This is a genomic window from Spirosoma spitsbergense DSM 19989 (assembly GCF_000374085.1).
In the GTDB taxonomy this organism is placed as follows: domain Bacteria; phylum Bacteroidota; class Bacteroidia; order Cytophagales; family Spirosomataceae; genus Spirosoma; species Spirosoma spitsbergense.
In genome coordinates this window covers 1-57,671 of record NZ_KB893553.1, presented here as the reverse complement: position 1 = coordinate 57,671, position 57,671 = coordinate 1, and the positions used below count along the sequence as shown (strand labels likewise).

Genomic DNA, 57,671 nt, shown 5'->3' with positions numbered 1-57,671 from the left:
TGGTGGAACCTGCTGCCCAATGGTCGCCAGGCCTTGTTCTATGACGTCATGGCGGGTCGGGGTAGTCAGGCTTACCAAGCCCGCTCACAGGACGATTTTGCCCAAATTATGAGTCTGCTGGCCAGTGGTGTGCTTACCCCCCGAATTGCCGCCCGTTTTCCCCTTGACCACATTCAGCAGGCCATGGAACTGGCCGAATCCCGAACGGCATACGGCAAGGTAATCCTCATTCCCAACCATTCCCCAAACGCCTGAACGGCCGTCTGCTATGAAAAACAACCACCCACAAACCCACCACGTTCTGCTTACCGGCGGCAATGGCTTGGTTGGCAAGTCGTTAACGCAGGCCTTGCTCCGGGAAGGTCACCGGGTTAGCCACCTGAGCCGTACCCCATCCATCATTCCTGAGGTGACGACCTACGGCTGGAACGTCGTGGATCAACAGATTGATGCGCGTTGCCTGGACGGGGTCGATACGATCATCCATCTGGCCGGTGCGGACATCGCCGAGCAGACCTGGACGCCCGCCCGCAAGCTGGAAATCAGCCGCAGTCGTACCGAATCGATCCGGCTCCTCTACCGATTAATGGGCCAGCGGCCCCATGCCGTCAAATCGGTCATCTCGGCCTCGGGCATCGCGTTCTATGGCGACCGAGCCGATGAAATCATGACGGAACAAAGCCCGCCATCCCCCGATTTTTTGGGCACGATCTGTCAGGAATGGGAGGCTGCCGTTGGTGAAGGCAAAGCCCTGGGCCTGCGCGTGGTTATCTTTCGCACGGGGGTCGTCCTCACTAAAGAGGGTGGGGCGTTGGCTTCGTTAGTGCCGATGATCCAGTCGGGTTTTGGGGCATCTATCGGCAGCGGTCGCCAGTGGGTTCCCTGGATACACCTGCAGGACGTGGTGGGACTGTATGTCCTGGCGGTTCGGGACCCTTCATTGGCGGGTGTGGTCAACCAAACCGCGCCCGGTCTGCTAACTAATCGGCAATTTATGGAAGCCCTGGCCCGGCACTTTAACAAACCGCTCTGGATGCCTTCCATTCCCGCTTTCATGCTTAAGCTGATGATGGGAGAGCGCAGTGCTTTTGTGCTCAATAGTACCAGAGCCGTACCGCAAGAGAGGCTTCTGCAAGCCTACAGCTACCAATTTCCCACCTTGGATAAAGCACTAAGCGCCATTTATGCCTCACCGGTAGACGGCTCAGCTACATTTGCACCCTTCTTACCCCGTATGTGACTCGATTCATGCTCATTCGTAGGCTGCTGTTCGTTGACCTAGCTCAACAAGCTACGGGGCAGTATTTGCCAGCCGACCGCCATACGGAGAAGGCAATGGCTAAAGGCACCAGAAGCATCCAGGGCGTTCCGGAAAAAAACCATTGGCGAAACAAAGTCGACTAGGCTATTGATGTCTCTTTTGACCCGGTTTGCTGTCGGCTTTCCGGCACGGTAACGATTGACTACGTCAACAATAGCCCCGATACTTTGAAAACGATCGTAGTCAAGCGCTATCCTAACCTGTATAAGGGCAGCACGCTGCGGAATACCCAGTCGCCAAGGCCGACTTGATCAGCGGTGTATAAATCAGGGCCTTTCACCTGGATGGCCGGACCATCGACAGCACAAAGTGAGGGATCAAGGGTACCAATTGCGTCAAGAAATGGGCGCTTAAAGAGACGGTAGATTTGCAGTTGAGAGGAGTCTTTTTGTCAAATGGCAAATACTAATCATTACCTACGTTCTAATTTGCCTTAATGAAAGAACTAACAGACTATATCCTGCAATTTGGTCATTTAAACCAGCAGCAGATCGACCTGATTGTGAAAAAAGCAGCCGTGCTACCCCTTCAGGAAGGTGACTATTTTTCAGAAGCCGGGAAAATCGCCCGGCAAGTCGGGTTCATCGTAGAGGGTGTGATCCGTGTTTGCTATTATACTAACAAAGGGGATGACGTAACGCGCTATTTTATCGATGAAAATAATTTTGTCGTAGACTTGAATAGTTATGACAATAGTATTCCTTCATCGGAATATATCCAGGCTGTCACTAACTGCCGGTTGATTGTTTTTTCTCACGCAAATTGGCATGAGCTTTCCGGCACAATTATAGGCTGGATGCTATCGTAGCCAAGATTACATCCAAAGCCCTTCTACAAAAGGTCCAGCGGATTAGTCCACTCATCGCGGAGGATGCCACTACCCGGTATCTGGCATTTTTAGAAAAATATCCCCAAGTTGCCAATCGTATTCCGCTTTCCCATTTGGCTTCCTATCTGGGTATCACGCAATCGTCATTGAGCCGAATCAGGAAAAACATACGCTAAAATCGCTTTTTGCCATTTGGCAAATCAGCAGGAAAAACAAAGCGGGACGTTTGAGCGATCAACTAAGCTAGGTCTACGAATGAAAACAATAGTCATTACCGGAGGTAATTCGGGTTTGGGATTGGAAACGGCCAGGATCATTGCGCAGGACAAAAATAACCAACTTATTCTTGCCTGCCGAGACCAGAAAAAAGCGCAAACCGCGGTAACCGAGCTTCGCCGGGAAAGTGGAAACCTACACATTCAAAGCCTCGAGTTGGATTTAGCCTCCTTTAATTCGATTCGCAATTTTACCGTCAAGCTAGTAGAGATTACGCAGGGTATAGATGTACTGGCCTGCAATGCAGGTATACAAATAGCGAAAGGAAACCAAACCACTGCTGACGGCTTCGAGAAGACGTTTGGGGTAAACCATCTGGGCCATTTTCTGCTAACAAATCTGCTGATGCCTTACATCAATCAAAAGTCAGGAAGGATTGTGTTGGTCAGCAGTGGAACGCACTTTAACCCGGCAATTTGGCAAGGCAAAATTTTTGGCATTCCTGCTGGGGATTACTTAGGATGGGAGGAACTTTCCAAGCCGAATAGTATGCAAAACTATTCAGAGAGAAGCCGGGGCTACGCCCGTTATTCCACCTCAAAGCTTTGTGTCCTTTTCTTTGGCTACGAGCTGAACCGTCTGTTACGTGAAAAGCAACGAGGGATCACGGTTAATCTATACGACCCTGGCCTGATGCCCGGTACAGGCCTGGCCAGGGAGGGCAATGCGATGGAACAATGGGCCTGGAGAAACATTATGCCCATGCTCCGAATTTTTGATGGGGTCTTTCCAGTAAAAACGTCAGCGGGCAATTTTGTAAAACTACTGACTGATCCTTCTTTCAACGATATGACGGGTCAATATTACGAAGGGCCGGCGCATAAAAACTCGTCTGAAGATAGTTATGATCAATTAAAATGGAACGATCTGTGGAAGGGCAGTGAGCAGCTTACCCAAGAAAAATTTATCGTTTGATAAAAGGCATATGCTACCAATTGGAATTGACGATTGGTAGAAATAATTGCCCTGGTAAACGCTCCTGCGTAAGACGAAAGGACCGTCGTTTGTCTAAATCTCGAATGGGTGTTTTATTGAACTACCTCTTTCAATACCTATCACTACTATCCATAGCATACGCACCTGAGTGAGGCACTCAGACTAAGCCAAAGGCTGACGCAGCTGTAGCCTGATAGACGATGAACCAGCACCGACTGCTATTGATTTTAGACCAATTCACTACTGCGAATGACTATCGACGCTACCATTTCTTCCGCTTCTGTGAAAGGGCTGCTTCACGCCGTCACGCAGTGCGGGGCCGACGCCAAGACGTTGTGCCAGGCAGTGGCATTGGACAGTACCCAGTTGGAAGACCCCGACGGCCGGGTGCCCATGGCGACCATGCAGCGCCTGTGGGTGCTGGCTATTCAGGCCTCCGGTGACCCGCACCTCGACCTGCATATGGCCGAGCACGTCCATTACAGCAGCTACGGTGTGCTGGCTCACTTATTGATGCATTGCCCTACATTGGGCGTGGCCATCCAAACCTTGTGCCGCTATCAGGACATCGTTTGCAACGGCACACGCATCAGTCTGCGCCACCTGGGCGACAGCGTGGAGCTGGTCATAGACATAACCAGTCCCGCTATCGTGTACCCACACGTTGTGCTCAACTCCGAGCTATCCATCTACCTGCACATGCTGCGGCTGCTCAGTGGTCAGTCGATCGCCATTGAAGCGGTTCACCTAGCCTACCCCGCTCCGGCCGATACCCGCGAGCACGTCCGTGTCTTCGCGCCTGCCTCGGTGCAGTTTGGCACCCCCTATTCGGCCCTGCGTCTGCCAGCCACTGTGTTGGCCCTACCCATCTCCACCGCCGACCCGCAACTACTGGTACTGCTCGAACCGCACGCTGCCGCCCTGCTGGCTCGCCTATACGAGCTACCCGCCCTTCCCGACCGCGTACGTCACGAGTTGTTGCGCCTGTTGGTGCAATCCGAACCCACCCTGGTAGCCGTGGCTGATACCCTGGGCCTCAGCCCCCGCATTCTCCAGCGGCAACTGCGTCAGGACGGTCACAGCTACCAGCAACTGCTCGACGAGGTACGCCGTGAGCTAGCCGAGCGCCACCTGCGCGACCCCATCCTCAGCATCAAAGACATCACGTTACTGCTGGGTTTCTCCGAGCCGAGTGTGTTTGTGCGGGCGTTTCGTCGCTGGACTGGCCAGACACCCGGTATGTTCCGCCGGACGGCGCAATAGCAGTATTAAGCACCTGGGCAGCCATCGGACCGCCTGGGTAGCCTACCCCGATGCGGAGCGGGCTACCCTTTCCCGCAGCATTACATGGTATGCGATAACCGTTGCGCAGGAGTCTGATCGCTGAGCACAACTGGGCAATCAACTACCGAACGAGGTTCGTTTCCGGGCCTTTTTAACGCTTTGCGCGAAAAGTCAATCTAATTTTCGGAATCGGTCAACAATCCCGCCATTGGCACGTAATAGCTTTGAGGTGTACTAACCGCCCGCTGGGTAACCACTATGTTTTTAGGCCACTTCGGGCTTGGTCTGGCGACCAAGCCTCTACAACCGCGCGTGTCACTGGGCACCTTTTTTCTGGCTACACAGCTGGCAGATTTACTTTGGCCCACCCTGTTGCTGCTGGGCGTCGAGCGCGTTCAAATCCGTCCCGGTCTGATGGCTGCCTCACCCCTTGACTTCGAGTATTATCCCTTCTCGCACAGCCTGCTGGCGGAAGTAGTATTAGGCGTAGTGCTGGGCCTCGCCTACGGCCTGATTCGGCGTAACTGGCGCGAAGCCCTGCTGGTGGGCCTGCTGGTGCCCAGTCACTGGCTGCTCGACCTGATCATGCACCGGCCTGATCTGCCGCTGTACGTTGGCCAGTCCCCTAAAGCAGGACTGGGTTTGTGGGGGAATCTGCCCGCTACGCTGGTACTCGAACTGGGTTCGCTGTCGGCCGGTCTATGGGTGTATCTGCGCCACACCCGGGCGCGCAACCGCACGGGTCGATTCGCACTATGGGGTATGATCGCTCTTTTAGTGCTCGTATATCTGGGCGGTGCCCTCGGTCCGGCCCCGGCCAGTGTAGCGGCTCTAGCCTGGAGCGCTCAGGTGTTATGGCTGATCGTGGCCCTTGGCTACTGGATAGATGCGAATCGGGAACCAGTGTAGGGGAATACCGGCTAAACTTATTCGATAACTTCAGTGAGGGGAGCGGTAGCCAGGTGGTCCCGTAGGTAACGGATTAGGCTTGACACGTAGTAACGTTAAGAGTTGGATACTTCGATCGATACATTAACCGTCTGCGCAAGAGCCGTGTCCAGCATCTGCTGGCGCGGCTTTTGCGCAGACGGATTCTTTAAGTAGAGTTGGTTGGAATCGGAGTGGTATCGCACCGGTGGTGGTGCGGCATTCCGACCAGCCACTGCGGGCCGGAACCAAGGAGAGAATCTGCTTCATTCCCCTTTCACATCATGGCCAGCTCCAGTCGCAATTGGAGGCTTTACTGAACGATTTTAACGATAGTCGTTAGTAACACAACCCATTCATTGATAGCAAAATAACGAGTTCATAAAATAACATCAGCTACCCTTTTATTGACCGAAATGGCCGGTGACTCGTCCTGAAATCCCCCGATTGTGCAAGCACCATTGAATACCCATGAAAACTTGAAACGGGCAGCTTGTGGCGTCTATTTGCCTATCTTGTAACAGCTTCAGCCTTAAGCTCATCAATATTACTGGTACTCATGAGTCCTGCCTGGAATCTGGGCTGGAATGTAGATAGCCTCACTGAGGCAATTGTTGAATTCACTGGTGATCTCCCACGAGAATCCCGTATAGAAAAATCTTTAGACTCCTCTGCATTCCCTGAAGTCTTTGTATACCTATACTCAGTCATCAAAATGGAAAAGCAAACCCCAACCCTGCCCGTTGTCAATCCACATGCCGCTGGCATTGATATCGGCTCCCGCGAGCATTGGGTAGCCGTCGACCAGAATAAGGAAAACGTACGCTCCTTTGGCGTGTATACTCAAGACCATCAACAGCTCATCGATCATCTGCGACAGCATGGCATTACATCGGTTGCCATGGAAAGTACGGGCACCTACTGGCAAACCCTGTTCAACGCCTTGCAGCAAGTCGGCTTTGAGGTGCTGTTAGTCGGCGGTAGCCAGACTAAGAATGTCCAGGCGGGGCGGCCCGTGCCGACGCAAAACAGACGTTATTGACTGTTTGTGGATTCAAAAGCTTCACTCCTTGGGCTTGCTATCGGGCAGTTTCCTGTTGAGCGATACCCTACAAGAGTTACGCACCTATTACTATCATCGTCAGCATCTGATTGAACAGTTAGCGACCTACACCCACAAAATGCAGAAAGCGCTCCGGCTGATGAACCTTCGGTTAGACGTTGCTATTCGCGACATCACCAGTAAGTCAGGCCTGGCAATTGTTGATGCCATTTTATAGGGTCAGCGCGACCCCTATGAGTTGGCCTCCTTAGTAGACATCCGAGTGAAACGATCTAAAGAGGAGATTGCTCAATCGCTCCATGGGAATTGGCGGCAAGAATACCTCTTCGAGCTAAAAGCGAACCTGAACTTTTACCGCCACTATCAACAGGCTCTGCTTGACTGCGATCAAGTGATTGAACAGGCGCTGCGACGGAGTATTCCGGCCGATTTGATACTCCAATCTCCCCCAAAAACTCCCGAAACAGTGAAGAAGAAAAGCAGCAAGAATGCGCCATCCTTTGCCATCTCAGGACTGGCCTATCACTATTTTAAAACGGACCTGTTTGCCATCTCGGGTGTGAGTCACAGTACGGTGCTTTGCCTGTTGACGACCTTAGGTAAGGATATTCATAAGTTTGGCTCGGCTAAAAGCTTTGCCAGTTGGCTGCGGTTAGTGCCCAACAATAAAATCAGTGGTGGGCGCATCATCAGTCATCGTACGCCCACGGGCAAATCCTCCATCGCGATCGCTTTACGACAGGCGGCCAACTCAATTGGCAATCAAGTCAATCATGAGTTGAGTCCTTTTTTCAAACGTATTGCCTACAAGAAAGGGCGGGTGGCAGCTATAACGGCCACGGCTCGCAAGCTGGCGATGATTATCTGGCACATGCTGACTAAAGAAGAACCGTATAAGAAGGCACAAGTTAAAGCCACCGTTCAAAAGACAAGGGAAGCGGGCTTACGCCAGGTGCAACGGCGTTTGGTAGCCCTCGATTTAAGCCAGGACGAGTTAATGAGGTTGTTTGCAAAAACCTCTTTGTCAGTGGGATAGCCACTAGTTGTATAGAAATGTATTGACCGTTGTATGATCCGGAAAATAAGTTGTAAGTTTTGGGGTGAGAATTTATCGGTCAATCTTAATCCTTGTATAGCGTTGTCAAAGTAGATAAATCAGATGGGTTTTGCCAAATTGGCCTTGGTCCCTAACAGTCTTTGACCGTTTGTAAACTTTAGGCTTCCAATGCTTTTTAAGCGGTTGTTCGCTCTGATGAGCAACCACTGGAGTCAGGTATCCACAGCTCATATGGGGACGTAAGTGGTTGTAATTATAAATACTTTTTTCAACCGCTTTTTCGGCCTCATCAAAAGTAATAAACACTCGATTCAGGCGGAAATCCGTCTTTAAGATTCCATTCACGCGTTCGGCGATGTCGTTTTCAAAAGGGTCACCATGCTGGGTCATACTAATCAAAATATTAGCCCCTTTCAGTTTGCGAACATAGTCAAAACTACAGTATTGGCTGCCTCGATCGGAATGATGAATTAATTCCTGTTCCCTTTCCAAATGAGTGGCTAAGGCCATATCTAGAGCTTTTAGACTGCCTTCGGCCGTCAGGAATGGATGGAGACAGTAGCCAACAATCAGTGCCTGAGCAACTTGGAGTACACTACGCCCATTGGCGATCATACGTAGGGCTTCAGTCTTGAAGTCCTGGTCATACTTCCGACGAGAAGCCGGTTTGTTGTTTTTTTGCTCTTTCACGACTCCGCGAAGTTAAGCACTTGCAGTGTCCCGATTTATAGGACCATCTCATGAATTATTTGCATGCTAATTCACGGATCATTAATGGATATCCATATTTACCAAACGGTAGATATCAATGTGATTGCTCCCAATCGGCACTAAATCAGCCTATTCAAGTAATATACTTGGTTGCTGTGTCTTAAAAATTTGTAGATTCATGCAGTAGTTTGTGTCGAAAAATTCTCTTATTTTGCCTAATAACTCTCATCCTGTAGCCTCCACGCCTAATCATTATACTATGTTGCCTAAAGTTGAATATTATCCGGTAAATTGGGTTGATGGGATGCGCATTGCCCGCAAACATTTTACCGATTTTGAGCACTTCGTCAGCGACCACATGCGTGATGGCACAGCCTCCCGGCTGATGACTTACAATTACGGTTTACTCCCCTCCGATCAGCCTGATTTCAAGCTACACGTCAACATCGACCAAAGCCAGAATGTACGATTGCACCTGACCAACTGTCGGGCTGTGACCGGTGCCGGATGCCGTATCGAGTTGATCAATACCGAGCTTGACTTAGTTACCAACCTGAATGAAATTCTGACAAAGAATAACATACCAATGGCCGATGAACTTAATTTCCTCGTCGTACTATCGGTCGATCTTTTCGCCCGAAAAGCGTTCGGTATGCCAGCGGCCAATGAACCAATGCCCCGCCCCCCTTTTACAACACCAACCTATCAGTTTAGTATTGTACCCCGGTATCAATACAATGCGCATTTGAGTGCTAAATCAGCCTATAAATCGGACCAGTTCGAATCGTTTCATTTGGTTGTCGGTCAGTTAGCCTGTAAGTATGGCCAACTAATGGAGGATACCCAGTACATTCCGGCGTGCGCAGCCATAACCAGCCATCCGGATTTAAGAAACTGGGCCGACATAACTAACAAAATACTGACCGACGTACAGCGGGATGCGTTTTTGGTTGTCGACAAAGTATGTGAGAAACGCGGAACCGAGCAGGCCCGTAAAGCAGGAGCACTGGCCGAGATGATCTGCGACCTGGCTGAACAACTGGCAACCAGTTTAGACGACCCCCTGAATCAGTATCAGTTTATGGGAACGGAACAGCCCCCAATTTACTGGCTACAAACGATAACCCTTGCCACCCGACGGTTAAAGACCACCATTAATTGCCTGAATGATCCCGCTTTGAGTGGTAGTGTACGGGGAAAGGGACGGGATATAACGTTGAAATATTTTCAGGACTGGACCGGTATCACTGCTGATCAATTGATGGCTACTGACATCGAGAAATTAATTAACTTTTCGTACGACCATACCAATATCCGCCCCCATCTGGACAAGATTACGCAATGCTGGGAAGATGTGTATAAAATTTTCAGACAACTGGCCCAGTTGGAATATATTGGTCAACAACCGCAGGACAAACACATCCGCTACGACTCAGTGGTAACCGATAAAAAAGATATACCGACCAATCCCCTGGATGTACCTATTGCCGGTGGGTACCGTCCGCGCATGACGGGCCGATAAACGTCAATCATTCACCAACTTAATTCGTTTACTAACCATACCATGGATCCCTTAAACAAAATCGAACGCAACACCTCATTAGTCAATTTCACGGCTGTTTACATCATCATTATTGCCTTACCCCTGTTTCTGGCTTTCTGGATGGGCACCAAAAAATCATCGAAGGGAGGCAATCAGAAGGCCATCAGCGAACAGGAAGCATTGGTCAAAGACATGGATGTTCTCCAGCAATATGTGGTGGAGATAAACAAGCAGAATGATGCCATTCCTAAAGATGCCGATACGGACGAAGTCTGGAATAGCTGGCTTAGCAATGCGGAACAAGTCAACAGTAATTTTGCCAAAAAAGCCAACGACTTTCTGACAAAACAAGGCTACACGGGCGCCCGGGACCGTATCCGTAAGAATGCCTGCAATTATTTAATCCAACTCACGAAAGAGCGTAGCAACTACCTGCAAAAACGAAAGAAACTAGTCGGTGTTCAGAACGAAAGTGCTGCTGTGAAGCAGCTTCAGGGAGAAAATGGCCAACTGAAAATGCAGGCTCAGGGTTTGCAGAATAGTCTGGATGCAATGAAGTTGATGGCCGCAGCCCAGGCCAAACAGGCCGGTGGTGGAGGGGGTGCCCAGCAGTCTACTACTGAGATTGAAAACCTCAAATGGCAGTTGCGCTTCAGCGACGCGAATTGCAAAAAAAGCCAGGCCGATATTCTGGAATCGTATAACGATAACCTTAAGCGGAAGCAGTTGTATGTCATAGCCCGGCAGAATTTCCAGCTCATCTCGCAGAATGCCCGCAGCAGCTATACGATTCAGCAATTAGCGATTGATAAAATGCAGGAAATTGACCGGCAAATGAGCCACTTGTAGTATGGCGGCATCTGGTCAACACTGCCTTTAAGTACCTAGATATAAGAGGCCCAGCCCAGTACACTCGTTGGCTGGTCGTCAGACAGAATCAGAAACTGGTCATCTTCGGTTGTAAGCAGGTACTCGATCACATCGGACTCGGTGGGCAGAAAATAACCAATCAGTAAATCCAGTATTTTCCGACTGCGTCCCCCCGCCAGAAAGTCGATAAGCTGGCTGGAATTCAAGGGGCCGATTCGTAACTCGATAGCAGGCATCGTGTCCTGATAGATACCCCCCAATGAGAAATTCCCCAACTCCGTCCGGCACAGTTCATTGGGAGCCGGGGAGTCACCCGCTGCCAGGGTAATCTCAAACGTCAAAGGCGAGATGGTCCGCATCACTATGGGCACATCCAGTATCAATTCCAGACTACTGATAATTAGCTGGTCGTCATTACTGATTCGGTGGGCGATGGGTAGCATATGAAGCAGATTGACCAGTTGCCGGGTATTGAGCAGATCGGCCGGAATGCCCCAGAACTCACGCAAGCTCTCCCCTCCACCATAGGTACGCAGATTCTCTTCGGTCAGCTGATATTTGCGGGCCTCTAGTTCCATGAACAGACGCTGGAAATAAAATTCCTGCTCGAATGGCTGAAAAAACCGTCGGGCCGCACGCACGCGACGAGCCTGTTCATCAAAGTCGGCAAAGACCTCCTGCTGATCCCGACCCGGTGTGGTTGGCTGATGAAATAACCCTTCCGGCAGGTAGTCATATAACCCATCGCGGTGTACTTCAATATTCAGAAAATCCCGCTGGTCTTCGGGGGGGAGCGAAATATTCTGCGGCTCAGTAATTTCATCATCCGATTTCTCCAGACTGTCCGATGGGCCAACGTTTACACGACCTACATCGCGCCGGTAGGAGCGGGAAAATAGACCAGCTGGATGAATCAACACATCTTCCCTGGGGTCAAGTCCTCTGCCATATAGTTCGGCCAGAATGATTTCCAGACGAATATCTACCGCTTTGGTAAGCCCGTCTATTTCGCGGCTGTATTCATCGAGGGTCATACAAATTGCGTAGTTAAGCGAACCCTGTACGGTAAATTCATGGCGGATCGGGTAGCCAGATGCTGACGGCATCGTTCACATTCCGCATCCCATTCGGCTTCGCTCAGGCTGGTACGGGCCAGTGGCATAATGAGTACGTCGAGACAGCGAACATACCCCGCCCCTTCTATCAACCCCTCCGCAAACTGCTTTTCAACCACTACATCGACGGGCACCTCACCCAGCCGACCAAAAAAATACGCTTTACACTCGGCCCGGATATCTTCCAGCGTTACCAGTCGTTGCCGGGTAAGCAGGGTCTGACGTAGTTGCTGTTCCTTGTCCGAAACACTGGCTTTATCGCGTCCGCCCGCCGAGGTGGTTACCAGGAACAGATCGTCTTTTTCATTTCGCATGAAATAACGCTTATCATAAACAGCCAGCCGCGTACCAGCCAGTACCCCATTGCCCTGACTGCCGTTAGTGCTCCAGAATTCGACATGAATATTCGTATCCTGCCGACGGGGACGCACGAAAATATAGGGGTGTCCTATCTGAAAACCACCTTGTTTATCGTTTTGCAGGCGTTGTTCCAGCTCATTGATGTTCTTTGTGAGGCTGTCAATCGTTTGGGCAAACGTACCGGCCCCCAGGGCCGCAAAAGCCTGACTCTCTTCCAGTAGCATCTGATGAACATGGTAAAGTAATTCGCGGGCATTTCGTTTGTCAAATCGGCCAACGCCATGCGGACGCCACATAAATGAGTTTTCGGCCAGCTCATTGGCATTTCGCAGGGGCGATGCCCGGAATAGTTCGTTGGTTTCGGCATCGTATACGCGCCGGATAAACAGAAACTCTTCCATGGACACCAGTGGATATACGTTCAAGGCCTGCTGGAGCCGTTGGATCGTTTCGTTGAGGTGCCGGTTCATGACCGGAAAGCAGTTGAGCCGAATTTCCATACGGGTAAGCGCCGTGGCCGGAAAGTCGCGCCCCAGGCGAAGCTCAATCCATACCAATCCCTTCTGAAAATATTTCTGGTGCTGCGCTGCCGGAAAGTCATATTCGGCCGGGTATGACCGAACACTGTAGTCGATTTCTGTTCGCGCGGGAATTTGCCCGAACGTAACAAATCGGTGGGTGTAATTGGCAATGACTTCTTCTTCCAACTGGTTGAGCACGTCCAGTTGATTGGCCAACCGCTGCTGGTCGCCAATGACACGGGCTGGTTCACTCGTCTGCAAACCTCCTGCTACCTCCAGTTTGTGGCCGTTCAGGAACCAGCTTGTTTGCATGGAATCCTGAATTTTCCGGTAATAAGTCGCTTTTACGCGTTCCGGTTCGTTCTCCCAGTCAAAATAAATGGCCAGGTTGGACAGCGACGGAACGCTGCTGTCCATCTCAACGCCTAACCACACGGACTGATAATCTTCCGTAAATACTTTGGGTCTAACCTGTTTTTCCAGCGTACTGCGGTCGCGCCCCCGAAACTGAACCAACCCCTGCTCGGTAAGCATGTACTGAATATCCCCATTCACCAACTGCGTGTTGACTACGGGCGAGAAAAACAGGTCGGTAGACGGTTCATCGACGGTTTGGCCGGGCTGGCGGTAAAAAAACTGCGCCGTTTGGGGTAACAGCAATAACGGGTCCTCCGGGCGACTATGAAAAACTGCATGGGCCGGACGCGGCAAATCGATTACTTCGGGGCACATCACACTGGCCAGCCGGTCAATAATTTGTTGCCGGGTCGCTTCAATGGCCTTGGCCGTATTCTCAAACTCGTAGGAACAGGCATCCAGCAGGTAGCCCACAAGCGGGTCGGCGGCCTCCACATCCTTCACCCGCATTTGCCAGGTCGTAGCCGCCGTTTGGGTCATCCGCCGACGAACTTCTTCCCGCGAAAAGCCCTGTACATCTAAAGGCTCCATAGGCTTACGATTTTTTAGCAATAAATGGGGCAATCAACAGTTCGTGTCGAAACTCGAACGGCTGGTGATTTGACTTGCGAATTTCGGCAGTAACCACCATGAGCAGTCGCTTGTGGGCGTCGGTGGCACCGGCGCGGTCCAAATCGACCTCCACATTTATCCGTTCCAGTCGTTTTTCGTACCGTCTGAGGGCATCCCGCACTGACGTTTTTACGCGGTCGGTCCAGAATCCATTATTGGCGGAATCATTCCCCATCTGAAAATCATCATCCCAAATGGTGCTTCCGAAGAGTGGATCGAAACGAACTTCTTTAAACTTCGTGGTGATAATCAGGTACACATTATTGTGTATTGACTCCTCCATGGAGCAGTTGGCCTGTTGCCTTACCTGGGGCTGTTGAACCAGATCGGCTCCGTTTATAAGGAGGTCAAGGCGTAAAGGCAGGCGGTAGTAGTCGGGCATGGTTATTTGAGATTATACACATCGCCACTCGTATTACCGGAGTATGTGTTATTCGTGAGTATCACTGGATCGCCGGTTTTGAAAACTACAGCATAGCCACCACTATTCGTAATTGTGCAGTTTGCAACGGTGCCCCGCCCAGGGAAACTGCCACACCCTGTGGCACCAAGAGTAAGTGCAGTTTTAACTGAACCTTCACAAGCACTATTAACAATCGAACCTGCTCCATCAATAACGCAATAATTAAATTTCGTTTCGGGATTTCCACTACCAATTACGATGCCTTTCCATAATGCCTTTGTGCCTGCCAGATAGCCAATGAATTTGATCGGGTTGGCTGCCGTACCATCCGCAATAATACTCCCATTTTTACTATTAAATGAATTTGAAAATCCGGCATCTGTTCCAAACTCTACCGTAACGCCCGGCATAAATGTAACCTTCTGTGCGAAGTTAACTACGCTTAAAACACGATAAGGCACATCTAATTTTTGAACGATCATATCATTATCTACTCCCCCCACGGCGTTTGTAACTTCAATAAACTTTTGGCCATTGTTGGCATAACTACTTTTTGAATCTAAGCTACCCATACTGGGCGCCGTGATTTTCAACGGTGCTTTACTATTATCACTAAATGTGTTGCTTTCAAATCCAGTGAAATGGGAGGAACTGTAAAAACCATCAGTGTCTAAGATTCCATATCCACTGTTGGTTGAAAATGTAGAATTCTTTATTGATACTCTTATCGCAACGTTAGCATATTCACCTATAAGTAAGGCAGCATTTTGAGTCGCACCTGCATGGCGTATTGTTACATATTCCCATCTATTTTCAATATTAACAGCATTCAGCGTAATACCTTTCCAATAACCTGCTGAGGCAACTTTCCCTTCTAAAATAATAGGTTTTTCTTGGGTGCCTACCATAACCAGAGCCGCTTGAGAACTGACTGCAAAACCAGCAGCACTTCCTTCAAACTGAATTTTAACACCTGGCTTAATTGTAACTACTTTTGTACCAGTGACGTAAATAGTACATTTCACGAGATAATCCACATCAATTCCGAGGTCTTCCCACACTTCAGGAATGTTGTTGCAATCAATTGTTTTCGTGGCGGAAGTAATAACAGAAGAAGCCGTTGTTTTCATCTGTATCATGGTGCCGTATGTTGTTCCTTTGTCATTCGTAGCATAGGGACGTATGTAGTAGGTTGTGCTGGCTTTCAGTCCTGTTAAGGCACTGGTGAATTTTCCCGGAAAAGGCCCGTCATTACGGCCAAGCTGCGTTTTGCTGTCAGAAGTAGTTGGGGATTGATTGGTTTCTGAATAGACGTGTCCTTGCTGAGTAATGGCACTTCCACCATTACTCTTTACAGTACTGCTAACCTGACCAGCGGTTTCTGTAACGAAATCTATCGTTGAAAGCACAGTGGTATCAAAAACAGGGGCTGTTGCGGCTACAGCCGTAGTACTGGTACTTGGTGTAGTGGTGGTAGTACTAGAGACAGGAGTTGTTGTGGTACCGGGAGTAGGGGTGGGATCAGATTGCTTACTACAGGCTAAAATCAATATAAACAGGAAAAAAAAGCAGGCTACAATTGTTAGCGCATTGACATGGGTAGAAGTTCTCATCGTTTTTTGTGGTTATAGAATGGATAATCGTGATGTGAAGATTTTCAACTAAGTATAGTAGCCATAGATTGAAGCTTACATACTTAGTTGAGAAATCCGAACTTAAGAATATAGTACAATTCGAACCGAAAGTGAATGTTACTTTACAATATTGCCTTTGGCATTATTAGAGTAGGTATTTGAGTCGGGGGAGTCAAGAATGAGTGTGCCAGAATACTGAGCAATTCCGGCCTCCGAGCTATTGCTGATACTACAGTTTGTTATCTTCATTCGTTTGTTGAAATTGAAGCCGGCGTACAAAATCACGTTTCCTTTGGCGGCATATAAGTACGCCGGGGCTCCTCCTCCGTAAGCCACCTCAACATAGTTCATCTCGTTACGGATATCGGTACCAGCCAGAATCCCTCCCCAAGACCCTGGTATTTTTACTTCACCCGTAAAAATGATGTGTTTATCCACTGTGCCTTTAGCAATCAAATAGCCAGCACCTATTCCAATTGCTTTGCCAGAAGCTACTTCGAATGAAGCCCCTGGTAGGATTACCAAGCCAGATTCAATGCTAAAGCCATCTGTAAATCGATATTTAGTTCCGTCTTTGAAAGGTCCCCAGGTAGTTTCTTTAGTATTACTTAGGCTACCGTATATTGCCACAAGGTTAATCCCATTACTGGAAGCAAACGTACTGGCATTGTCTAATTGCTGCACCTGAGAGGCTGGAAGTTCTAGTGGATAAAGTCCATTATTGCTAAACGCATTGTTACTAAATTCCGTCAATAGTCCATCTGTACTAACGTATACACCACGACCCTTACTATTTGTAAATGAGCAGTTTGTAGCTTTAACAGAGCTTGGTGACAAACCAATAAATTTGTCACCTGAAATATTTAGATTAGCGGCTTCACCATAATAACGGGAGAAGATACTACCTCCACCGTAGGATATTTCGACATAACTTAGTTCATTTCGAACGTCGTTTGATCCATTAAAGAGAACACCATTCCAAAAACCAGCTACCTTCTGATTACCCGTAAAGACAATGGGTTTGTCAGCAGTGCCCTTAGCTGTCAATACGCCTTTCCCATCTCCCCCGATGTACAATCCAGTGTTCTGCTTAAAGGCTACGACAACACCCGGCTCAATAGTTAGCACCCCATATACGGTAATATCCTTACAGACAATATAGTCAGGCTTAGTAGGATCCTGCACCAGGTTCTTCCAGGTCGTATTTACGCTGATCCGACCATTGTCAGGACAGACATCGATAGTAGGTGATTCATTCACGGTCACCGTCACATCGGCTGAAACAGCGGGCCAGATGCCATCCGATACCGTGAGCGTTAGTACATACTGGCCCGTTGCATCCGGCTCAAACTCGGCTTTGGCCTGTGTATCATTGGTGATGGGCAGACTGGCAGCACTACCAGCCGGACGGGTCTTGAAACTCCATTTGTATGTCAGCTTGTCTCCATCGGCATCCGCCGAAGCCGACCCATCGAGCACTACTTTGTTGCCATAAGTAGTTGTCAAAGAAGTTCCGGCACTGGCTGTGGGAGCATGCCCCGGCAGGTTGACCATCACATTGACCGTGGCCGTGGCCGACTGATTGTGGTCGTCGGTTACTAATAGGGTAATCACATAGGTACCCGTCTGGTCCGGGGTGAAATCGGCCGTGACCGAACTCATGTTCTGGATAGTGACAACGCTGTTGGCGGGTTTGGTCTTGAATGACCAAGTGTAGAGCAAAGCGGTGCCTTCAGGGTCTTTGGAGAGGGCACCACTAAGATTCACTTTCTGGCCCAGGTTAGCAGTAATGTCGGTGCCAGCATTGGCGGTGGGGGGCAGGTTGATCTCCTCTTTCTTTTTGCAACCGAGAACCAGACAAAGAAGAAGGAATGACAGGTAGAATTGGTGTTTCATAGAGTGATTATGTATGTAAAGGGTAAGACACTGATGTATCCACGAGTCAGGGGACGTTGCTGGCCAGTGGGTAAAATATGCCTGAATGGCATTAATTAAAGACCCTGCGCGAGCTTTCTGAGCTCATCCTGAGCCGACAGGTTCAGCATTGAGCAGGATACGGTTCCGTAAATAAATCCGGCCAGTGCCCCGATAACGGGTCCCGTTATTGTTCCAAATCCGGGTATGGCAACGGAACCGATTTGGGTTCCTAACAGAGCCAGCGGTGCGGCTGCGGTTATGCCCATAGTGGCGGCACAGTGTTTGGCAATTTGCCAGAGCGTTTGCTGCTCGCGGTAGGAAAGTACGCCAGCGGCCATTACTTCCCGAATAAATTGTGGTGTGGGTTCCATAAGGTTTAAGAGGGTAACTAATTATTCAACGACATAGAAGGTATCGGCATTCCTGCTATCAGATCCATTCCAGCTTACTCCTCTAAAGCGGATATATCTATAATCCACGGCAACTCCCTGATATTGATCCCATACAAAAATGCCAGTTGCATCCTGGCTATCATAAACGGCAGCATGATTTCCATGCCTATGGTTCTGGTAATGACCATGGACAAACGTAGCAATGATTGTTCCTTTGGTAATGTTAGCGCCCCTGACACGAACTCCCTGATTCCATTGTGAGGCTTGCGGCATATTAGCTGTTGCCTGCACAAACCGGACACATTCACCACCAAAAACTGATTGCCCTTGGTAGCTTTGGGGAGAATAATTGTAATAGGCCATTTTTAACAATCCTTTTAGGTTTATTACAGTGCTATTGACGAATAGAGAAAGAATTACATGAAGGGCATAGCATCACACTCCAGGTAATCACCCGCGACGAACGAGTGAAAAAGAGCCGTTCCCCGCATCGGGAAATCGACTTTCAATTCTCCACCCACAAAACCATCAGTGAGTATGTACCCTTTGGTTCCTTTGGGAAGCGGGCTAACAGCCCCGAAGCCAACGGGTAAATCTTTCGAGAGGTAAACGACGGTCCCTTTTTTAGGATTGACCCTGGAGATGGAAACATTGGTGTTGATGTACATAGTTGTGGATAGGATAAAGATTATGAGTTGAAAAAGATTAGAACAGATGATCTCTGGCAATACGAAGCGCGTAAAAGCGACCGTCCTCACTCAACGCCTGACCAATGGCCCCTGCAACGCCTGATTGAGTTTGATAGAAAAGCGTTTCCCGCCTTGATAACTCTCGTAAATTATTATCCGACCAGGGGCTTCTTAAGATTGCTTTGATTTCAGGACGATGATAAAAAGAGCCAATATCACCACTGGCTACTTCGTATTTTACCGTCCAGGCAAGGGCAGTTGAACTTAATATACGAGCAATAACAGCCCCTACTGTACCGGGACCAGCATTTTTACACTCTTCTAGAGCCTGATGACGACTGCCTGCCATGTTATGATAAGTAGATTTTGGGTTGGATTATTAACTACGATTTTGATTTTGACTTGAATATTTTTTCCAACTCCGATTTGGGTGATTTTTGTGTTCGTAGTTCCCCATTTTCTAACCAGAAGTATAGACCATACTCAGGGTCTTCGTCTTCCATAAAAAAATGCCGAACTGGTCCAAAAAACTCAACTAATTGCTGTTGATCACAGGTCGGCAGGAAAATGCGCAGAACACGAGGATCATAAAAACGGAAGCATAGTTCCCGACCGTCTTCAGTCTTTACCAACAAAAATTTCCGAAAGTGCTGATATACATCTTTAGCTGGAACTGGCGATTGCAAAAAAATACCCCATGAATTCCCCCAACCCTTCTCAGTAAACCAAGGGCCAAATGGGGTATTTTTATAAACGGAAAAAATGTAAGGAGCAAATTCGGCTAAATACTCCTCACTTTGCCCTTTGTAGAGAGAAGAATGCTCTTTATTTAACTCTTTTGCTTCTTTCATAATACTACCCATTCGGGCCGCATCGAGCAGAAGGTGGGTAGTAGTCTGTCTCATAGATAGCGCATTATCCAATCAAGAAATTCATGACCTTCTTGAATATAATAATTTCGCAATTCAATTGGGGCACTTTTAAAATAGGATTTGATAATTTGGATAACTCTCTTAATTTCAACTATATCTACTGCAGTAGAAGAAGTATTTTCCATCCATTGGTGCGCTAGTAGTTCAGAAATGCAATAATAATATTCTTCTAAGTGTTCTTGAGATCGATGTGTCTGTAAGTAGTAATTAGGGAAATTAATCGGGTGTTCAAAAATTTTATCATATGAATTAGATATACCCTCCTTAGTAGACTCTAATTCTATATGGGTTATATCTAAATTTGGGTATTTAATAAGAAATTTAACGAAAGGGTAATATACATTCTGTAGTGTATTGTTTCCTGGCGCGTCGTAAAAAGTATATCCTACATTGACAATATTATTTTTAGTTGGCAATGGTAATAAAATGAGCCCGTTAAAGTCCTGAACTTGTTTATAAAAATTGTCTACATATAACGCCTTTATAGCTTTTACAGCCCAATTTGGATCATCGGAAATGAACATATTCTTAATTTTTAAAGATTAATGACAATCAGGATTAATAGGTTTATCAGATACAACCAGTTTATACTCAGCAACTGTATTATTTCGAGATGCATCATTCATACTTTTTTCTAAGTCGCTAACTTTCATATAATACATTCTACCTGTACCTGTATCATTTATAAGCACATGAGTTAAATTTTTATTTTCATCGAACTTTCCATCTGCAATCATTACCGAATGTATTCCCACCATTTGCTGGCCTTTTTTGGCAGTTACGTTACCATCTGCATCTGTTTGGTCTTTTGATAGTGTCCATGGGTTAGGTATGATTGGTTTATTATTTTCGTCATAAACTGGATCTAACAAGGCTGTCTGTGTAACTACAATGACAGGCTTATTTTCTTTCAAAGCTGTTTCAATATTTCCAATAGTTGGATCTTTTAGACTAGTACTTATGGCGGCCTTTGGATTTTCAGGAGATTGCATTATTTTTTGTTGTTGCGCAGGAAAAGCACCTCCAGTACTGCTGGTTGTTATTATTTTACCATTATCTAAATATTTGTCTCTATTTACAGTTGAATAATATTTGCCGATGGTTTTATCTTTTTCAAGTTCTATACCTATATTCTTCGTGCTACCAATCTTGTCGATAGTATTTACTTCATCTGCATTTAATCCAGATTTTCTACGTCTGTTTATGTCTTCTGGTTTATCTGTTGGTAATGACAGCTTAGCATTACCATCTTTTAAGGCTTTTTTTAATTGTCTGGCTTCATCATTCTTTTCACACGTAACCAATTCCATCATTTGATTTGCTGACTGAATACCGCAGTTTCCAAAACTTTGTTGCCCTGGAAATACCGCCTTTACTCTAGCTAATTTATCTCGACGGCTTTTAAGCTGACAATATGTACAGGGTTCACTTATATTATTATTAGTAGGAAAAGCGTCCTGTACTTTTTGTTTTAAATTTGTGTACTCTTTGGCTTTTTGATCATTTTTCTCTTTCGCAATCTGTTCTTCACTTTGTCTATCCTTATTGATCTTTATTGCTAAGTCCCTATTTTTTCTAGAGTCTAAGTACTTTTTTTTATCCGCTTCAGACCATGATCTTATATCTATTATATTTTTTTTTGAATCATATGTACCGGGATATTTTTGTGCAAAATCTTGTTTGAGCTTTTCATGGTATTTGTTCCAATCGGATGCATTTTTATAACTCTCGGTTGTTTTTAATTTTACTAGTTCATAAGCATCATAATCCTTCCTGTATTGTTGTCCAGTCTCTTTGAGAATTTTCAAGTCATTATAACGTTTTGATAGATTAACTTTTGCATCGCTTATTTTTTTTTGATCTAAAGCATCAACAGGATTCATCTGTTTGATTTTTTGATATTGCTGCTCAATTTGGCTAAGCCTACGATCTACAGTATCATAAAAGTCGACCATTTTTTTTGCTTTAAAACTAAAAAATAAGATTACCTACAGAATCCAATCTATTTTGCGCAGTTATCGATCTATCCTTAAACCTGTCGGTTATTTTTTTATTTTCAGAATTTTCATCGAAATCATCACCTAACTCCATACAAAATAGTACGAATAGGGCTACATGCTGTTCCCGCACGAACCCATATTGTCGGGCTTTCTCTACTAAGGTGGTCAACCGTTGTCGTATTTGAATTGGATCTTCCAATAAAACCTCCTCAGGATATTGTTCTCCTACGAGAATTATCAACTGATTAATGAACTTAGCTTTAGCAGGTTCAGCCAGTTGGCTTAGTTGAGATTTCTTTAATACCATTATTTGTAAAAGGATGGGTTAAGTACATACTTCAACGAGTGCAGTACCAGCTTGCGCTGCTTGCGAAAGTGCTGCCATCTGAGCAACCGCCTTAGCTCGTTCAATGGGTACACTATTCATGAACTTAGCTATCGTTAGGTCAGTCATGTTGAGAATCATTTCGACCATGCCACCCATTCCCATGCCAAAATCACCAATCAACACCGTTGGGCATCCCATTGTGATTACTCCGCCGTGAGCCGTGTTATCACCCATGCGGGCTGCGGGGCGGCCACCAATCAAAACCGTGAATGAGCCGCGTACAATAACATCAGGTGGACCGACGCACAGGCACATGTTACCCATGGTGGCGGCTGGCATACCCCCGATGAATACGGTTGGAACGCCAGGGGGTAAAACCGGACCGCCAACGTGCGGTATCGGGGGTAAGCCGGGCGTTACCATCGGGCACGTATGCATGTCGCCAACGCGGGCTGCGGGTTGTCCCATTTTGGTTAGTTTTTTTTAAGCAACTAATTGACTTATAGCGTAAGTCGCTTATTTTTGAAACAAGTTCTACTTTAACTATTCACACCTCATGTTCCGACCAAATCTGGAGTCAGAAGCCAGTTCGCTGACCAATCGCGCCGTTAGTGATGTTCGTAGTAGCCTGTTACGAAATAAGACCATCACCCACACTCTTCTGTACGTTTTAGTTACGTTCTTCATCTTTGTTGCCGTAGGCTATCTGGGCCATTTGATTGCTCACAGTGTACTGTCGCCGGAGAGCGACGTGAGTTTCTGGACCTACACCCTCATTCTTACCGTTGTGTTTCTGCTGGGCATGGTACACGTAAGCAGTATGCGGGCGTTTATGCCCTGGATAAAACCAAACGACTACATGCAGGGGGGGCTTATAACGCTGCTGATGGGTATCATTGGCGTGGCAGCCATTTACATCCTGTCGTTCTCGCCCGGTCTTTTTCAGATACTGGCCGACCAGGAATTCAAAGCCAATGTCCGACCGCTGGTTAGTACCCTGCTCATTTTTCCGCTACCCTTTTTGATTCAATGGGCGTATGAGAACTACGATGCCATTCCGCCCAAAATCTTTAAAAAATGGCGCTACAATCCATTGCTCCAGATGCCTGCCCTAACCGAATCCGAGTTCAAGCGGACAACCAGTGTGATCTTCGTGCTGGACATAAAATACAGCGAACGCAACTCGTACGATATTCGCTCTTTCATTCCCGATGCGATGAACGTTGGCGATGGCTTCCAGTTTTCGCTCGATGAGCACAATGAAGATGAACCCAGTCGCAAAATCGAAATTCGGTCATCGCCCAGAAGTTACTTCGAATGGCACTTTTTCGTACAGCGCCCCTGGTATCGTAAAAATCTTTACATCGACCCGGACCGTACCTGTCGCGAAAATCATTTGCTCAACGGTATCCGTATCCTGGCCCGTCGGCTACCCCTGGTAGCAAAGTAAGCAACCGAGCGAAAACGTATTCATCCCCGTAAGGCTCGAATACGTTTTCGCTCGGTTATGCTGGTTACGCCTTATCGTCCCACTTGTTATCATGTTCGGCACCACTAAAGCTGATTTTCTCGGCAGAGATCGTCAAGGTCAGCGTCATGGATGGACGTTCAGGATAGGAAGGGTCGGGCGTTTTGTCGAACCGCTCGGCAAAGCTGACACAACGGGCTTTCTGAAACTTAATTTCTTTTAACGTCGATTTCTTTTCGTCAAGAAATTTGATTTCCCCGTCGGACTCTTTGTAGGAGTTCGCCATCCAGTCGGCAAGGGCAGAATCGGTGTCACTCGACACGATTTCAACGGTAATTGTTCCGCCCTGGGTAATAGAGGAAGGGCGACCTTTCTGGTCAATAGACCGGCGAAGTTCATAAAAACACTTCTGGACTTCGGTGTCGGCGATACCTGCGACGTTAAAATAAGCGGCAATAGCGGATGCTGGCATACTAAATTATTGTTTTAGGGTGGAACTATGTTTGTTTGAAAAATTGGTTTTGCTTACGAATTGATTTTTACCATCGGTGCCTTTATATCGACCATTCCATTGCCACTTACCTCGACCGTGGTTCCTTTTACTTCGGTTTTTAACCCCGATGAAATGGATGCTTCCTGTTGTGCACTGGCGGCTATTTTCATGGCTCCCAGTTTAATTTCATTAGTAGCGGACATATCCGTTTTTGTCGACGATGTTTTTAGATCCTTCTGGATGTTGACGGTCATATTTTTAGCATTCATCTCAATGCTTTCTTTGGCCGTCATCTTAATGTTTTTAGCCTCCAGTTGAATTAAGCCTTCGGTATGAAGTGTAATGGTTCCATCGCCTTTGAACGAAATGTGCAGGTTGGTTCCCTTTTTATTGGCGTTGGTGATGAACACTTCCTGCTCGCCGGGCTTGTCTTTCAGTACTATCTTGTTGCCACCCTTTGTGCGGATAATCTTCTGTAAATTATCGTCAAACCAGTAACTGGTACTGGGCGACTTATGATAGATACTGCCCACTACCAGCGGAAAATCGACGTGATTGGCCTCGTAGCTGATGATGACCTGATCGTCCTTTTCGGGAATGAACAACATGCCCCGGTCGCTGCCCGTATAAGGGAAGGCGACCCGTATCCACGACGACTTACCATACAGTTGGTTGGGCCAGTGAAACTGCACTTTTACGCGGCCTAGTTTGAGTGGATCTTCGTTGGTAATGACGGTCGCAATTTCGGGCAGTGCCACCGGCATACGGGCGTGGGGGTTGCGTGGAGGAAATGCAGCGGCATCGGGAATAGCCTCAAAAAAATTCTCGTAGTTCCCGATGTTGTCAACGGTGTGGGTAATGTGCGTGATGCGGTATTTCCCAACCGGCACCTGTTCAAATTGCTTCAGGCTGTTGAGCTTCTGCCCCGTTACATTGACCATCACGCCAATACTCAGGTTAGGGTTTTCGCCTGATCCCTGAAACCGGACCAAATCGGCCGCATTGGACGCGTTCAATGCCTGAATAGCACTATCGAGTTGCCCCTGGGCCTGAACGTCTTTCAACGGCCACAGTTGTGCTGGCTGGCCGAATAAACTCTGCGACTGCCCAAAAGCAAACGAACCAAACTGACCCAAATCAACCTGCGAGCTACCGCTGCTGTAATATTCGTGCTTCACGTAATTATAATGCAACATGCCAAAGCGGGTGGGCTTAAGGCCTATTGCCATATCGAAATGCTGCACCCCATCCACAACGAAGGGCTGCGTAACGGTACCAGGTTTGCCAATAACTAGCTGCGTACCGTCGTAGTAGAACCACTCGCCGTATTCGGCCGCCAGGCGGCTCATAAAATCAAAATTACTTTCGTCGTACTGCGCCTTGTAATTCAGCTTTTCCTTGTTTTTGGGACTTACGCTGCTGGCCAGAATATTTGATGGATAGTCAAATAAAATCCCACTAAAAATTTCACCCAGTGATTGCACCTGAAACGTACGACGCTGGGTACCATCTTCCAGCAAAATCGTTGGACTGTGTCCTTTTATGATGTAGGAGTTCACCATCTCGCTGTCGTTATGCAACACTAATTCGGTTACAACTCCCTTAAACTCAAAATTATGCGGAACATTTTTATAAAAGGGCTTGAAGCTAATTGAAATAGGTTTCCCGCACAGTCGCTGATGGGCAGACTGGAAGAAAAATGCTCCCTTGCCCTCTATATCCTCAATGGGCACAACGATTTCAAACGTATGGTGCGTAAACATCGACTGATCGATGCGCAGGTGCGTGAAATGTTTGAGAACTTCACCACCAACCGAAACGTTTACTGTAACCTGTTGAGCCATTGTTATGGTTTTTTGCGGTGGAGCTATTGAGCATCACGTCGCCAATCCAGCCACTGATTGTCGTGGAGCATACCATTCAGTTCCATTTTGGCTGCTGTCAGGCCCAAATCGAACGTATAGGCAGAATCGATTCCATCGTGAGGGGTAAAGATTTCCCGGTACGAAACGCAGTAGCACTGTTCGAATGTCAGTGTCTTGAGCGTTTTGTTGGTGAGGTCTTTAAAGACGATTTTACCGTTGTAGGCTAAATCGGGGCGAATAGCCCAATCGGTGAGTGTAGCATAATCGTTCCCCACCAGTGAAATCCGAATCAAACCACTGCGAACCCCAGCCGACGGGCGGCCTCTAGGGTCGGTCGGCTGGGTGAGGTGGTATTCGCAGGTTAGTACCCGAAAGGGGGGCATTTTTCCAGCAACGTAAAAATCGGCGGCAAACGAAGCTGCCATGGTGTGAATGGATAGTGTGAGTAGTATAAAACTTGTTAAAATTCGGTGTCCGTTCTTAACTAACGGACTCTGGCCAGCGATTATCCAGAATGATTCCACCCACGGTTATTGTTTCCGGTGAAATCGTGATAATCGTGACCATATGTGTACTGGACGTGGTTGCATCGAATCGCTCCAGCAAATCGACGCAATAAGCATTTTTAAACTCCAGTTTCTTCAGCGAAATCTGCTGATTCATATCGTAGAAGACAATGTTACCATCCAGTTTTTTGTCTGGATTGGCCATCCATTCGGCTACTTCATTGTTGTCGGTCGAGTTAAACTCAACCGTAATTTTTCCACCCCTTGTCAATGATGCCGGTCTCCCCAGCGAATCAACAGCCTGATTGATATCAAAATAGACGTAGTTGACAAGTGTAGAAAAATTACCGACATTAAACCGGGCGCTAAATGAAGGCATAGCCGTTTATGAATTACCGTTGGGCAACATCCCCTTTAAAGTCACCACGACGACCTGTGTTCTCGTCCCGACCGCGTTCGCCGTGTAACCCGATGACGAAGGTTTTGGCCGGGAAGAACGGTGTAATGTTGATGTCCACGAAAATGCGGTCTTTCTGAATGGGGTCCTGACGAAACTGCGGAGCCTCAAAACGCTCAATGATTTTACCCGGCCCTTTGATCTGATCCAGAAACTGAATAATTTCTTCCGTAATCTCGCGTTCAATTTTACCACTCCAGTTTTCCATTGCCCGCTTATTAAGAAAGCACATGAGCACTTTCATAATCCAGTCGAAAACCCGAACGACCGAGTATGTTTTCAGGCCGATATTGGAGCCACTGTAAAGCGTTTTACCTGAAAAGGCAATGACTTTTCCGAATTCTTTCGTGAGCGGAATCAGCCCCTGATTTTCCAGTTCACCCACTTCGGTTTTCAACAAATCGAAGCGTGCTCCATCTACATCTTCAAGGGAGCCGTACTGGTAACCGGCCGATACCTGAGAAATCAAGTTCATGTACATTTTTCCGGCAATGGCCGATGATGGATTCACGTACAGGTCGTCCAGTTCTTCGAGATCTTCGTATTTTCCCCGGCCCACAATTGGGTTACAGGCCATCAGCACATTTGACAGGCGGCCTTCATCGGCGGCCAGTTTTTCGCGCTGAAACTCTTTGAGTGTTTCTTTGAGCGAATCTAAATTCTGGTAATCCGTTACGAGCATCACCTTGTGGTCATAAGCAATCTTGGCCCAGCCGTCAACCGCCCGTTTACTGCCCAAATAGCCCGGAATAACCATCAGCGAATAACTCTCGCGTAAATCGAACCGGTTATACACTTTATGGATTTCGTTTTTGATATGCTCGATTGTCTCGGCGTTGGTCGGATCTGCTGGATTGAGTTGTTCTAATGCGGCATTCGTGAAAACGATATTCCGAATTTTAAGCCCGCTTGTTTCGGCATTCTTAAAGAATAGATCGACTCCTTTGTAGGTACTTTCCATATCGCGGATTTCACTGACAACGGTAGATAGATTGTCTTTGTAAAGTTTTTCGGTTGCTTTGAATTTATCGTCTACCTCTTTGGCAAGGTCCATCACCGAAATCCCCTCTTTGCTAAGCATTTCTTTCCAGAGCTTGAGCCGGTCTTTGAGCACTTTCCGATCCTCTTTGCGTGATTCGTCGGTCAGAAAAATGCTCTTGCGGGCTTTGCGTTCAGGACTAAAGATCTCGCTTCCGTCAATACTGGTTTCCAGAAGTTTAAACCCTCCAAGCCGCATCTGCTGTAGTTGGGTAATTTGCTGTTCGATGGGTACAGCAGGAGTAGTCGATTCACGTTCGCGTACGGGTTTTCCCGCCGACGTACTTTTCTCAGCCTCAGCCATTTTAGTGAAAGAGTAAAGGATTTGTCAGATAGAAACAATTATAGGTTGTGCAATGGTCTAGGAAACTTCTTCAAGTTCGTCGATCATTTGCTGAACCATATCAAGCACAATTTGCTTTGCCTGGGGATTTTGTAAGGCCGTCTGGAGTAATTTGTTAGACCGAAGGTGACGGTCCAATTTTTGCAGGTTGCGCATCTGCGCCGATAATTCACGCAGTAAAGGGCTTTGCTCAACTAAACCCTCCTGGGAGAAATCGCCCATTTTACGAAACTCGAATGTTTCCGTAGCAGGAGCCCCTTCCTGGTCATACATCATGACGGATGATTCGGGCTTGTAATAGTTCAGCACATCGTTAACCGATTCCAGCCCTTCGACTGCGTCGGGTTCCTGCGCCATCTCATCGTTAAATTTGCCAACGTAGAGCGTTTTGTTCTGACTGATTGGGGAAAGACTGGGAGGGATATCTTTGTAGGCTGCCCACGCGCCGGGCATATTCATTGTTGGCTGCATAACCTAAAATGTTGTGGATAATTGATTAAGAATCAATAATAAAGGGAGTTTTTCAGTTTTGCAAACATTAGGTGAAAAAAGTACAAGGGTTCTGTGTAAACGGTAGATAATGGCGTTTTACTTCGTTCAGTAAACGGATAAAAATAATCGATTCTCGATTCCTATCAACAGGATATAGGTCCAATTCGATTGTCCACTTACGGGGTTGGTCTGTAATCATCCCCCCGATAATCTGACCGGAGAACAGTCCCCTCAGAATAACTGCCATCACCAAAACGTATGCCGATTGTTCCTACTATGTCATTCGGGTTGGGCTTAATGGCTGTCTGCGAATTCGTCACGTTAGCACCTGATTGCTTTTCCAGTGCCTTCGTTAGGGGTTCATTTACTTTTGGAGTTTTGACTACTTTGTCATATAGTGAATTGCCACTATCGTACAAAGAGTCACCAATTACTTCACCCACCTTCTCGCCGACTGTGTCTCCTGAATAGGCACAAATGGCAATCAGTAATAGGGTGACCGGTACAGCAATCGGAGCTGCCACAATCTCGGCGGTAACCAATGCGGCCCCTGCCATAGTTGCCAACATTACCCCTCCTTTCTGTCCCAGTTCGCCCCCGGCGAATCCCCCACTTTTTCGGCTGGCTTTTTTATAATCGCCTTCTTGTGCTGCTTCTGTGATTTCCTTAATCTTTATGCCTTTTTCAACATAATCGAAGGTCTTAAGTACTTTCCCTGCCGCTCCTGCCCCTTTTTGTAGAACACCAACTACCTGGGTTGAGCGATAAGCCATTTTGGAAGCGGGCTTTGACGCTTTAATTACTGAGTCCTTTATTACAGTGGGTTTTACTCGATTACTGACTGGGCTTTGGTAGGTCTCGTAGCGATGTAGTGGCTCGACAAATGTTTTTCCATCACGTTTTATTTTTTGGCTAACTGTAAGTACGTTAATAGAGTCTTTCCGGAATAAACCTTGCCTAGTATGGGAGTCAATCGAAAAATGTTCTCCAAACGCATGCGAAATTTCTTTTGCTTTACTCCCATGCTGTATGGCCTTCTCAGCCGTTGGGAGGTATTTTTTCAACTCCGTTTCAGAAACACGAGCACCGTCTATAGTTACTGATACTTTCTTATCATCAGGATTAACGGTAACGACTGCATAGGAATGAAGACAGTTGTTAGGAACATATTGAGTTGATAAGCATTCATTTGTCAATGCGTTGATATAATCAATTCGCATAGAAAATGCCAAAGGATCAGTAAGGCAGTAATTATCCATAAGTATCGCTATCAATTTAAGATTACCTTCCTACTTCACCTCCCACTTCAACTCCTTCGTCTCTGGATCCAGATCAATTTTCAGGGTCTGGTCTTTGCTCAATTCGCCCGAAATAATCATTTGCGAAATAGGGCGACGGAGTTGGCTTCGTATAACACCTTTTAGGGGACGCGCTCCGTATCGGGGGGAAAACCCGGTGAGGGCCAGGTGCTCGCGGGCGGGTTCTGTCAAATCGAGCGTAATGCCCTGCTTCGTCAACAAGCCAGTCAGGCTCCGTAGGTGAATGTCGAAGATGCGTACGACATTCTGCTCGCTGATGGGGGCGAAGGGCACAATTTCGGTTAGACGGGCCAAGAATTCGGGGCGGAAATGCCGGGACATAATATCCATCAGGTCGTTAGCCGCCGGGATTTTATTCTCACCAAATTCCTTGACAATAAACTCGCTGCCTATGTTTGACGTAAACAGGATGACAGCGTTTGAAAAATCACCTTCTTTGCCCAACCGGTCATGGAGTTTACCTTCATCCAGGATTTGCAGGAAAATATCGAATACCGACGGGTGGGCTTTCTCAATCTCATCGAACAGAACGACGGAGTACGGTTTTTCGCGAATCTTATTGACCAGCAAACCACCCTGTTCGTAACCCACATACCCCGGAGGTGCGCCATAAAGCAGGGCTGCCGAATGCTCTTCCTTAAACTCCGACATATCGAAGCGAATCAGAAATGATTCGTCGTTGAACAGAAAGTCGGCCAGTGCTTTAGCCAGTTCTGTTTTACCCGTACCCGTTGGACCCAGTAGAAAAAAAGCACCAATGGGTTGTTTGCCACCCGTTAGGCCCGCTCGGGATTCGAGGATGGCAGCGGCCAGGGATTTCACGGCGTGGTCCTGACCCACTACACGTTTCCGCAGAATATCGCCCATTGTCATGAGCCGCTCACGCTCACTCGATTGGAGTTTGCCCAGCGGGATGCCCGTTTTGGCCGCAATCATGGCCGCAATATCCTGCTTACTAACGGTTTCCTGTCTGACTTCGGCCAGGGGAAGCAGTTGCGTTATCCGGGCCGTCAGATAATCGCGGAGTACCTCAGCCAGTTCAATCGTATCAGGCTGGGTATCGTCTTCCAACTGTTGCTGTAAAATAGGATTGACTTTGTTTTGCATCTGCCGCAACAACCACCGGTATTCATCCAGTTGATCGGCTTCTGTCTGTTCCGCTACTTTCGTAGTGAGTGAAATCAGATCCTGCTGGAGGGTAGTCAGGTCGGTGTGTGCCCGTTCGCCAATGGTTCGTATGGCGGCCATGGTGCGGTCGAGCAGATCGACGGCCGCATCGGGAAGGCGCCGATCTTTTATGTACCGGCTGGCTAATCGAACGGCTTCTCCAGCCACATCGGAGTCTGCCTTTAGTTTATGGTGCTCTTCAAAATAAGGGAGAACGTTAGCCACCATACGTCGAGCGGTGGTGAGGTCGGGTTCGGGAACGGGCAGCAACTCAAACCGTCGGCTAAACGCTTCATCTTTCTCAACGTACAGTCGGAACTCGTCCAGTGTTGTGGCGCCAATAACGGTCAGTTCGCCCCGGGCCAGTTCTGGTTTCAACAACTGGGCAACACCCGTACCCAGTGTGCCGTTGGGATTCAGCAGAATGTGAATTTCGTCGATGAACAAAATTGCCTTGTCGAATGCCTTGATTTCTTTGAGCACTTTTTTCAGGCGATCTTCTACTTCGCCTTTGTAGGAGGCACCAGCAGCTAAAGACCCTAAATCCAGTTCAAACAGTTGAGAGTTCTGTAAGGAAGCCGGTACTTCGCTGGCGATGAGTGCCTGGGCGAAGCCTTCGATAAGAGCCGTTTTACCAACGCCCGGTTCGCCAACCAGCATAACATTGGGTTTCAGCCGCCGAACCAGAATTTCAATCATTAACCGAAGCTCCTTGTCCCGGCCAATGATACTATCGAACTTACCCTCCCGGGCCAGGTCCGTTTTGTTGGTGCAGAATTTATAGAGTGCCGAATCGCCCGACGAAGCAGGCGCGTCCGTCCCATTCTGACCCGGCTGGGCATTGGCGGGCTGAATAGCGGCCATAACTGCCCGGTCATCTACAGCGGCATCGAGCAGTTCTTTCTGATTGAGCGGCAGTGATTTGAGTTGATCGGCCGTAAAGGCAACGCCCGCTTTCAGCAAAGCGGCCATCACATGAAGTGGCTCAACACTCATGGCCGATACCTGGAGGGCCACCAGTTCGGCCAGTTTCATTGCCTGTTGTACATTGCCATCGCCAGAAGGCTCATTGGACAGCTTCCCCGACTTTGGCAATAGTTCAAGCCGGTAATCAGCCCAGTCGCGCAGAAAGTAAATGTCTTTACCCAGATTGGCCAGCCAGGAAGCAAATCCTACGTCATTATGTAGCAGGCCCAGCATTAAATGAGGTGGAGCAATTGTTTCGTGCTGATGCTCTTTGGCGATGGCTTGTGCAATCTGGACAGCCTCTTTGGTCGATTCGGCGAGATTCATAAATTTTGTGAAACGTGTGGATAACAGGTATTTCGCCCTGAAAGTATAGAAAAGTCAGCAAGAAAACGAAGGTTTTTACTGTTGTTTATTTTCCGTTAAAAATTCTACCGATTTTAAGTACTTCCCGGTCAATTTCCAGGCGTTTACTCAAACCAATACCCGACAAACAGGGTACCATCATTCCTGCGATAGTGCTCGTCCGGTTTGGCCCATCCGATTTTACTGTTTGATAAGTTTGCGGACTGCCAGCGTACCCGACTCACCCGCCAACTGCACATAATACTGCCCCGCCGACCAGTCGCTGACGGGTAAACTCTCCCGTTGCACCACGCCCGATCCTACCCGGCTTGCCTGCCAGACCACACTACCACTCGATGATACAACGCGTAACATTACTCCCTGACGGGATACCACCTGCCACTCTACCTGCAAAGTCGTGGCTGCTGGATTGGGCAGTACCTCCAACGACAAACCTGCCTGTAGTGGTTCGATGTCTGTTACCAAACGCTGCACCGTCAGCGTGTAAGTGGCACCTGCCAGGCTTCCCGCTCCGCATTGGCCCGAGAGGGTCTGTAAGGCAAAACTAGCCGTCGTCTGGCTGTTCACCGGTGTTAGGGTAGCATAGTCTTTTAGATGTACCCATTTTACAAATGGATTCTGGTCCACAGCCACTACGGTGCTTTTCCCATCCCAGAATGTTACATTCCAGGGGCCAGCCCCGCCAAACTGAATCCGAATAGCGGTGCTGTCCTGGCTGTGCAGATTGTCATCATAAACAACCCGGTCATCCCCCGTCAGTTTAGCCGTCGACTGGGGACTGACCGTTACGGTCTGGCCCACCGTTTTACTCTGGCAACCATATGGGTCGGTCTGCGTCACGTACCAGTTCAGCGTTTGCCCCTTATCGGTAGGCACCTTTACCAGTGTCAGGGCATTAGACCGGTTGGTGGCATCGAGTTGAGAGGTGTACCACTTCAGGGTATTCGTCGCCGGACTCGCCGTGGCCGACAGAGATAGAGTTTGTCCGATGCATATCTGGTAAGATGCCTGAGCCGTAGGTACATCCGGTTCTTTTATAATCGTGTAGGCGAAGACACTAGCCGGGCTGATGCAGGAACCCAGTTTCTGAGTGATTGTGTAGGAAAAGACCCTGTCTGCGCCGGTAGGCGGAGTAGGTGCTTTGGTGGTGTCCTGAATGTCGGTGCCTTTCCAGATCAGGCTGGCCGTTGCCCCCGCCACCAGCGTTATGGGGTTGGTGTTCTGGCAGGCCGTCGTTACACTGGGGATAGTGGGAGCCGGGGGCGTATCGGCTACGGTGAGTTTGATAGCCAGTCGGGGCAGTAGACTCTCACAGCCGTTGCCATCCACCTGACTGACGTAGTAGATTTCGGTTTTAACCCGGTCGGGAGTAGCCTGGGGTGGCTGCGTGCTGGCCGTACCGTCTTTTTCACTTTGCCCGTACCAGCGCAGACTGCTACCTGCTGCGGGGGTAGCCGACAGAGGTTTGGCCACATCTTTGACGCACAACAATAGATCAGTACTGGTAGGTTTGTCCGGGGCTTTGTTAATGGTTTGAGGAATAACGGTAGGGGTACTAATGCAGCCATTGACGGTTTGAGCCACAGCCACTGTATAAGTCCCCGGCTGGGCGGTGGCACTGCTGGTAGGTGGCTGGGGGGCACCGCTCAATTGATCAGACCAGTACCAGGTTAACGTGCCGCCCGTATCGGGGGTGGCCAAGAAGGTACCCACGGGTTGAACCTGATTCGAGGTCTGGCAAACGGGGCCACTCACAATGCCTTTAGGTGCAGCCGGGATAGGATAGACCGTTAGGGTAAGAGTGGCTCGTGGGCTTTCGCAGTTGCCCGCATTGGTTTGGGTGACATAATATACTTTGGGTCCGATAACACCCACATCGGGCTTGGGTGTCGTTGTTGATCCCGTGCCTCCTGTATTGGCATCGTACCATTTCAGCCGCTCACCACTGACCAGGCTGTCCAGTGTAAAGCTGGGCGGGCGATTGTTGCACAGCCCCCGCGACTGTACCGAAGGAGTAACCGGAGTGGCAAGAATGGAAATATTCACGTCAACGGGTTTACTGGGGCACCCCTTCTTATCCGCCTGCGTTTGGGTTAGTTGGTAGGTAAAAACTTTAACCTCGGTGGTCACTGGTACGGTGGTAGCGGGTATCTCGGAACCTGACAGGTACCATTTAGGACCCTGAGTCTGGGTGCGGGCACTGAGAGGCTCGGCGGGGTAGCCTACGCAGTAGAAGCCCGGCGTAAAGTCAGGTTTGTCGGAAGCTGGGTTGAACGTCTGGGCAACGGTGGCCTTATCGCTGGTACAGCCATTGACGGTTTGGGTGACTTTATAGTTGATCGGATTAGTGCCATCGGTGTTGGGCACTGGTGTGCTGATGGATTTATCATCGCTGGAGTACCACTGTAGGCTGGAGCCACTCACTCCCGTAGCGACCAGGGCGACTGACTGGCCAAACTGGCAGAGAGTTGCCGGGGCATTGACGGTAGGCAGGCTTGGCTTTGGTTTGATGTTGACCGTAATGACAGACTGATCACTCAAACAGCCATTGGTATTCTGGGCCACCCTGTAAGTTTGGGGGCTGGTGTTATCGGTGTTGATGGCGGGGGCGGTGGACCCGATGGATGATCCGGTACTGGTATACCAGGTTGGGTTCTGGGCGTTGATAGTCAGGGTCTGATTGCCGGTCAGTTGGCAGAAATCGACGGTGGCATTGCCCGGCGCAGGGGATTTTGCTTTAATAAGGACTTCAATCTTTACCCGTTCACTCTCGCAACCATTAGCCGACTGGGAGACGTAATAGGTATAGGGGCTGGGCGGTACTGAGGTAGGCTGAGCAGGGGCACCGGGCAAGACTTTGTACTGATAGTCATACCAGTTGATGGTACCAGATCCGGAAGCCGATAGCTGAATCGCAGCATCGTTTTGGCAAGCTTCAGGCTTCGTGTTAGCAACGGCAGGTTGGGGAGGGGCAGCGATGAATTTTTGCGTGATTGTAGCTTTATCGCTGGTACAGCCATTGACAGTTTGGGTAACTTTATAACTTATGGGACCTGTGCCATCGGTGTTGGGCAACACGGGAGCACCAATGGGCTTATCATCACTGGAAAACCATTGTAAGTTGTCGCCACCGGCTGTGAGGGCGATAGGCTGACTGTTCTGGCATAGTGCTCTGGGATCACTCACCGAGGGTGGGCCTGGTTTGGGCTTATTACTGACGGTGATGGTGGAGGTTTTGGCCGGACAACTCACATCTTTAGGCGTTACACTCACGGTATAGGAGCCAGCGTTGAATGCCTGAACGGTCTGGTCGGCACCGGCACTTTGGCCATCGCGTGTCCAGGTATAGCCAAAGTTTCCTGTTGCCCCCGGACTGGCGGTTAAATTGATAGTTTCCTCGGGACATTTGCTTGGATTGACAGGATTTATGGAAGGACTAAAACTATAGATACTGACAGCGATGCTTTTTGTCACAGCAGGGCAGACGTTATATCCATTTGCTGTTCTTTGTATAACGGCATTGTATGTTTTAGTGGCAGGGGTGCTAACAGTGGGTCCACCATCAGGCCACGATACACTCACATTCGAACTAGGTAGGTTATTTACGCTTAAGGTAATGGGTTGAACATCACATAAGGGCATCCCTTTACTGGCTGACAAACTCATTGTTGACGGTAAGGGAGCACCTACCCTAATCGTTGTTGATGAATTTCCTCCTGCAGAACGTAATTCAATCGTGAGGTTCTGGTTATCCACATCAGGGATAGCGTATGAAACTGAAGGTGAAGAATCATAACTAAAATAGCTATCTGAAACTATAGTTGCTATCTGTACACCTCCTGCCCAAACTGCAGCATTTGATGGGTAATCTCCAAAGACAAAAATGGATATATTGCTGGTATTACATACTACATTATTTGTCGCTCCGGAAATAGTAAAATAAGGCTTTGTTCCTTGAAATGTTAAAGAAACAGTAGTGCTTTTTGTACCAGATGCGTACCCAGATGCTGACAGGGTAAAAGTACAATTCATGGTGGTTCCACTAAAACTAATACCTGATATGGAAGGAGTAAAATAAGTTTTCCTCGATTCAACATCATTTATACAGTAACTATAAAAAGACGCTCGCGAAAAGGTGGCAGTACTTCCAGATATGGTTCCTGACTGATTGTACGTGTAAACGTTACCGCTCGAAAATCTACAGGTGAATATTAGGCTAACGGTAGTCCTGCTTGTGATCTCAATTTGAATATTTGTAATACTAACATTTTCTGCAACGCAAAGAGGGCTTTCTGCTACGGTAAGCGTAAGCCCAGCCGCATTTGATCCTTTATAGGTTGCCTGACATTGATTACTTTTTAGCAGAAATAATACAGTAATAATAGTTGCTAGAGCAACAAATCGGAATGTAAAAAGTCTGTTCATGGGTATTTGATCGGTATGGTGTGGATAATTTTAGCTAGCTATTTCTTATTACTCATAATGGTAGTTGGCGGGCTGGTAATACGCCGGGGAAGAACAGGAGCAGGAATCGTTTTGCTCTTTACCTTTCCAACTTTCATCAGTGAACGTATGCCATTGACAACCAGCCCCAAACTGATGCACCCTCCCGCGTAAACTCCATAGGTAGCCGGTTTCCCATAACTGCTCATGGACAAAGGCGTGACGGCAGCACCCGCCGGTTGGCGCGTAACGGCCAGCCAGTTTGTGTACTCTACGTTCAGTTTGTCCATTTTAGCGGTATAAGCGTCGAAATCGGTCTTGATGGTGGAGTAGGCTACGTAACTACCTGCCAGTCCGGCAACACCGGCCGCAATTTGTAACCATCCCTGCATACGATAGCGGGCTTTCTCTTTTCTGGCATCGGCATCCAGCGCATTAGCCAGCACTGGCCCCAGCGTTTTCGATTCGGGTACGGTAATGAGTGGTTTCTCTTTCTTTATTTCCGGTTTGGGAGTGAGTTCACCACCAGCAAGCTGGACGGAGTCTTTTCTGTTGACAGCCATAAGACCCGGAATGGTTGAGGGTAACCCTATCGGTTTTGATGTTTTCAACCTCTGTACCTGACTGGTGGCAACCCGCGGAACAGAATCGGGCTGAGTAACAGGCACTGATTTGGCGGGCTTCACGGCGATAGTAGCCGCCGGTAGTTTATTGACCGCTACGTCTCCCTGAACGGAATCGGGCCGGGCAGCAGTAGCGGGTTTGGCTGGCTTCACGGTAATAGTGGCCACAGGTGTTTTTTCGACGCGCCGGGTGGTATCCGTTTGCACTTTAGGTTTGGGTAAATCTGGTTTCTTAACCGCCACTTCCCGGATTGTATCGGGACGGGTGGCAGGTCTTTTTACCGCTATCGGTACAGCAGGACTAGCCACCGTGTCGGGCCTGGCTGGTTTTTTAGCAATAGGATTGACCCGGTCAAACCACTTTGCCGTTATTTCTTTCTGAAAAATAAACCGGTCACTATTGTCTTTAAATTCAATGGTGCGCGTCTTGTCATATTCGTATACCTGCCCATCGGCCCGTACTTTACGCTGGTAAAAACCCGTTGGAACATCTGACGCTTCAGATTTTAGTACCTCTATCCATTTAGCATCGAATTTTAACGTGATAAGCTGCTGACCTGCCGACTGACGGAAAGGTATTTCGGGGCTGTTTATGCTCAGGTTGGCTGGAATGTCAGGTCTGCCTGTTGCGAGCGGTTGCATTCCCTCGCCAGGTTGCACAAAGCCTAGACGAGTGATGTAGAGTTTCCATTCAAACTTCCCTTTTCCCTTTTCTACACTCATTTCAACTACTCGTGCATGGGGTAGATAAGGTTGCGGAGTGGTGTTTTCTTTACCGGTATATTTCCCTTTGAAAGTAGATTTGAAAAAGACTTTAATGAACGTAGCGTTACCCGCCTGTTGGGTAGCCTGCGGAGTCAGTTCCGAGAAAATGATTGTTGCCTGACTGTCCTGACTGCCCCGTTTAGAGTAGTAGAGAAATAGCCGGTTTAAGTAGGTATCGACGTGCAAATCGTCCGTTTTATCCGCTGATGTATGTGTAGGATTAATATCATCTTCAATGATTGAACTGACGTTATCGAAATAGCGGTTAGGCCCCGTGTAGCTATTGAAAATCATGGAATCGGCGGTAATGCCATCTACGTCTTCATCACTTAAACTGTTTAGTAACGCATTAAGTCGTTTGACGGCTTTAAGTGCCTCCGCATTGATATTCTGCCGGTCTTTTTCGGTTAGCTGCAATTGCGGAGATTGTGCCCATGCAGAGCCTACTATCCCTGTTAAGGATATAAATAGCCAGGCTAATAAGAGTCTTGTAGTCGTTTTAGTCATGGCTGTTACTCGTTAGAACAGTTGGCGTAGGTATAGCGAACCCTAACCCCATCACTACGGCCATAGCCGAGCGAATACCCGTCGCTATTATACTGGTGCTGGTAGGTTAGATTTTTTGAAAGAGGGGGTTCTGTACCTGCATTTGGTTTATAGAACCGTGTACTGACGGTACGCAGGTTATTTAGTTGAATAGATTCACCCAAAGCATCCAGTCCGGGTCCGGGCTGACCACTTTGGGCAGTACCCGGGAAACCCCGGGCCAACAGCCACCCAGCCCCATAGTGTTTTTGCCCATCGTACGTGTACGTAACCAGTGTGCGTCCACCAGCCGCGTAGAGGTACTCCGCCTGCGTTACCTGCCCGTTTACGTACGTGTAATTAATTACGTTACCCTGCGAATCAGTCGTTTTCGTTATTTTTCCATCGCTTATGTCCACCTTAGCCGTCTCCGGATTCAGGGTAAGACCGGTCAGTATGCCATTTGTAAATGAGTACGTTCGGGTTACTCCTCCTTCGGTGCTCACGTAGGTTTTCAGATTGTCCCCTTCGTAGGTGTATACATACTTATACGCCCCGCCACTTATTTGATTAATCCGCCAGGGTGTGCGTAGTGAATCGTACTGGTAGGCCAGCGTAACATTGTCTATCTGTTGGCTCCTGATGTACAGGCCACTCGTATCAAACGTAAAAACACGTTTAATGGACCTGTCAACACTTTCAATGGTACGGTTGCCCAACCGGTCATACTGGTAGTTATACGTATGCTGACTGGTCGAGTCGATGGTATCTATCTGAGAAATTCGGCAGCCAGGTGGCAGCAGGCTGTTCGGTAGCGAGGGTTCTTGGTAACATCCATTCATCCCAATAGCTACTGCCAGTAGAAACAGCTTGTAGTTTCGATACGGTACACAGTGAATCATGGTGTCTTTCTGGGTATGAATTTTATCGTCACTCGCCGGTTTTTGGCTTTATTCTCTTCTGTATCACTCGGTGCAACCATCAATTGGCTTCCCAGCCCAATCATCTCTATGCGATCGTCGGTTACGCCACGATTCCTGAGAAAGCTGGATACCACCTTAGCCCTGTATTCCGATAAGTTCAGATTCAATCGCTCATTGCCCTCTTTATCGGTATGGCCGGTAATGATTATAGCCAGTTCTGGATGCTGGACCAGGTAAGCAGCCACCTGAGTCAGCAAGGCCTGCGAATCCTGTAGCAGCGTATAGCTGGCCTGTTCAAAGCGCAGTGCCGAATCAGGGCGGCTCATTAAAGTAGCCCCGTCAGCTACCGGCTGAGCCAATTCGGAGGTGGCAGTATTCAGACCGGGTTGAATAACAATGGGCCGTTGCTCGCGCAATTCCCGTTGTTTGTTGGTAATCAATAACGTATACCGCTGGGGCAACAGATCATACGCCACCAGGGTATTGGCCAGGCCAGGAACGGACTGAAGACCTATCACTTTCCCGGCATCATTCTCCGAACGCAATTCGCAGTTACCGACCGATGGACCGATCTGTAGAGACAGGATCGTTAGGGTTCGGGAGAGCCGGATATCGTGCCGTAACTGCCGACTGTCGCCCTGCTCCACTACCTGATTTCCGCCGTAGTTTTGATAACCGGGTGAGGTTACATCGATGGCGACGATATCCTTTTCCGTAAAATCAATACGTACCTGCCCTGATCTGTTCGTTTCCATACATCGTTTCAGCTCGGTTTTCGTAAACGTAAAGCACATTTCTGCGGGCAGCAATTGCCCCGTTAGTGCATCCGTGATAACGAACGTGTTACGCTGCGGCCGAATGCTGGACTGTTTACTGTTTTTCTGGACGAAATGCGTTTGTTCGGACTGGAAATAAGGTCGGTCAAGCCCTCGTTTGTCAACTGCAATCAACGGAATAATAACGCCTACTGATTTGTTTGGCCGGGATGCCAACTGATTCAGCAACAGCGTTTGGGTACGATACCCCGCTTTTTCGATGATGAGTGCCGTAGCTGTGCAACTTATATCAATGGTAAACTGCCCGGTTGGCGCAGCACTAACACCCAGACTGGAACGCCCCTGCTGTGTTTCAACATAAAAATTAGCCATCAGTGGGAGGTGGCTGGCATAGTCCTGTACCACGCCCGTCAGCCGCAGACAGGGAATGCCTGTACACATAGAATGACTCCCCAATAAGCTAAGCGCTATGCAGCAGACCTGTTTTATCCAGTTGCTCATCACATTAATTCTCAACGTTTATTTTGATGTTCCCCAGCAAAATGTGCCATCTGGTTGATGCCTTACCGTCAATTGTCTTATCGTAGGAAGACAACCTCACCCGTACGTTCTTTCTGGTCACATCCGAGTAAACTGTTCTCCCGTTGGCTCCCTGCGCCGTAAATCGTTGCTCTCCCGCAATAGTACCTTCGTAGAGACCATCGGCGGTGGGGGTCAGATTTTCGACAAAGTTTACCTCGTACCACTCGACGGTTGTTTTTCGGTACGGCAGTACCCTAAGTCGGTTAAGGTAATTTTTCAGGCTAACAGGGCGGGGATTCGGGTTCTTCACGGAGTTTACCTCAATGGTAGCTCCATCGGCAAACAGCTTCAGGGCATCATTGATAGCTCTGTCTTTCTCGTCGTTGCTTCGGTTCCTGTCAGTTACCGTATTAACAGCCACAATAAAGTCGTCTAAACGATGGAGAGAACTCTCCTGATACTTCTCTTTTTCGTCGTCCGTCAGGACCAGTAAATTCCCTTTATTTTCGGCTACCGTCGCTATCGAATCGACTATTGGAGGAGCCGGGTCTGGATTCGGTTTGACAATGGGTTTACCCCCATTTTCCAGGTCAGGCCGAACTTCGGCCAGGAGTGGGGCCACTTCGCCGGGGGATTTAAGCAACTTATGCCGGCCATCTCTGTATAAAATAGCGAGTAGCTCATTTTTATTGATGGAAGCCGAATTACCTTCCGGTGTTTTGTAATTGACTATGTTATTGTTATCGACCACAATACGGGCCGCTTTAACAGACAGGGGATTTGCAATAATCAGGTAGTCATTTCCATCAGACCGGAGCGGGGCAGCCAGGAAAGCTTTCACCTGTCGCCTGGCCGAATCCAGGTCGGTCGATAATTCATTGATGATCAGAAAATTACCCTGCTGACTGAAAGCCATCAATACATTCGACCGGGTGAAGCCGCTTACTTTACCTTTATCATCCTTTAGCAATACTTTATCGGCCGTTACATCCGTAATTCGTACATCAAAAGCGGCATCACCGGTAAATAGATAAACAATATCCTTCGGGGTATCCAGAACCTGGGCCTTTATGGAGTTTATCGACAAACAGTACCCAACGGTAAATACCACTGGAACGAAGAGCGTATATAGTCGTCTTTTCATAGCGTTGGATGGTTAACGGATAGCGTCAACTAGCTGCCGGGTAGCACTTGTCATGAATTTTTCGAGTTCGGCCTGGCTGGCAATTTCATAAGGGCCAAGCTGGGTATGCTTAACGAGGGGCAACAGTTTGCCCCCTTTATACAGATACTCACAACCCGTAGCGCAAGGGGTGTAGTTGAATACGTAGTTACCTACCATCTGATTGGTTTTGACCTGAACGAGCCTGAATTCGATAGACGCGCCCAGGCGTCGAAACTTGTTTTCCAGGCCAATCGTCTTCTCTTTTCCTTTCTTACTTATCTGGTAGCATTCGTTCGCTGTGTACGGTACCTGCCGGTCCATGTTGACCCATTCCAAAATCAGGTCTGTGTTTGTCAGGTCATTTAGCCTAGAGTAATCGACATTACTAGCCTTGCTCATTACCTCATTGAAGAGTTTCCGATCAATAACATTCAAGTTTTCGAATAGCTGCTTTTCAACGACGTTGTACAGCATTCTGTCATCATATACGACTTCATGCTGTGAGCCGGTTAGTTTTCTGGAATCGCTCTGGTACTTGTTGTTAGTAGCCGGGCTTCTTAACACAACCCTTTGTGCATCTGGTACGCGAAGTACTATTTTGGGCGATTTGTTGACCAGCATAAGCAAGGCTAATGACTCTTTTGAGGTTATTTCAGCCTCTTTTTGCTTAAACCGAACCATCACCTTTTTACTGCAACTGCCCAGAGCCAGTAAAAGAAAGAGGTAAAAAAAAGTACGCATACCAAAAGAAAGATTAATGGAAAACATGATTAGATAATGAGATAAAGTTAACGCAGGGCACATGCAACATTACGCTTTGACATACAGCCGTTTACCTACTCAAAATCGAGTAACTTTATGATAAATCAGTCGGCTGTTTTCAGGAATTCCTGTCTTAAGAAATCACCCTGTTTGTTCCTACAGAGCCCCATAAACTCGTAGAATCCTAAACGGATGGTTTGAAACGAAACCCAATACAGCAACCGCTATTGATGAGGATTTCCTGAACCTATGGGTAATGCCCCCGCTGATTTAGTGGTCCTGAAATCGGGAGACGATTTTGGTACAGCAGCGGGCATGCTAACAACAGCCTTCCTGGGTGGGGGTGTAATGGGTTTGGCTGAAGAACGGCGGGTTGGAGCCGGCCGTCTGATGGTTGGGTTTATGGGAGGACCAGCTACCTCAAGGTTGTTGCCCTCCAGTTCAACCTGATGCATCAACTGCTGATAGCTTGCTGTAGGTGCATCATCGCGCAGTTGTAGTTTTTTTAATTCTTCACGAAACCGTTTCCGATTGGACAGGCTGGTCAACTGGTTAATTCGCTGGTCAATCTCGCTGGTTAGCCCTGTTTTCACTAACTGCTGCATCCGCAGCCACTCATCGAGACTTTCAATTTTTTTGTCAATGCTTTTACCAGCTTCCGTCGTGGCATTGGCTTGAGCCTGTCGATAGGCGGAGATGGCCTTCCGGTAATCTTTAAGGTTTTCATAGCCCTGAGCCTGCTTATAATAAGCCTGATACCTTCGTTCATCCTGTGCCATCGCTAGCGAGCAGGTCAGTAATAACCCACTTCCCAAAAGCACTATGAATCGCGCTGGCAATTTCATGGTTGTAAAATCAAGTGTGGACATAAGTAAAAGTATACCTGCCTGCATCGGCAGAAGGATACTTCTTCAATCGAAAAACTCATTCGTTCCCAATTGAGCAATTCGGAATTTGTTTTATCTGTATGTTACACAGACAAGCGCAAAATGCTGAATAATAAATGATTAACAAAAAACTTCATTCAGTATCAGCCAGAATAACCAGGTCTTTTTATTTAAAGGAAAATCTACTGACCCGTACTACAAAGGTAGGCTCAGTAACTACCCTTGTAGTACGGGTTATTTCCCGTATTTATCCAATAGTTTCTTAAACTCTTTGTTTTTACGAAAATCTTTACGGGCTATGTTTAGCAGTTTATCTTTATTGATATCAGTGGGTGTGAGGATTTTTTCCTGAAAAGCCCGGTCAAACCAAACAAGGGCTTCTGCTTCGTTATCTTTTTGTAAACTGGCACAGGCTGTAGCATAAGCCGCCCAGGCCGAAAAGGGAGACTTCTGAAGGCATTTGGCCAGATAAGGTGTCCCCTCATCGGGCTGGCCTGCGTATAGATAAGCCAAACCGATATTTAACCAGCAGTCGTAACTACACACAGCCGTATCTTTTTCCAGAGCAGGCTGTTTTAAATCGCCCAGTGCTTCTGTATACTGACCATTTAACCGATAGGTTACGCCACGACGCAGCAACACACGGGGGTACAGTTGCTGGGCAGAATCCAGGCGAACTACATTCGAATAGGTTGCGATGGCCGACGCAAGATCTCCGCCTTTTTCCTGTGCCATAGCTTTGTCCAAATAGCGGGCTGCCACGGCTGGATTACGATCGATGGCGCGTTGATAATCATCTATAGCCCGGTCAAACTTGCGAAGTTCCTCGTAAGCTGCTCCCCGGGCTGTGTATCCTTCTGCAAACGTTTCATCAAATTTCAGTGCAGTAGAATAGTCGTCAACGGCTTTATCGAATTGTTCCGTGGCAAACTCCACACGACCCAGCCGGTAATAGGCATCCCGAAAGAAGGCGGGCGTATAGTTTTTTTCGATTTTCTTCTGTACTTGTTTGATACTAAGCAGGGGTGGAATCGCTTCTTTGTATCGCTTCAATTCAATCAGCGCAGTTCCTTCGCCGAGCATAGCCGGATAGTTGGCAGGGTTCAGTGTAGAAGCGCGCCGGTAATCAGCAATTGCTTTATCGTACTGAGCCAAAGCCATGTATGCCACAGCTCTACGGTCGTAGGCGGGCCCTTCATTGGGAGCGTAGGTGATGGAAGCTGTCAGGTCCCGGATAGCCTCTTCGTACGAATTTTCGTTCAGGTAAGCCAGGCCGCGTTCGTACAAGGCGTTGGGTAGTTCAGCCCGTACGGACAAGGCGTTACTAAGCTGCAAAACAGCTTCTGAATAATTTTTTGCTTCGTTTGCCTGTCGCCCCAATAAATACAGACTGTTAATCACAGAATCAATCCGTACTGTGTACTCAGCGGGAACCTTGCGCGTGGTAGCTTCCTGAAAATCGGTACCTGTCTGGGTATATTTTTTCTGCTGGGCATAAATCAGCCCGCGCCAGAAATAGGCCTCCGGTATGGCAGGGGCCATTCTTATTGATTCGCCAAAATCAACGATAGCCATCGAATCCAGATGCGTTCGATAGCGCAACAGGCCCCGGTCGTAGAAGTAGGTAGCCTGTTTTACAACAGCTGCCTGTTTTCCGGGTGGAACCAGTCTTGGTATCTGCTCTTCATTGATCTTTATTGCCTGGGAGAAATCTTCATCCGCATTCGCCAGGTTGTTCGTACCTATTCGCAGGTGAGCACGCTGCCCGAATACAACGTCATTTTTAGGATCGATAATCAGGTAAGCCGACAGGTCGGTAATTGCTTTTGGTAAATTTCCCTGCTTACGATACAGATCAGCACGAACCAGTAGGGCATCCAGGTTAGCATAATCAAGTTCGAGCGATGTGTTTAAGTCTTTCAGGGCATCTTTGTCTTCATTGAGTTTTAGATAACACTTGGCCCTGCCCAGATACCAGTCTGAATTCGTTTTATCCTTCTTGATAACTTTATTATACTCATCAAGGAGTTTCTTATACTGTCCGGCTGCAAACTGTTCGTCATATTCCGTCTTTTGGTTTGATTTTAACGTCAGTTCCTTAATAACTGTCTGGAGTGCCGTTGAGTCAGGTCGTTTGTCAAGTACCTGATGGAAATAGCCAAGGGCTTCGGCATAATTCCGTTTTTTTCGGGCTATTTCGCCCTTCTCACGCGCATCACGAATCAACTCACTTTCGGCAATCCGGGTTGCGTTTATTAGCCGGTTCGTTTGGGCAAGTTTACGGGCGGGTATTATATCGCCATATTCATTCTGAACATTTCGTTTTTCGGCATCGCCATAGATCCGCAGGGCATCGGCATACCGCCGGGCATTCAGGGCCTGGTCTCCCTGGGTAATCAAATCCTCGTAGTCTTTCCGTAGTTTTTCTTCTTCCTGTCGCTCTTTCTGACGTTGTGCAGCTATTAGATCCTCCTCTTCCTGCCTGCGCCGAATAGATGCACTATCGGTAGGGGCTTCCGGTGCCTCCAAAGCCACATCGTTCAGGGTGGAGGTAGCTGAATCTCCCGGGGCCAAGAATCCAACGTGTGCTATAAAACCGTTCCATTTCTTACCAACCCGCTCGGCCCGTACCTCTGCTACGCGGGTGACAGGCCGATAGGCGACCGTCGACTGGGCATTTTTCCCTTTGAATAACTGGGTATAATACACTTTCAGGTAGACATAGTTCCGCTCTTTAGTGTTGGAGATAATTATATCGGAGAAGGTGATTGTTTGGTCGGGAGCTTTGGAGTAGAAAAGATCCAGATTCGCGAAATACTTTTCTACTTTCAAATCAACCGCCTGATCAATAGGCTTGTCAGGCTGAATATCATTTTCAATGATTACATCTGGATTGTAAAACAGGCGGGCCTTTTTTTCCGTATCGTAGCTCCTAGCAATAATCTCTTTTCGCTCCGATTCACTCAGGTCCTCGAACGTTACCGTGTTCAGCAAATCGCTGAAGTTGGTAACTTTCCGTTTAGCCAGAAGCTTGAGGTCTTCGTTATCGCGTGGTGTAATTCCCTGCGCTACCACCACGCCGGTATGTATAAAACTTATTCCTGCCAGTGCAAATGCGTATAAAATTCTTTTCATAATAAGGTTTTTATTGGGTTGTCAGAGTAGTTAAGTAAACGTTATTTTCCAGTTTCAGGCCTTATCTGTCAAATCAAATAACTCACACCATCCGGCCACGGCAATCTATTCGTGCCGGATCACTATTTGACAACCAGCCCAATATTTCCCAGCAGCACAGCCCATTTAAGCTGCGTATTACCATTTTTAGAATTACGATAGGCTTCTAGTTTGACCTGAACACTTTTTTCCGTTACGTCCGTATACAGCACATCTTTCCCATTTTCAGCGTATCCCGTAAATGTCTGTTGTCCGGTAATCAGGCCGTAATAGTTTCCATCGGCAGCCTGCTTCAATTCACTGACGTACTGAATTTCGGTCCATTCAATCGTTGTCGATGAATAGGGCAGCATTTTCAGGCGAGTCAGGTAATCCCTGATTTTATATTTTCGTACTCCCGGCCGATTGGCTGATGACACGTCGATGGTTGCCTCCGACATGAAAAGCCGGGTAGCCTGATCAATTGCTTTGTCTTTTTCGTCATCCTCCAGTTCTTTGTTGGCGATAACATTCAGGTAAGCAACAAACTCATCAACCCGGCTTAACGCGCTCGACCGGTACTGCTGGTATTGAGTATCGGACAGTTTGGGTTTGGCAATGGTCATTGCTTTTGCCTCTGTGGCAGTTGATGGAGCGGGTGTAGCCGGAGTTGGTTCGGGAGTGGGCGAGCTGGCTGGCAAAGGCGTTTTAGCCGGTACCTTTTTAGCCACTTTCACTCCTTTTACGGGCGGTTTAACCATTTTTTTAGCCGTAGTTGTGGGAGGAGTGGCCACCACAGGGGCAGGCGTAGCCAGACGGGTCAACTCAGCGCGGGTACTATTCAGAGCGGATACTACTTCGGCAGGGGACTTAAGCAATTGGTGCCGACCATCGCGGTAAAAAATAATAGCCAGTTCGCGCTTGTTAATGGATACAGCTGCTCCACCAGGTGACTGATAATTGACAACATCATCACTTTCGTAGCGAATTGTGCCGGGCAATACCGTTGGGGGCGTTGCTTTCACCAGCAAATCGTAGGCCGGATGCACAGCTGTTCCTTTCTGGAAAGCATCAATTTCCTGTTGTGCTTTGGCAGGATCAGTATCCAGCGAATTTATAATCAGGTAGCGGCCATCGTCCGTAAAAGCCAGCAACACATTTTCCCGACGTAGACTGTAGTAGGCTGGTTGTCCGTTTCGGAGGACGGCAATTTTTACTTTTTCGCCTTCAGCACCGATTAACTTTCCCGCAGATCGGTTTCCGTTTGCCAGGTAAATAGTTTCCTGCGCCCGTAAACTCCCTATAGCGAACCACGAGAGTATGCCTAAAAACACTATTTTTTTCATCTTAATCATTTACTGATGCGGCTAGGTGAAGGGTAATGGGTTTTCCTGGATTGACTATCTGTAGATGTACCCGTTGACACGGTATGGCAATACCACTGAAATAGCTCAATGAGTACTGCTGTCTAATAAGATGCGCGTAATTGTCTTAATGCCTGTTCTGCATCCTCGTTCCCATGCTGGGCAGCCTGTTTATACCATTGGATTGCTTTGTTGGTGCTTTGCTCAGTACCCTGCCCAAATTGATACATGGTCCCCAGATAATACTCTGCCAGTGGCAGTTGCTGATTGGCCGCCCGCCTGTACCATTTCACGGCTTCCATTTTATTCTGCTCAACGCCTTCTCCGTTATCATACAAAGTCCCTAAATTGACCTGACCTTCGGCATTGCCCTGATTGGCCGATGCCTGATACCATTTCAGGGCCAGCTTAAAATTCTGGGGAACACCCAGCCCATTATTATACACGTATCCAAGATTTTTCTGCCCTTCGGCATTGCCCTGAGCAGCTGAAGCCTGAAACAACCGTAACGCCTTTTCATGATCCTGCTCAACGCCCAAACTATTCTGATACATGTAGCCTAAAGCACTTTGGCCGTACGAATTTCCCAGACCAGCCGCTTTCTGATACCATATAGCAGCCCGCTTGTAATCCTTGGGCTTACCATTTTCTCCATTAAAGTACTGCAAACCAACCTCATAACAGGAGTCTGCGGTAAGAAGAGTAGCCATTGTAGAATCGGATGCCGATGATATTTCCCAGGATTTTGCTCCTAATACAGGGTCAACTGGTTTTTGCCGTGGCCACCAGAGTATAGCCCCAATAACAATGCAGACTCCCATGATTGCAGCGACTAGCCAAACCGGCTTTTTTCTGGTATTCCCAATTGGCGCAGCGTGATGGACCGGGCGGAAAGACCCATCGGGTGTTATACTAACAGCCTCATTCATCCGGGCACTATCTCCCCCGGTAAAACCACCCGCCAGTTCTACTTCCTGCATCCGCGTGGCTGATTCGGTCATCAGTGCCTCTTCTTCAACATCGTTGTTCTCAACAGGTCTGAACGTTTCCGGCACCAGAGGAATGTAAAGCGGCAAACTTTCGATTGCTTCATCAGTAAATATTACGGCATCGGGCAGGGAATTCTGTGAGGTGGTTTGTGCTGAATTTAGGGTAGCCAGTAACGCATTACGCATGTCGAGGCATCGTTGGTAGCGTTGAGTGGGATCTTTGGCTGTGGCCAGTGCTACAACACCATCGAGCCGCTGTAGAAACGCCTGCTGCCCACTATTGTTAGTAGCGTGCAGTTCTACCAGCGAGGGGAGCGGTTCATTCCGGATGCTGTTTTGTACCTGAATGACGGCATCGAAGTTTGTTACCTGCGGGTAGGGAGAACGACCTGCAAACAATTCCCATAAATTAACGCCCAGCGCATAAATATCACTTCGCCAGTCTACACCAGCCGGATTAACGATCTGTTCGGGACTCATGTAAGCAACCGAGCCCATTTGCAGTTTGGGATCGGTAAGCGTACTCTCAAAAGTCGATATTCGGGAAATACCAAAATCAAGAATCTTGGGGTTGCCATCAGGTTCGATAATGATATTGCTGGGTTTGATATCCCTGTGAATTACCCCTTGTTCCTGACGGGAGCCAATCTCAATAACAACATGGTGCGCGTAATCAAAAGCATCCAATAATTTAGCAAACATCTCTACTGCCACCTGAGGCTGCTGATAGGTATGAGGATTATTTCGCAGGTGTTCGGCCAGCGTTTTTCCCTCAACGAACTCCATCACAAAAGCATCACGGTCAGGGTCCAGGCCAAGGATTCGAACAATTCGGGGATGGGTCAACATCTCCAGGATTTCGGCTTCCCGAATGAACCGGCGTCGGATGTTGTCGTCATCCCGAAGTTGTTCGAGCAGAAACTTTACCGCCACCCGTTCCCGCTTACCCCAAACGCGCCGGGCTTCGTAGACCACCCCCATTCCTCCCGCTTTAATTTTGCGGGTTATTTCGTAGTCAAAAAGTTTAATGCCAATCATAGTGATTTTACGTGTTCTGTTGTGGATACTGGCTCGTTACGGCGTAAGTGATGCAAAGGCAAGGGTGTCGCTGAAACGGCCAAAAACTTTCGGCGTCTGACCATCCCCTACTTCAGCTTTCACTTTGCGCCAAATGTACCGGTGTAATTCTTTGATGGTCACAATGCCATCGTGCGGGTCATTGTCGGCAGCCCCGCGGGCACCCTCAACTAAGTAATGGGTAAAAGCTCCTCCTTTTAGCCGACTGCTTTCCTGCGATACTTCGTTGGAACTGGATGAAAGAATAACCACTACACTGCTGTTCGCATTAGCCTGAGCAATGTTTGTAGTATCATTGGCAGAGACCGAATCATGGTTATTGAGCGCATGAGGATACAGGCGTTTGGTCATGCTACCCGATTTACAGGCGTCGGCTATTAAAAACTTTATGTGGGCTGCCGACTTACGGAAGGCGGCTTTAACAACGGCATGTTGTAATACCAAATCAGGCCCTGACATGTACGCATCGTAGGGCAAAAATAACCCTTCGTCGCCATGACCTGAAAAGAAAAAGATAATCCGGTCGTTGGCCCTGGCACGCTGAAAAATGGTCATTGCTTGTAAAATATTGACCCGACTCGCATGTCGATCAATCAGCAGGCGAATATTTGTTGGCGGAACCCGCCCGCCCGCCTGACTCTTCAACAGTTCACAGAAGTTACGGGCATCATCGCCCGAGTAGTGTAAATCACCTTTATTCGGTAAGCCAAGCTTATAATCTGACACACCTACCACCACCGCAAAGGTCTGTTGGGGCAGGCTTTCGCTCAATTGGCTGATCAGACTACAGGCGACGAAGAGGAGTGAAAAAAGCATAGTGGCTCCGGGAGTAATTTATTGACTGACTTCTTTTTTAGTTTGCCGTACCCCCGAACCATCAATGCTAAACATATTGCCATACGCATCCTCCACATTGGCGGTACACGTTTTTTCATCGAATACACCGGCTTTTTTGTATATACCCAGTTTCAGCTTTTCGTACCCGGCTAAATTCAGGTATATCCAGGAACCGTTCTTCTGTACCGGTACGAACCCACATCTTTTACTAACCTTCCCCCTTTTCTCGTAAATCCCACCCTGCTGACTAATATACACGCGATCCTTTTGCGCTTTTATTTCAGCGGGTATCAACCCATATTCAAATTCATTGATGTAAATCTTCTGAAACTGGGGCGAGAATATTTCTTTACCCGCTATCCACCGAAGCCCCCGCTGTCCGTTTGACGCTTTGGTAACTTCCAGGTTCAAGTGTTTCTTTGTCGCAATAACTTCAACCCCATCTCCATTTATGCCTGATTGCACCGTCAATTCGGTCTCCACCATTTCATCTTCCGTATCAGATAAGGTATTGTCTCCGGGTACTTTTGGTTGAGTATTACGCTGCTTTTGCTGATCACTGGCAGCAATATCTGGCAGGCTGTTGATGGCTTTTTTAGGGGCAGAAGCAAGCAGATTCGTTTCCTCCTGAATCGTATCTCCATATCGATACCAGAGGGCAAAACACCCTCCGCCAAGCAATAATATGACCAGTGACCAGGTTAACCAAAATTTAGTACCCGACGGCTCCCTGACAACGGGTTTAGCCGCAAAGGCAGGTTGAGTATTAGCCGTAGCAACTCTTTCGACAGGAGCGGATACCGGCTCCCGGTGCGTAGTGGGAGCGGGGTCATTTTGCTCGGTCAGACTGGCATAAGCAGGCAGCGATTCGGGGCGGGGCACGGGCACTCCAATGAGCGTAACGGCATCATCGTCATCATCGGTATAAGGGCGTGAATAAGCCGGCAATTGTACGCGTGCAGAAGCCGCTGCCTTTCCCGTAATACTGGCTACCTGAATTAGATAGGCCGTAAAGTTATCGCGAGTCTGGCCCTGGCAACAAGCCAGCAGCGTGCTCATTTTTTCATCATTTGAATCAGCACTTCCGAGTGTTTTTTCAAGGAGTTCATCACTGATTCGTTCCAGAATACCATCCGTACACATGAACAGATAATCGCCTGGTTCCAAATCATTGAGTAGTTGTATCTCGGCCTGTGCCCGTTTATCACCACTTTGAATGGCACGGGTAATAATATTTCTCTGTGGATGCCTGCGGGCTTCGTCGGGGCTGAGAACGCCCGCCTTCACCAATTCATTTACGTAAGAGTGATCGTCTGTCCGCCACACAATAATTCCCTTTCTAATCAGATAAACCCGGCTGTCGCCCAAATGAGCTACGGTGATTCCCCCATCGTGCCGATACACCAGGGTCAGTGTAGTGCCCATACTCTCGGCCTGCGGGTTATCAGCTACGTACGCATCAAATCGATCCTGCACGAAAGCCAGTGCTTCCTGAATATAGGTTTCAGTAACAGTGGCAACGGAATTACTCCGAAAATACTGATCAAACTCAATAGCCGTCAACTGACTCGCAACTTCGCCCCGTTCAGCACCACCGACGCCATCACAAACCATAAACCACCGTTGCTGAGCGGTTGTAACTTTGGGGTCAGGAAACAGCGTATCCTCATTGTTACTGCGGCTACCAAGCTGCGAAAATCCTAAGGGTTGAGCGATATTAACTTCCATCGGGATAGGGTAGATAAATTTAATGGTATGGTGTGGTCGCCTTACCTAGGGCGTTTTAAATCCAATGACAGTTCGTCCATAGTCCATATCCTCAACTTGTCGATACGCTTTTTGTATTGATTGAGAAAGCTGAAGCGTTTTCAGAACCAGTTTGGTGACACCGATCTGGATAATGTCACCGTCACTTAAATAAAGGCAATCGAATTCTGACAGGCGTTGCTCCTGCCCGTTCAGATAGGTACCGTTCGTACTAAATTTCCAGCGCCCATCGTCACGTGCGGCTCCATCCTGCAAGAGATATTCAATGGTACCCAGTATACCGATTCTTACCGTGAGCGTACAATGGGGGCGACTCATAAACTCATCATTTGTAATGATCATATGGGTAGAAGGCGACAGATTCGACTGCCGACCTATCGTATTAGCCCCCATCATCAGCACAAATGTTTGCGTAGCCGTTTGTTCATCTTTTATAATCAGCCACCCTAGCTCAGTTGGTAACCTGTTCTGGATTTGCGTAGGTGCTTCCTCTTCAGGAATTGGATTAAGAAAGCCACAGGCCGGGCACTTGGCTTCTTTTAGTTTATGGGGATTCTGAACCAGAAGCGGAGAGCGACATTTAGGATTACCACAAACAATCCGCAGTTTTGGAACACTCATAACCTGGGCACATACAGACTTAACCAACGAAGGATGAAACAGGGGTAAACAGGCATAACCAATCAGGGTTGACTATGCCTGTTTGGTTGTGCTACGTAAAATCACTTACATCGGCATGATTGTCATAATCGTGCAGTGGATCATGAAGATCATGTATTGATATATCATGGTCATCGAGTGTGGCTACCGGATCGGTAACAGTGTCCGCCATATGCACATGGTGCAGGTCGTGGTCTGAGTCGAGCGACACGCTGGCATCTTCGTCACTCTCGATTGACACAGACGGTTCGTGGCTGGATTCTGATGGTGCGTCGTGGTCCAGCGTTACCGAAGGAAAATGATCGGGATCTGTAGCCGCTATTGCTGTACCCGAATCATGATGCCCATGCCCCGTATTTATAAGATTGTTGGAGGCCAGAAACGCATTGCGTTCGTCGGGTGTCAGATTAGCCTCTTCTTCTCTGGTGTACGTATTATAAGTCTGACCTTCATACTGAAAGGTATGCCCGCCCCCTCCCATAGCTAGGCGCGCTTCATGAAATGCTTTATCAAAGCCCGTCAAACCAGCGAACGGGTCGACGGGCTGCGTTGGTATGGCAACGGGCGGAGAGGTAATGGGTATTGCACTGGCCAGACTGCTCTTTGAATTATCGGAGCCATCGCCGGTACCATCGCCTTCATCGGTATCGTCTCCATCAGCCAGGTCACGGTTCTCATTATCTTCGAGCATGCTGAGACCATAAGCTGCTGCACCCAGGGCTGCTGTACCGACACCAGCGGCAATGATTGCCTTTTTCTGATCGTTGTTTAACGATTTGTCGGGCGTTTCAGCATCCATAGATTGCTGATTGGGTTGATTTTGCTGGTTTGATTGAAACTGCGTGGCCCCTTCATACGGGTCGTAGGCATCGTTGTTAGTCATGATAAATTGATTTAGGTATGCGAAGAGAAGCTTTACTATAATTCCTGTTGATCTTAATCGGTCCATTTGGCTTTGCACTCACGGCATTGCCTGCGTCGTAATAAATCAACATAGGGGATATTTCCCAGAAATGTACCGCATGATGGACATACGTAGTCCCGTTTGAACTCTTTATCGAGTGCGAGTAGTTTTTTAGTGGGGTTGAACAGTTCAACTGCTACTATCTGACCCGCTACAGCCCCAACAATACCAATAATAGCCCCTTCTCTACCAAAGGCTAGTCCAGCAAGAGGAACCAAGCCCAAAATGGCTCGTAACCACCCCTGCTTCTTAGGCCCATTGATCTGAATAGATTCGCGGGTTTCGCAATACATTTCCTGTAAATTGGCCAGTCGGCGGAATTTATCCCGAACATCCAGTGGATCGGCCTGGGGAGTAGGCGATTGGGGATAAGAAGCAACTGGCTCTGCTACAGGTTGCCGCATTGAGGGACGTGCTGGCTTCTGACTATACGCTTTAGGCTCGGAAGCAACAGCTGCCGTTGTGAATTTAAGATTAAATATACTCTTTGGATCTATTGGCTCGCTTTGCCCAAATACAATCTGACTTTTGGGGTTGATAATCGTACTGGATATTCGCCGACCATTTACGTAGGTGCCGTAAGTAGATTTACTGTCTTCAAGCATCACCTCCTCATCAGTGACAAAGGTTACACGGGCGTGCAGGCGACTTACTCCCGGCTGATCAACGACAAGATCGTTGTCTATTGAACGGCCTATTGTGAAGCTTACCGGATTGTTCATGTTGGTATGTATAGAACTTTCGTTAAATCAAGCAGATACAGTATCCGTTGGATTTAATTTGGGTCACGCAAAATGCGGATTTTTTTTATAAAATAAAATAATGCAAGTCTTCCAGGCTGGGATAATATTAATTCTTTTTTAAGAGGTTGTATTTCTCGAATGTAAAAAATAAGCCCGTGAAATGACTGTGCTTGCTTATGGCTGTTATTGGCCCGGTAATCAAATTGGTAAAAAATTGACTACTGGGCCGTTGTATACTCTGGTAAGAAAATTTTAGTAAAAATCATATGTTACTATTTTTTTTGTAATTTTTTACCTGTCTTGTCCTGAAATCGAATGATTGTGCGGGTACCATCGAATACCCATGACAACAGGAGCAGGGATACTTGTGTCTTTTAGTCAACTTGGCAGGGCTTCAGCCATAAGCCCATCAACCTATGAATGGTACGTGTCAGTCCTTGCTGAAATCTGGGCTGGAATGGATAATGCCTCTCCAAGAGGTACTTGTTGAATTCACTGGTGATCTCCTTCGAGAATCCCGTATAGAAAAATCCTGATTCACCCATCCATTCCCTGAAGTCATTTAACCTCTATATTCGTCAACTCGTATGGGAAAGCAAACTGCAACGCTTCCAGTTGTCAATGCTCATGCCGCTGGCATTGATATCGGCTCCCGAGAGCATTGGGTAGCCGTCGATCAGGATAAGGAAAACGTAAAATCGTTTGGTGTTTACACCCAGGACCATCAGTATCTAATTGACTATTTGCGGCAGTATGGCATTACTTCGGTCGCCATGGAAAGCACGGGTAGTTACTGGCAAACCCTGTTCAATGCGCTCCAGCAAGCAGGCTTTGACGTGCTATTAGTAGGCGGTAGTCAGACTAAAAATGTGCAAGGCCGAAAAACGGATGTCATCGATTGTCTATGGATTCAACGGCTTCACTCCCTAGGGTTGTTGTCGGGTAGTTTTTTGTTGAGCGATACGCTCCAGGAACTTCGAACTTACTACTATCATCGTCAGCACATCATCGAACAGCAGGCTACCTATATCCACAAAATGCAGAAAGCGCTTCGATTGATGAATATTCGTCTGGATGTAGCCATTCGCGACATCACGGGTAAATCCGGACTGGTTATCATTGAAGCGATTCTGGCTGGCAACCGCGATCCGCATGAATTAGCCTCTCTGGTAGACATTCGTATGAAAAAATCCAAAGAGGAAATCGCCCAATCCCTTCCGGGGTGGTGGCGAGCGGAACAATTGTCGCTTCGGCGATCCGATTGAATTGCAGGCGTCCCTGGATTTTTATAAGCTCTACCAGAAAGCGCTGCTGGATTGTGATAAGGTCATCGAAGAGGCCCTACGTCGCAGTGTGCCTGCGGAGTGCGTTTCGAAACCAGTCGAAAAAATACCATCAGAAAACAAAAAGAAGAGCAGTAAGAATATGCCCGCGTTCAACGTCTCCCAGATTGCGCTGAGTTATTTTCAAACCGATCTGTTTGCCATCTCTGGCATTAGTCATAGTACAGTGCTTTGTCTGATGACCACTTTGGGCAAGGATATCCATAAGTTTGCCTCAGCCAAAAGCTTTGCTAGTTGGCTGCGGTTAGTGCCCAACAATAAAATCAGCGGTGGACGTATCCTTAGTCATCGTACACCCTCAGGTAAGTCCTATATCGCTTCTGCCCTGCGTCAAGCTGCGAACTCCATTGGCAATCAAAAAGATCATGAGCTAAGTCCTTTTTTCAAACGTATTGCCTATAAGAAAGGGCGCGTGGCGGCCATCACAGCCACCGCTCGCAAGCTGGCGGTGATTATCTGGCACATGCTAACTAACAATGGTTAGTCAATATTTAGGCGGCTATACAGCCGAAGTGATAAAGTTGACGCACTCTAGGATCATTTTTCTCCAGTTTAGTGCCTTTGGGTAAGATAGAAAAAAAACGATCTAGTAGTAAACGATTGTGGTAGAGCGTCTTAATAGTGGCCATCGAGAAGGGTTGTTGACCAACGCCCTGCTCAACTTTAGCCACGTTAACCGCGCTCAGGGCTGCATTAAAATGGTAATCAAGTTTGTTGACCGAACGAGCCTGACAATCAGAAAGACCCGTAAACTGCTTGGCATCTC

General features: G+C 47.9%; 54 protein-coding genes (1 of these 54 running past the window's edge). 15 read left to right on the top strand and 39 right to left on the bottom strand.

What is annotated here, in order from left to right; translation table 11 throughout:
- The 10 genes from B157_RS0118450 to B157_RS37520 all read left to right on the top strand — a co-directional run.
- Positions 1–255 carry the final stretch of a medium chain dehydrogenase/reductase family protein gene (locus B157_RS0118450; RefSeq protein ID WP_020604789.1) on the top strand. 813 nt of this gene lie to the left of the window's left edge, so only the last 255 of its 1,068 coding nucleotides appear in the window; its start codon lies beyond the left edge, outside the window; its stop codon occupies positions 253–255.
- Positions 256–268: 13 nt separating this feature from the next.
- A complete protein-coding gene (locus tag B157_RS0118445) occupies positions 269–1,240 on the top strand; it encodes a TIGR01777 family oxidoreductase (protein ID WP_020604788.1) in 972 nt (323 codons plus the stop codon).
- Positions 1,241–1,248: 8 nt separating this feature from the next.
- Complete coding sequence (locus tag B157_RS38360) at positions 1,249–1,404, top strand: hypothetical protein (RefSeq protein ID WP_020604787.1); 156 nt, start codon at positions 1,249–1,251, stop codon at positions 1,402–1,404.
- 353 nt (positions 1,405–1,757) lie between these two features.
- Complete coding sequence (locus B157_RS35685) at positions 1,758–2,129, top strand: cyclic nucleotide-binding domain-containing protein (protein WP_020604786.1); 372 nt, start codon at positions 1,758–1,760, stop codon at positions 2,127–2,129.
- Positions 2,130–2,405: 276 nt separating this feature from the next.
- Complete coding sequence (locus B157_RS0118430; RefSeq protein WP_026308790.1) at positions 2,406–3,341, top strand: SDR family NAD(P)-dependent oxidoreductase; 936 nt, start codon at positions 2,406–2,408, stop codon at positions 3,339–3,341.
- A 270-nt stretch (positions 3,342–3,611) separates the two neighbouring features.
- On the top strand, positions 3,612–4,625 hold the full coding sequence (locus tag B157_RS0118425; protein WP_020604784.1) for an AraC family transcriptional regulator: 1,014 nt from the start codon (positions 3,612–3,614) through the stop codon (positions 4,623–4,625).
- A gap of 279 nt (positions 4,626–4,904) precedes the next feature.
- The gene (locus B157_RS0118420) at positions 4,905–5,555 is read left to right on the top strand and encodes a hypothetical protein (RefSeq protein ID WP_020604783.1); all 651 of its coding nucleotides are present in this window, start codon (positions 4,905–4,907) and stop codon (positions 5,553–5,555) included.
- A 733-nt stretch (positions 5,556–6,288) separates the two neighbouring features.
- A complete protein-coding gene (locus tag B157_RS40120) occupies positions 6,289–6,615 on the top strand; it encodes an IS110 family transposase (RefSeq protein WP_052647014.1) in 327 nt (108 codons plus the stop codon).
- 4 nt (positions 6,616–6,619) lie between these two features.
- On the top strand, positions 6,620–6,853 hold the full coding sequence (locus B157_RS40115; protein WP_052647012.1) for a hypothetical protein: 234 nt from the start codon (positions 6,620–6,622) through the stop codon (positions 6,851–6,853).
- Between the two features lie 45 nt (positions 6,854–6,898).
- On the top strand, positions 6,899–7,672 hold the full coding sequence (locus B157_RS37520; RefSeq protein ID WP_052647011.1) for a transposase: 774 nt from the start codon (positions 6,899–6,901) through the stop codon (positions 7,670–7,672).
- Between the two features lie 105 nt (positions 7,673–7,777).
- On the opposite strand, the gene B157_RS35675 is transcribed toward B157_RS37520, so the two are convergent.
- The gene (locus B157_RS35675; protein WP_020604782.1) at positions 7,778–8,383 is read right to left on the bottom strand and encodes an integrase core domain-containing protein; all 606 of its coding nucleotides are present in this window, start codon (positions 8,381–8,383) and stop codon (positions 7,778–7,780) included.
- A gap of 280 nt (positions 8,384–8,663) precedes the next feature.
- Here B157_RS35675 and B157_RS0118405 point away from each other — a divergent pair, with 280 nt between their 5' ends.
- Positions 8,664–9,926, top strand: a complete 1,263-nt coding sequence (locus tag B157_RS0118405; RefSeq protein ID WP_020604781.1) for a hypothetical protein — start codon at positions 8,664–8,666, stop codon at positions 9,924–9,926.
- A 42-nt stretch (positions 9,927–9,968) separates the two neighbouring features.
- Positions 9,969–10,796, top strand: coding sequence for a hypothetical protein (locus B157_RS0118400; RefSeq protein WP_020604780.1), 828 nt, complete (start codon positions 9,969–9,971; stop codon positions 10,794–10,796).
- A 35-nt stretch (positions 10,797–10,831) separates the two neighbouring features.
- On the opposite strand, the gene B157_RS0118395 is transcribed toward B157_RS0118400, so the two are convergent.
- From B157_RS0118395 to B157_RS40285, 14 genes are all read right to left on the bottom strand, one after another.
- The gene (locus tag B157_RS0118395; protein WP_020604779.1) at positions 10,832–11,851 is read right to left on the bottom strand and encodes a type VI secretion system baseplate subunit TssG; all 1,020 of its coding nucleotides are present in this window, start codon (positions 11,849–11,851) and stop codon (positions 10,832–10,834) included.
- Positions 11,848–13,761 carry a type VI secretion system baseplate subunit TssF gene (locus tag B157_RS0118390; RefSeq protein ID WP_020604778.1) on the bottom strand — a complete coding sequence of 638 codons (1,914 nt, stop codon included), beginning with the start codon at positions 13,759–13,761 and terminating at the stop codon, positions 11,848–11,850. The genes B157_RS0118395 and B157_RS0118390 overlap by 4 nt, the downstream gene beginning before the upstream one ends.
- 4 nt (positions 13,762–13,765) lie before the next feature.
- A complete protein-coding gene (locus B157_RS0118385; protein WP_020604777.1) occupies positions 13,766–14,224 on the bottom strand; it encodes a GPW/gp25 family protein in 459 nt (152 codons plus the stop codon).
- A gap of 2 nt (positions 14,225–14,226) precedes the next feature.
- Positions 14,227–15,858: a hypothetical protein gene (locus B157_RS0118380; RefSeq protein ID WP_020604776.1), complete on the bottom strand. Its 1,632-nt coding sequence runs from the start codon at positions 15,856–15,858 to the stop codon at positions 14,227–14,229.
- A 138-nt stretch (positions 15,859–15,996) separates the two neighbouring features.
- Entirely contained in the window at positions 15,997–17,775 is a 1,779-nt protein-coding gene (locus B157_RS0118375; RefSeq protein ID WP_020604775.1) for a PKD domain-containing protein, read from the bottom strand.
- A 95-nt stretch (positions 17,776–17,870) separates the two neighbouring features.
- Positions 17,871–18,167 carry a hypothetical protein gene (locus B157_RS0118370; RefSeq protein WP_020604774.1) on the bottom strand — a complete coding sequence of 99 codons (297 nt, stop codon included), beginning with the start codon at positions 18,165–18,167 and terminating at the stop codon, positions 17,871–17,873.
- Positions 18,168–18,188: 21 nt separating this feature from the next.
- Positions 18,189–18,551: a BPSL0067 family protein gene (locus B157_RS38355; protein WP_157618493.1), complete on the bottom strand. Its 363-nt coding sequence runs from the start codon at positions 18,549–18,551 to the stop codon at positions 18,189–18,191.
- Positions 18,552–18,604: 53 nt separating this feature from the next.
- Entirely contained in the window at positions 18,605–18,856 is a 252-nt protein-coding gene (locus B157_RS0118360; RefSeq protein ID WP_020604772.1) for a hypothetical protein, read from the bottom strand.
- A 37-nt stretch (positions 18,857–18,893) separates the two neighbouring features.
- Positions 18,894–19,226 (bottom strand): hypothetical protein, encoded by a 333-nt coding sequence (locus tag B157_RS0118355; protein WP_020604771.1) that lies wholly within the window; start codon positions 19,224–19,226, stop codon positions 18,894–18,896.
- A 34-nt stretch (positions 19,227–19,260) separates the two neighbouring features.
- On the bottom strand, positions 19,261–19,782 hold the full coding sequence (locus tag B157_RS35665) for a DUF4123 domain-containing protein (protein WP_084761836.1): 522 nt from the start codon (positions 19,780–19,782) through the stop codon (positions 19,261–19,263).
- Positions 19,779–20,333, bottom strand: a complete 555-nt coding sequence (locus B157_RS0118345) for a hypothetical protein (protein WP_020604769.1) — start codon at positions 20,331–20,333, stop codon at positions 19,779–19,781. Before B157_RS0118345 ends, B157_RS35665 begins: the two co-directional genes overlap by 4 nt.
- Before the next feature lie 18 nt (positions 20,334–20,351).
- Complete coding sequence (locus B157_RS0118340) at positions 20,352–21,764, bottom strand: hypothetical protein (protein ID WP_020604768.1); 1,413 nt, start codon at positions 21,762–21,764, stop codon at positions 20,352–20,354.
- A gap of 16 nt (positions 21,765–21,780) precedes the next feature.
- The gene (locus tag B157_RS0118335; protein ID WP_020604767.1) at positions 21,781–22,116 is read right to left on the bottom strand and encodes a hypothetical protein; all 336 of its coding nucleotides are present in this window, start codon (positions 22,114–22,116) and stop codon (positions 21,781–21,783) included.
- A gap of 18 nt (positions 22,117–22,134) precedes the next feature.
- A complete protein-coding gene (locus B157_RS40285) occupies positions 22,135–22,605 on the bottom strand; it encodes a PAAR domain-containing protein (RefSeq protein ID WP_020604766.1) in 471 nt (156 codons plus the stop codon).
- A gap of 88 nt (positions 22,606–22,693) precedes the next feature.
- Here B157_RS40285 and B157_RS0118325 point away from each other — a divergent pair, with 88 nt between their 5' ends.
- Complete coding sequence (locus B157_RS0118325) at positions 22,694–23,587, top strand: TssN family type VI secretion system protein (protein ID WP_020604765.1); 894 nt, start codon at positions 22,694–22,696, stop codon at positions 23,585–23,587.
- 64 nt (positions 23,588–23,651) lie between these two features.
- Here B157_RS0118325 and tssD (B157_RS0118320) read toward each other — a convergent pair whose 3' ends face one another.
- The 23 genes from tssD (B157_RS0118320) to B157_RS0118205 form a co-directional block, all read right to left on the bottom strand.
- Complete coding sequence (gene tssD, locus B157_RS0118320) at positions 23,652–24,077, bottom strand: type VI secretion system tube protein TssD (protein ID WP_020604764.1); 426 nt, start codon at positions 24,075–24,077, stop codon at positions 23,652–23,654.
- A 53-nt stretch (positions 24,078–24,130) separates the two neighbouring features.
- Positions 24,131–25,942, bottom strand: coding sequence for a type VI secretion system Vgr family protein (locus B157_RS0118315; protein WP_020604763.1), 1,812 nt, complete (start codon positions 25,940–25,942; stop codon positions 24,131–24,133).
- A gap of 23 nt (positions 25,943–25,965) precedes the next feature.
- Entirely contained in the window at positions 25,966–26,388 is a 423-nt protein-coding gene (gene tssD / locus B157_RS0118310) for a type VI secretion system tube protein TssD (RefSeq protein ID WP_020604762.1), read from the bottom strand.
- A 55-nt stretch (positions 26,389–26,443) separates the two neighbouring features.
- The gene (gene tssD, locus B157_RS0118305) at positions 26,444–26,848 is read right to left on the bottom strand and encodes a type VI secretion system tube protein TssD (protein ID WP_020604761.1); all 405 of its coding nucleotides are present in this window, start codon (positions 26,846–26,848) and stop codon (positions 26,444–26,446) included.
- A gap of 13 nt (positions 26,849–26,861) precedes the next feature.
- The gene (locus tag B157_RS0118300) at positions 26,862–28,268 is read right to left on the bottom strand and encodes a hypothetical protein (RefSeq protein ID WP_020604760.1); all 1,407 of its coding nucleotides are present in this window, start codon (positions 28,266–28,268) and stop codon (positions 26,862–26,864) included.
- Between the two features lie 57 nt (positions 28,269–28,325).
- Positions 28,326–28,778, bottom strand: coding sequence for a type VI secretion system contractile sheath small subunit (locus B157_RS0118295; RefSeq protein ID WP_026308788.1), 453 nt, complete (start codon positions 28,776–28,778; stop codon positions 28,326–28,328).
- A 197-nt stretch (positions 28,779–28,975) separates the two neighbouring features.
- Positions 28,976–30,058: a hypothetical protein gene (locus B157_RS0118290; protein WP_020604758.1), complete on the bottom strand. Its 1,083-nt coding sequence runs from the start codon at positions 30,056–30,058 to the stop codon at positions 28,976–28,978.
- 30 nt (positions 30,059–30,088) lie between these two features.
- On the bottom strand, positions 30,089–32,578 hold the full coding sequence (locus B157_RS0118285) for an ATP-dependent Clp protease ATP-binding subunit (RefSeq protein WP_020604757.1): 2,490 nt from the start codon (positions 32,576–32,578) through the stop codon (positions 30,089–30,091).
- A 219-nt stretch (positions 32,579–32,797) separates the two neighbouring features.
- Positions 32,798–36,091, bottom strand: a complete 3,294-nt coding sequence (locus tag B157_RS0118275; protein ID WP_020604755.1) for an immunoglobulin domain-containing protein — start codon at positions 36,089–36,091, stop codon at positions 32,798–32,800.
- 989 nt (positions 36,092–37,080) lie between these two features.
- Positions 37,081–38,955: a hypothetical protein gene (locus B157_RS0118270; protein ID WP_157618492.1), complete on the bottom strand. Its 1,875-nt coding sequence runs from the start codon at positions 38,953–38,955 to the stop codon at positions 37,081–37,083.
- 5 nt (positions 38,956–38,960) lie between these two features.
- Complete coding sequence (locus B157_RS0118265) at positions 38,961–39,875, bottom strand: hypothetical protein (protein ID WP_020604753.1); 915 nt, start codon at positions 39,873–39,875, stop codon at positions 38,961–38,963.
- On the bottom strand, positions 39,872–41,113 hold the full coding sequence (locus B157_RS36905) for an OmpA family protein (RefSeq protein ID WP_020604752.1): 1,242 nt from the start codon (positions 41,111–41,113) through the stop codon (positions 39,872–39,874). The genes B157_RS0118265 and B157_RS36905 overlap by 4 nt, the downstream gene beginning before the upstream one ends.
- Positions 41,114–41,177: 64 nt before the next feature.
- Positions 41,178–42,338 carry a hypothetical protein gene (locus B157_RS35655; RefSeq protein WP_020604751.1) on the bottom strand — a complete coding sequence of 387 codons (1,161 nt, stop codon included), beginning with the start codon at positions 42,336–42,338 and terminating at the stop codon, positions 41,178–41,180.
- 12 nt (positions 42,339–42,350) lie between these two features.
- Positions 42,351–43,100, bottom strand: coding sequence for a hypothetical protein (locus B157_RS0118250; RefSeq protein WP_020604750.1), 750 nt, complete (start codon positions 43,098–43,100; stop codon positions 42,351–42,353).
- 245 nt (positions 43,101–43,345) lie between these two features.
- On the bottom strand, positions 43,346–43,900 hold the full coding sequence (locus tag B157_RS0118245) for a tetratricopeptide repeat protein (protein ID WP_020604749.1): 555 nt from the start codon (positions 43,898–43,900) through the stop codon (positions 43,346–43,348).
- Positions 43,901–44,242: 342 nt separating this feature from the next.
- On the bottom strand, positions 44,243–47,143 hold the full coding sequence (locus B157_RS0118240; protein WP_020604748.1) for a tetratricopeptide repeat protein: 2,901 nt from the start codon (positions 47,141–47,143) through the stop codon (positions 44,243–44,245).
- Positions 47,144–47,265: 122 nt separating this feature from the next.
- Complete coding sequence (locus B157_RS0118235; protein WP_157618491.1) at positions 47,266–48,507, bottom strand: hypothetical protein; 1,242 nt, start codon at positions 48,505–48,507, stop codon at positions 47,266–47,268.
- A gap of 122 nt (positions 48,508–48,629) precedes the next feature.
- The gene (locus B157_RS0118230) at positions 48,630–50,552 is read right to left on the bottom strand and encodes a serine/threonine-protein kinase (protein WP_020604746.1); all 1,923 of its coding nucleotides are present in this window, start codon (positions 50,550–50,552) and stop codon (positions 48,630–48,632) included.
- 36 nt (positions 50,553–50,588) lie between these two features.
- Entirely contained in the window at positions 50,589–51,407 is an 819-nt protein-coding gene (locus B157_RS0118225; protein ID WP_020604745.1) for a caspase family protein, read from the bottom strand.
- A gap of 18 nt (positions 51,408–51,425) precedes the next feature.
- Positions 51,426–53,156 (bottom strand): PP2C family protein-serine/threonine phosphatase, encoded by a 1,731-nt coding sequence (locus tag B157_RS36900; RefSeq protein ID WP_020604744.1) that lies wholly within the window; start codon positions 53,154–53,156, stop codon positions 51,426–51,428.
- 45 nt (positions 53,157–53,201) lie between these two features.
- Entirely contained in the window at positions 53,202–53,816 is a 615-nt protein-coding gene (locus B157_RS39805) for an FHA domain-containing protein (protein WP_020604743.1), read from the bottom strand.
- A gap of 91 nt (positions 53,817–53,907) precedes the next feature.
- Positions 53,908–54,738 carry a hypothetical protein gene (locus tag B157_RS0118210; RefSeq protein ID WP_020604742.1) on the bottom strand — a complete coding sequence of 277 codons (831 nt, stop codon included), beginning with the start codon at positions 54,736–54,738 and terminating at the stop codon, positions 53,908–53,910.
- 53 nt (positions 54,739–54,791) lie between these two features.
- On the bottom strand, positions 54,792–55,541 hold the full coding sequence (locus B157_RS0118205) for an FHA domain-containing protein (RefSeq protein ID WP_020604741.1): 750 nt from the start codon (positions 55,539–55,541) through the stop codon (positions 54,792–54,794).
- A gap of 608 nt (positions 55,542–56,149) precedes the next feature.
- Here B157_RS0118205 and B157_RS36895 point away from each other — a divergent pair.
- On the top strand, positions 56,150–56,827 hold the full coding sequence (locus B157_RS36895) for an IS110 family transposase (protein WP_052647009.1): 678 nt from the start codon (positions 56,150–56,152) through the stop codon (positions 56,825–56,827).
- A 1-nt stretch (position 56,828) separates the two neighbouring features.
- The gene (locus B157_RS36890; RefSeq protein WP_052647007.1) at positions 56,829–57,389 is read left to right on the top strand and encodes an IS110 family transposase; all 561 of its coding nucleotides are present in this window, start codon (positions 56,829–56,831) and stop codon (positions 57,387–57,389) included.
- A 7-nt stretch (positions 57,390–57,396) separates the two neighbouring features.
- Here B157_RS36890 and B157_RS39045 read toward each other — a convergent pair.
- Positions 57,397–57,671: hypothetical protein (locus tag B157_RS39045; RefSeq protein WP_020603192.1), on the bottom strand; the 275-nt coding region annotated here is incomplete at its 5' end.

Bases quoted from the DNA above. Each gene is read 5' to 3' on its own strand.
- B157_RS0118210 (WP_020604742.1), bottom strand. From the start codon at position 54,738: ATGACTAACAACGATGCCTACGACCCGTATGAAGGGGCCACGCAGTTT.
- B157_RS0118295 (WP_026308788.1), bottom strand. From the start codon at position 28,778: ATGCAGCCAACAATGAATATGCCCGGCGCGTGGGCAGCCTACAAAGAT.
- B157_RS0118325 (WP_020604765.1), top strand. From the start codon at position 22,694: ATGTTCCGACCAAATCTGGAGTCAGAAGCCAGTTCGCTGACCAATCGC.
- B157_RS39805 (WP_020604743.1), bottom strand. From the start codon at position 53,816: ATGAGTGTTCCAAAACTGCGGATTGTTTGTGGTAATCCTAAATGTCGC.
- tssD (WP_020604764.1), bottom strand. From the start codon at position 24,077: ATGCCAGCATCCGCTATTGCCGCTTATTTTAACGTCGCAGGTATCGCC.
- B157_RS0118340 (WP_020604768.1), bottom strand. From the start codon at position 21,764: ATGGTCGACTTTTATGATACTGTAGATCGTAGGCTTAGCCAAATTGAG.
- B157_RS0118400 (WP_020604780.1), top strand. From the start codon at position 9,969: ATGGATCCCTTAAACAAAATCGAACGCAACACCTCATTAGTCAATTTC.
- B157_RS35655 (WP_020604751.1), bottom strand. From the start codon at position 42,338: ATGAAAAGACGACTATATACGCTCTTCGTTCCAGTGGTATTTACCGTT.
- B157_RS0118230 (WP_020604746.1), bottom strand. From the start codon at position 50,552: ATGATTGGCATTAAACTTTTTGACTACGAAATAACCCGCAAAATTAAA.
- B157_RS0118315 (WP_020604763.1), bottom strand. From the start codon at position 25,942: ATGGCTCAACAGGTTACAGTAAACGTTTCGGTTGGTGGTGAAGTTCTC.
- B157_RS38355 (WP_157618493.1), bottom strand. From the start codon at position 18,551: ATGGCCTATTACAATTATTCTCCCCAAAGCTACCAAGGGCAATCAGTT.
- B157_RS36905 (WP_020604752.1), bottom strand. From the start codon at position 41,113: ATGTGTACAGGCATTCCCTGTCTGCGGCTGACGGGCGTGGTACAGGAC.
- B157_RS0118300 (WP_020604760.1), bottom strand. From the start codon at position 28,268: ATGGCTGAGGCTGAGAAAAGTACGTCGGCGGGAAAACCCGTACGCGAA.
- B157_RS36895 (WP_052647009.1), top strand. From the start codon at position 56,150: ATGGGAAAGCAAACTGCAACGCTTCCAGTTGTCAATGCTCATGCCGCT.
- B157_RS0118420 (WP_020604783.1), top strand. From the start codon at position 4,905: ATGTTTTTAGGCCACTTCGGGCTTGGTCTGGCGACCAAGCCTCTACAA.
- B157_RS0118405 (WP_020604781.1), top strand. From the start codon at position 8,664: ATGTTGCCTAAAGTTGAATATTATCCGGTAAATTGGGTTGATGGGATG.
- B157_RS0118345 (WP_020604769.1), bottom strand. From the start codon at position 20,333: ATGTTCATTTCCGATGATCCAAATTGGGCTGTAAAAGCTATAAAGGCG.
- B157_RS0118395 (WP_020604779.1), bottom strand. From the start codon at position 11,851: ATGACCCTCGATGAATACAGCCGCGAAATAGACGGGCTTACCAAAGCG.
- B157_RS0118250 (WP_020604750.1), bottom strand. From the start codon at position 43,100: ATGCGTACTTTTTTTTACCTCTTTCTTTTACTGGCTCTGGGCAGTTGC.
- B157_RS0118370 (WP_020604774.1), bottom strand. From the start codon at position 18,167: ATGGAACCCACACCACAATTTATTCGGGAAGTAATGGCCGCTGGCGTA.
- B157_RS36900 (WP_020604744.1), bottom strand. From the start codon at position 53,156: ATGGAAGTTAATATCGCTCAACCCTTAGGATTTTCGCAGCTTGGTAGC.
- B157_RS0118355 (WP_020604771.1), bottom strand. From the start codon at position 19,226: ATGGCAGGCAGTCGTCATCAGGCTCTAGAAGAGTGTAAAAATGCTGGT.
- B157_RS0118290 (WP_020604758.1), bottom strand. From the start codon at position 30,058: ATGGATAATTACTGCCTTACTGATCCTTTGGCATTTTCTATGCGAATT.
- B157_RS0118245 (WP_020604749.1), bottom strand. From the start codon at position 43,900: ATGGCACAGGATGAACGAAGGTATCAGGCTTATTATAAGCAGGCTCAG.
- B157_RS0118225 (WP_020604745.1), bottom strand. From the start codon at position 51,407: ATGCTTTTTTCACTCCTCTTCGTCGCCTGTAGTCTGATCAGCCAATTG.
- B157_RS38360 (WP_020604787.1), top strand. From the start codon at position 1,249: ATGCTCATTCGTAGGCTGCTGTTCGTTGACCTAGCTCAACAAGCTACG.
- B157_RS0118270 (WP_157618492.1), bottom strand. From the start codon at position 38,955: ATGACTAAAACGACTACAAGACTCTTATTAGCCTGGCTATTTATATCC.
- B157_RS40285 (WP_020604766.1), bottom strand. From the start codon at position 22,605: ATGGGACAACCCGCAGCCCGCGTTGGCGACATGCATACGTGCCCGATG.
- B157_RS0118235 (WP_157618491.1), bottom strand. From the start codon at position 48,507: ATGAAAAAAATAGTGTTTTTAGGCATACTCTCGTGGTTCGCTATAGGG.
- B157_RS0118425 (WP_020604784.1), top strand. From the start codon at position 3,612: ATGACTATCGACGCTACCATTTCTTCCGCTTCTGTGAAAGGGCTGCTT.
- B157_RS35685 (WP_020604786.1), top strand. From the start codon at position 1,758: ATGAAAGAACTAACAGACTATATCCTGCAATTTGGTCATTTAAACCAG.
- B157_RS0118205 (WP_020604741.1), bottom strand. From the start codon at position 55,541: ATGAACAATCCGGTAAGCTTCACAATAGGCCGTTCAATAGACAACGAT.
- B157_RS0118385 (WP_020604777.1), bottom strand. From the start codon at position 14,224: ATGCCCGACTACTACCGCCTGCCTTTACGCCTTGACCTCCTTATAAAC.
- B157_RS0118380 (WP_020604776.1), bottom strand. From the start codon at position 15,858: ATGAGAACTTCTACCCATGTCAATGCGCTAACAATTGTAGCCTGCTTT.
- tssD (WP_020604762.1), bottom strand. From the start codon at position 26,388: ATGGCAGCTTCGTTTGCCGCCGATTTTTACGTTGCTGGAAAAATGCCC.
- B157_RS0118240 (WP_020604748.1), bottom strand. From the start codon at position 47,143: ATGAAAAGAATTTTATACGCATTTGCACTGGCAGGAATAAGTTTTATA.
- B157_RS0118285 (WP_020604757.1), bottom strand. From the start codon at position 32,578: ATGAATCTCGCCGAATCGACCAAAGAGGCTGTCCAGATTGCACAAGCC.
- B157_RS0118445 (WP_020604788.1), top strand. From the start codon at position 269: ATGAAAAACAACCACCCACAAACCCACCACGTTCTGCTTACCGGCGGC.
- B157_RS40120 (WP_052647014.1), top strand. From the start codon at position 6,289: ATGGAAAAGCAAACCCCAACCCTGCCCGTTGTCAATCCACATGCCGCT.
- tssD (WP_020604761.1), bottom strand. From the start codon at position 26,848: ATGCCTTCATTTAGCGCCCGGTTTAATGTCGGTAATTTTTCTACACTT.
- B157_RS0118335 (WP_020604767.1), bottom strand. From the start codon at position 22,116: ATGGTATTAAAGAAATCTCAACTAAGCCAACTGGCTGAACCTGCTAAA.
- B157_RS35665 (WP_084761836.1), bottom strand. From the start codon at position 19,782: ATGAGACAGACTACTACCCACCTTCTGCTCGATGCGGCCCGAATGGGT.
- B157_RS0118375 (WP_020604775.1), bottom strand. From the start codon at position 17,775: ATGAAACACCAATTCTACCTGTCATTCCTTCTTCTTTGTCTGGTTCTC.
- B157_RS0118390 (WP_020604778.1), bottom strand. From the start codon at position 13,761: ATGGAGCCTTTAGATGTACAGGGCTTTTCGCGGGAAGAAGTTCGTCGG.
- B157_RS0118430 (WP_026308790.1), top strand. From the start codon at position 2,406: ATGAAAACAATAGTCATTACCGGAGGTAATTCGGGTTTGGGATTGGAA.
- B157_RS0118360 (WP_020604772.1), bottom strand. From the start codon at position 18,856: ATGTACATCAACACCAATGTTTCCATCTCCAGGGTCAATCCTAAAAAA.
- B157_RS0118265 (WP_020604753.1), bottom strand. From the start codon at position 39,875: ATGATTCACTGTGTACCGTATCGAAACTACAAGCTGTTTCTACTGGCA.